This is a genomic window from Mycobacterium sp. NGS57 (assembly GCF_059812405.1).
Window position 1 is genome coordinate 114,090 of the sequence record NZ_JCALCP010000001.1, and the last position, 56,023, is coordinate 170,112.

58 protein-coding genes and 1 pseudogene (2 of these 59 only partly in view) are annotated in these 56,023 nt (G+C 70.3%); 29 read left to right on the forward strand and 30 right to left on the reverse strand.

Annotated features, from left to right (window positions below; all coding sequences use genetic code 11):
- From AC5Y43_RS00535 to AC5Y43_RS00545, 3 genes are all read left to right on the forward strand, one after another.
- Window positions 1–77, forward strand: partial view of a hypothetical protein gene (locus AC5Y43_RS00535; protein WP_499968209.1) — the 3' portion only. 97 nt of this gene lie to the left of the window's left edge; only the last 77 of its 174 coding nucleotides appear in the window; the start codon falls outside the window, past its left edge; it ends in the stop codon at window positions 75–77.
- A complete protein-coding gene (locus AC5Y43_RS00540; RefSeq protein ID WP_499968211.1) occupies window positions 74–643 on the forward strand; it encodes an MPT63 family protein in 570 nt (189 codons plus the stop codon). Before AC5Y43_RS00535 ends, AC5Y43_RS00540 begins: the two co-directional genes overlap by 4 nt.
- A gap of 93 nt (window positions 644–736) precedes the next feature.
- Window positions 737–1,672, forward strand: a complete 936-nt coding sequence (locus tag AC5Y43_RS00545) for a lysophospholipid acyltransferase family protein (protein WP_499968213.1) — start codon at window positions 737–739, stop codon at window positions 1,670–1,672.
- A 23-nt stretch (window positions 1,673–1,695) separates the two neighbouring features.
- Here AC5Y43_RS00545 and AC5Y43_RS00550 read toward each other — a convergent pair whose 3' ends face one another.
- Both AC5Y43_RS00550 and mbp1 read right to left on the reverse strand, forming a co-directional pair.
- Window positions 1,696–2,442 (reverse strand): winged helix-turn-helix domain-containing protein, encoded by a 747-nt coding sequence (locus tag AC5Y43_RS00550; RefSeq protein WP_499968215.1) that lies wholly within the window; start codon window positions 2,440–2,442, stop codon window positions 1,696–1,698.
- Between the two features lie 176 nt (window positions 2,443–2,618).
- The gene (gene mbp1, locus AC5Y43_RS00555) at window positions 2,619–2,855 is read right to left on the reverse strand and encodes a microaggregate-binding protein 1 (protein ID WP_499964420.1); all 237 of its coding nucleotides are present in this window, start codon (window positions 2,853–2,855) and stop codon (window positions 2,619–2,621) included.
- A 298-nt stretch (window positions 2,856–3,153) separates the two neighbouring features.
- Here mbp1 and pyrH point away from each other — a divergent pair, with 298 nt between their 5' ends.
- The 8 genes from pyrH (at window position 3,154) to AC5Y43_RS00595 (ending at window position 9,397) form a co-directional block, all read left to right on the forward strand.
- Window positions 3,154–3,909, forward strand: coding sequence for a UMP kinase (gene pyrH, locus AC5Y43_RS00560; RefSeq protein ID WP_499968217.1), 756 nt, complete (start codon window positions 3,154–3,156; stop codon window positions 3,907–3,909).
- Between the two features lie 10 nt (window positions 3,910–3,919).
- Window positions 3,920–4,477 carry a ribosome recycling factor gene (gene frr / locus AC5Y43_RS00565; RefSeq protein WP_499968219.1) on the forward strand — a complete coding sequence of 186 codons (558 nt, stop codon included), beginning with the start codon at window positions 3,920–3,922 and terminating at the stop codon, window positions 4,475–4,477.
- A gap of 16 nt (window positions 4,478–4,493) precedes the next feature.
- The gene (locus AC5Y43_RS00570) at window positions 4,494–5,432 is read left to right on the forward strand and encodes a phosphatidate cytidylyltransferase (protein WP_499968221.1); all 939 of its coding nucleotides are present in this window, start codon (window positions 4,494–4,496) and stop codon (window positions 5,430–5,432) included.
- 22 nt (window positions 5,433–5,454) lie between these two features.
- On the forward strand, window positions 5,455–6,564 hold the full coding sequence (rlmN, locus tag AC5Y43_RS00575; protein WP_499968223.1) for a dual-specificity RNA methyltransferase RlmN: 1,110 nt from the start codon (window positions 5,455–5,457) through the stop codon (window positions 6,562–6,564).
- 120 nt (window positions 6,565–6,684) lie between these two features.
- On the forward strand, window positions 6,685–7,188 hold the full coding sequence (locus AC5Y43_RS00580) for a protein disulfide oxidoreductase (protein WP_499968225.1): 504 nt from the start codon (window positions 6,685–6,687) through the stop codon (window positions 7,186–7,188).
- Window positions 7,188–8,060, forward strand: a complete 873-nt coding sequence (locus AC5Y43_RS00585) for a cytochrome c biogenesis CcdA family protein (protein WP_499968227.1) — start codon at window positions 7,188–7,190, stop codon at window positions 8,058–8,060. The genes AC5Y43_RS00580 and AC5Y43_RS00585 overlap by 1 nt, the downstream gene beginning before the upstream one ends.
- 15 nt (window positions 8,061–8,075) lie before the next feature.
- Window positions 8,076–8,558 (forward strand): histidine kinase, encoded by a 483-nt coding sequence (locus AC5Y43_RS00590; protein WP_499968229.1) that lies wholly within the window; start codon window positions 8,076–8,078, stop codon window positions 8,556–8,558.
- Between the two features lie 26 nt (window positions 8,559–8,584).
- The gene (locus AC5Y43_RS00595) at window positions 8,585–9,397 is read left to right on the forward strand and encodes a DUF4097 family beta strand repeat-containing protein (RefSeq protein ID WP_499968231.1); all 813 of its coding nucleotides are present in this window, start codon (window positions 8,585–8,587) and stop codon (window positions 9,395–9,397) included.
- Here the strand turns inward: AC5Y43_RS00595 and AC5Y43_RS00600 are convergent.
- Complete coding sequence (locus tag AC5Y43_RS00600; protein ID WP_499968233.1) at window positions 9,390–9,653, reverse strand: DUF2631 domain-containing protein; 264 nt, start codon at window positions 9,651–9,653, stop codon at window positions 9,390–9,392. The genes AC5Y43_RS00595 and AC5Y43_RS00600 overlap by 8 nt on opposite strands.
- 75 nt (window positions 9,654–9,728) lie before the next feature.
- Here AC5Y43_RS00600 and dxr point away from each other — a divergent pair, with 75 nt between their 5' ends.
- From dxr to AC5Y43_RS00645, 9 genes are all read left to right on the forward strand, one after another.
- On the forward strand, window positions 9,729–10,913 hold the full coding sequence (gene dxr / locus AC5Y43_RS00605) for a 1-deoxy-D-xylulose-5-phosphate reductoisomerase (RefSeq protein ID WP_499968235.1): 1,185 nt from the start codon (window positions 9,729–9,731) through the stop codon (window positions 10,911–10,913).
- Window positions 10,910–12,127 (forward strand): M50 family metallopeptidase, encoded by a 1,218-nt coding sequence (locus AC5Y43_RS00610; protein ID WP_499968237.1) that lies wholly within the window; start codon window positions 10,910–10,912, stop codon window positions 12,125–12,127. Before dxr ends, AC5Y43_RS00610 begins: the two co-directional genes overlap by 4 nt.
- 50 nt (window positions 12,128–12,177) lie before the next feature.
- Window positions 12,178–13,344 carry a flavodoxin-dependent (E)-4-hydroxy-3-methylbut-2-enyl-diphosphate synthase gene (ispG, locus tag AC5Y43_RS00615; RefSeq protein WP_499968239.1) on the forward strand — a complete coding sequence of 389 codons (1,167 nt, stop codon included), beginning with the start codon at window positions 12,178–12,180 and terminating at the stop codon, window positions 13,342–13,344.
- 53 nt (window positions 13,345–13,397) lie between these two features.
- Window positions 13,398–14,252, forward strand: coding sequence for a GNAT family N-acetyltransferase (locus tag AC5Y43_RS00620; RefSeq protein WP_499968241.1), 855 nt, complete (start codon window positions 13,398–13,400; stop codon window positions 14,250–14,252).
- 131 nt (window positions 14,253–14,383) lie between these two features.
- Entirely contained in the window at window positions 14,384–16,207 is a 1,824-nt protein-coding gene (locus AC5Y43_RS00625; protein WP_499968243.1) for a penicillin-binding transpeptidase domain-containing protein, read from the forward strand.
- A 101-nt stretch (window positions 16,208–16,308) separates the two neighbouring features.
- Window positions 16,309–17,166 carry a type I methionyl aminopeptidase gene (gene map / locus AC5Y43_RS00630; RefSeq protein ID WP_499968245.1) on the forward strand — a complete coding sequence of 286 codons (858 nt, stop codon included), beginning with the start codon at window positions 16,309–16,311 and terminating at the stop codon, window positions 17,164–17,166.
- A 5-nt stretch (window positions 17,167–17,171) separates the two neighbouring features.
- Window positions 17,172–18,671, forward strand: a complete 1,500-nt coding sequence (locus tag AC5Y43_RS00635; protein WP_499968247.1) for a cobyric acid synthase — start codon at window positions 17,172–17,174, stop codon at window positions 18,669–18,671.
- A 47-nt stretch (window positions 18,672–18,718) separates the two neighbouring features.
- Window positions 18,719–19,270, forward strand: a complete 552-nt coding sequence (locus tag AC5Y43_RS00640; protein ID WP_499969342.1) for an alpha/beta hydrolase — start codon at window positions 18,719–18,721, stop codon at window positions 19,268–19,270.
- A 7-nt stretch (window positions 19,271–19,277) separates the two neighbouring features.
- Window positions 19,278–20,012 (forward strand): gamma-glutamyl-gamma-aminobutyrate hydrolase family protein, encoded by a 735-nt coding sequence (locus AC5Y43_RS00645; protein WP_499968249.1) that lies wholly within the window; start codon window positions 19,278–19,280, stop codon window positions 20,010–20,012.
- A gap of 440 nt (window positions 20,013–20,452) precedes the next feature.
- Here AC5Y43_RS00645 and AC5Y43_RS00650 read toward each other — a convergent pair.
- The 23 genes and pseudogenes from AC5Y43_RS00650 to nicT form a co-directional block, all read right to left on the reverse strand.
- Window positions 20,453–20,884: pseudogene (locus AC5Y43_RS00650) on the reverse strand (PPE domain-containing protein); the annotation flags it as partial.
- 169 nt (window positions 20,885–21,053) lie between these two features.
- Window positions 21,054–21,428, reverse strand: a complete 375-nt coding sequence (locus AC5Y43_RS00655; protein ID WP_499968251.1) for a hypothetical protein — start codon at window positions 21,426–21,428, stop codon at window positions 21,054–21,056.
- Window positions 21,429–21,542: 114 nt separating this feature from the next.
- Window positions 21,543–22,793 carry a PPE family protein gene (locus tag AC5Y43_RS00660; RefSeq protein WP_499968253.1) on the reverse strand — a complete coding sequence of 417 codons (1,251 nt, stop codon included), beginning with the start codon at window positions 22,791–22,793 and terminating at the stop codon, window positions 21,543–21,545.
- A 588-nt stretch (window positions 22,794–23,381) separates the two neighbouring features.
- A complete protein-coding gene (locus AC5Y43_RS00665) occupies window positions 23,382–24,500 on the reverse strand; it encodes an alkaline phosphatase family protein (RefSeq protein WP_499968255.1) in 1,119 nt (372 codons plus the stop codon).
- Between the two features lie 5 nt (window positions 24,501–24,505).
- The gene (locus AC5Y43_RS00670) at window positions 24,506–25,258 is read right to left on the reverse strand and encodes a DUF6390 family protein (protein WP_499968257.1); all 753 of its coding nucleotides are present in this window, start codon (window positions 25,256–25,258) and stop codon (window positions 24,506–24,508) included.
- Window positions 25,255–26,382 carry a hydrogenase formation protein HypD gene (gene hypD, locus AC5Y43_RS00675; protein ID WP_499968259.1) on the reverse strand — a complete coding sequence of 376 codons (1,128 nt, stop codon included), beginning with the start codon at window positions 26,380–26,382 and terminating at the stop codon, window positions 25,255–25,257. Before hypD ends, AC5Y43_RS00670 begins: the two co-directional genes overlap by 4 nt.
- Before the next feature lie 13 nt (window positions 26,383–26,395).
- Window positions 26,396–26,668 carry a HypC/HybG/HupF family hydrogenase formation chaperone gene (locus AC5Y43_RS00680; RefSeq protein WP_499968261.1) on the reverse strand — a complete coding sequence of 91 codons (273 nt, stop codon included), beginning with the start codon at window positions 26,666–26,668 and terminating at the stop codon, window positions 26,396–26,398.
- 26 nt (window positions 26,669–26,694) lie between these two features.
- Window positions 26,695–27,807: a hydrogenase expression/formation protein HypE gene (gene hypE / locus AC5Y43_RS00685; RefSeq protein WP_499968263.1), complete on the reverse strand. Its 1,113-nt coding sequence runs from the start codon at window positions 27,805–27,807 to the stop codon at window positions 26,695–26,697.
- Complete coding sequence (locus AC5Y43_RS00690) at window positions 27,804–28,472, reverse strand: D-sedoheptulose-7-phosphate isomerase (protein WP_499968265.1); 669 nt, start codon at window positions 28,470–28,472, stop codon at window positions 27,804–27,806. Before AC5Y43_RS00690 ends, hypE begins: the two co-directional genes overlap by 4 nt.
- Complete coding sequence (locus tag AC5Y43_RS00695) at window positions 28,469–29,221, reverse strand: hydrogenase assembly protein HupF (protein ID WP_499968267.1); 753 nt, start codon at window positions 29,219–29,221, stop codon at window positions 28,469–28,471. The genes AC5Y43_RS00690 and AC5Y43_RS00695 overlap by 4 nt, the downstream gene beginning before the upstream one ends.
- Complete coding sequence (gene hypF / locus AC5Y43_RS00700; protein ID WP_499968269.1) at window positions 29,221–31,590, reverse strand: carbamoyltransferase HypF; 2,370 nt, start codon at window positions 31,588–31,590, stop codon at window positions 29,221–29,223. The genes AC5Y43_RS00695 and hypF overlap by 1 nt, the downstream gene beginning before the upstream one ends.
- Window position 31,591: 1 nt before the next feature.
- Window positions 31,592–31,858: a HypC/HybG/HupF family hydrogenase formation chaperone gene (locus AC5Y43_RS00705; protein ID WP_499968271.1), complete on the reverse strand. Its 267-nt coding sequence runs from the start codon at window positions 31,856–31,858 to the stop codon at window positions 31,592–31,594.
- A gap of 5 nt (window positions 31,859–31,863) precedes the next feature.
- A complete protein-coding gene (locus AC5Y43_RS00710) occupies window positions 31,864–32,352 on the reverse strand; it encodes a hydrogenase maturation protease (RefSeq protein WP_499968273.1) in 489 nt (162 codons plus the stop codon).
- An 18-nt stretch (window positions 32,353–32,370) separates the two neighbouring features.
- Entirely contained in the window at window positions 32,371–32,490 is a 120-nt protein-coding gene (locus tag AC5Y43_RS00715; protein WP_499968275.1) for a DUF6893 family small protein, read from the reverse strand.
- 12 nt (window positions 32,491–32,502) lie between these two features.
- Complete coding sequence (locus AC5Y43_RS00720) at window positions 32,503–33,831, reverse strand: hypothetical protein (RefSeq protein WP_499968277.1); 1,329 nt, start codon at window positions 33,829–33,831, stop codon at window positions 32,503–32,505.
- On the reverse strand, window positions 33,828–34,490 hold the full coding sequence (locus AC5Y43_RS00725) for a DUF6084 family protein (protein WP_499968279.1): 663 nt from the start codon (window positions 34,488–34,490) through the stop codon (window positions 33,828–33,830). The genes AC5Y43_RS00720 and AC5Y43_RS00725 overlap by 4 nt, the downstream gene beginning before the upstream one ends.
- Window positions 34,487–35,128, reverse strand: a complete 642-nt coding sequence (locus AC5Y43_RS00730; protein ID WP_499968281.1) for a DUF5947 family protein — start codon at window positions 35,126–35,128, stop codon at window positions 34,487–34,489. The genes AC5Y43_RS00725 and AC5Y43_RS00730 overlap by 4 nt, the downstream gene beginning before the upstream one ends.
- A complete protein-coding gene (locus AC5Y43_RS00735; RefSeq protein WP_499968283.1) occupies window positions 35,125–36,021 on the reverse strand; it encodes a NifU family protein in 897 nt (298 codons plus the stop codon). Before AC5Y43_RS00735 ends, AC5Y43_RS00730 begins: the two co-directional genes overlap by 4 nt.
- A 3-nt stretch (window positions 36,022–36,024) precedes the next feature.
- Window positions 36,025–37,824 carry a nickel-dependent hydrogenase large subunit gene (locus AC5Y43_RS00740; protein WP_499968285.1) on the reverse strand — a complete coding sequence of 600 codons (1,800 nt, stop codon included), beginning with the start codon at window positions 37,822–37,824 and terminating at the stop codon, window positions 36,025–36,027.
- A 44-nt stretch (window positions 37,825–37,868) separates the two neighbouring features.
- Window positions 37,869–38,924: an NADH-quinone oxidoreductase subunit B family protein gene (locus tag AC5Y43_RS00745; protein ID WP_499968287.1), complete on the reverse strand. Its 1,056-nt coding sequence runs from the start codon at window positions 38,922–38,924 to the stop codon at window positions 37,869–37,871.
- Window positions 38,925–39,225: 301 nt separating this feature from the next.
- Window positions 39,226–39,996, reverse strand: coding sequence for a hydrogenase nickel incorporation protein HypB (hypB, locus tag AC5Y43_RS00750; RefSeq protein ID WP_499968289.1), 771 nt, complete (start codon window positions 39,994–39,996; stop codon window positions 39,226–39,228).
- Between the two features lie 43 nt (window positions 39,997–40,039).
- A complete protein-coding gene (locus AC5Y43_RS00755; protein WP_499968291.1) occupies window positions 40,040–40,375 on the reverse strand; it encodes a hydrogenase maturation nickel metallochaperone HypA in 336 nt (111 codons plus the stop codon).
- A 103-nt stretch (window positions 40,376–40,478) separates the two neighbouring features.
- Window positions 40,479–41,600, reverse strand: coding sequence for a Nickel transporter NicT (nicT, locus tag AC5Y43_RS00760; protein WP_499968293.1), 1,122 nt, complete (start codon window positions 41,598–41,600; stop codon window positions 40,479–40,481).
- A gap of 113 nt (window positions 41,601–41,713) precedes the next feature.
- Here nicT and AC5Y43_RS00765 point away from each other — a divergent pair, with 113 nt between their 5' ends.
- Window positions 41,714–42,178 carry a Fur family transcriptional regulator gene (locus tag AC5Y43_RS00765; protein ID WP_499968295.1) on the forward strand — a complete coding sequence of 155 codons (465 nt, stop codon included), beginning with the start codon at window positions 41,714–41,716 and terminating at the stop codon, window positions 42,176–42,178.
- A gap of 154 nt (window positions 42,179–42,332) precedes the next feature.
- On the opposite strand, the gene mtr is transcribed toward AC5Y43_RS00765, so the two are convergent.
- Both mtr and AC5Y43_RS00775 read right to left on the reverse strand, forming a co-directional pair.
- The gene (gene mtr, locus AC5Y43_RS00770) at window positions 42,333–43,712 is read right to left on the reverse strand and encodes a mycothione reductase (RefSeq protein WP_499968297.1); all 1,380 of its coding nucleotides are present in this window, start codon (window positions 43,710–43,712) and stop codon (window positions 42,333–42,335) included.
- Between the two features lie 10 nt (window positions 43,713–43,722).
- Window positions 43,723–44,730, reverse strand: coding sequence for an alpha/beta hydrolase (locus AC5Y43_RS00775; protein WP_499968299.1), 1,008 nt, complete (start codon window positions 44,728–44,730; stop codon window positions 43,723–43,725).
- Window positions 44,731–44,809: 79 nt separating this feature from the next.
- Between AC5Y43_RS00775 and mqo the strand changes: the two genes are divergently transcribed.
- From mqo to AC5Y43_RS00815, 8 genes are all read left to right on the forward strand, one after another.
- The gene (mqo, locus tag AC5Y43_RS00780) at window positions 44,810–46,297 is read left to right on the forward strand and encodes a malate dehydrogenase (quinone) (protein ID WP_499968301.1); all 1,488 of its coding nucleotides are present in this window, start codon (window positions 44,810–44,812) and stop codon (window positions 46,295–46,297) included.
- Window positions 46,294–46,767, forward strand: coding sequence for a GNAT family N-acetyltransferase (locus AC5Y43_RS00785; RefSeq protein ID WP_499968303.1), 474 nt, complete (start codon window positions 46,294–46,296; stop codon window positions 46,765–46,767). The genes mqo and AC5Y43_RS00785 overlap by 4 nt, the downstream gene beginning before the upstream one ends.
- On the forward strand, window positions 46,764–48,596 hold the full coding sequence (locus AC5Y43_RS00790; RefSeq protein WP_499968305.1) for a magnesium chelatase subunit D family protein: 1,833 nt from the start codon (window positions 46,764–46,766) through the stop codon (window positions 48,594–48,596). Before AC5Y43_RS00785 ends, AC5Y43_RS00790 begins: the two co-directional genes overlap by 4 nt.
- A 21-nt stretch (window positions 48,597–48,617) precedes the next feature.
- Window positions 48,618–49,232, forward strand: a complete 615-nt coding sequence (gene cobO / locus AC5Y43_RS00795; protein ID WP_499968307.1) for a cob(I)yrinic acid a,c-diamide adenosyltransferase — start codon at window positions 48,618–48,620, stop codon at window positions 49,230–49,232.
- Window positions 49,233–49,344: 112 nt separating this feature from the next.
- Entirely contained in the window at window positions 49,345–50,721 is a 1,377-nt protein-coding gene (locus AC5Y43_RS00800) for a cobyrinic acid a,c-diamide synthase CobB (RefSeq protein ID WP_499968309.1), read from the forward strand.
- 9 nt (window positions 50,722–50,730) lie between these two features.
- Window positions 50,731–51,936 (forward strand): uroporphyrinogen-III C-methyltransferase, encoded by a 1,206-nt coding sequence (cobA, locus tag AC5Y43_RS00805; RefSeq protein ID WP_499968311.1) that lies wholly within the window; start codon window positions 50,731–50,733, stop codon window positions 51,934–51,936.
- Window positions 51,937–51,969: 33 nt separating this feature from the next.
- Entirely contained in the window at window positions 51,970–53,562 is a 1,593-nt protein-coding gene (locus AC5Y43_RS00810; protein WP_499968313.1) for an MFS transporter, read from the forward strand.
- 41 nt (window positions 53,563–53,603) lie between these two features.
- Window positions 53,604–55,352 carry a proline--tRNA ligase gene (locus tag AC5Y43_RS00815; RefSeq protein ID WP_499968315.1) on the forward strand — a complete coding sequence of 583 codons (1,749 nt, stop codon included), beginning with the start codon at window positions 53,604–53,606 and terminating at the stop codon, window positions 55,350–55,352.
- A 7-nt stretch (window positions 55,353–55,359) separates the two neighbouring features.
- Here the strand turns inward: AC5Y43_RS00815 and AC5Y43_RS00820 are convergent, their stop codons facing one another.
- Window positions 55,360–55,806 carry a ferritin-like domain-containing protein gene (locus AC5Y43_RS00820; protein ID WP_499968317.1) on the reverse strand — a complete coding sequence of 149 codons (447 nt, stop codon included), beginning with the start codon at window positions 55,804–55,806 and terminating at the stop codon, window positions 55,360–55,362.
- Window positions 55,803–56,023 carry the end of a twin-arginine translocation signal domain-containing protein gene (locus AC5Y43_RS00825; protein ID WP_499968319.1) on the reverse strand. Its footprint extends 307 nt past the window's final position, so 221 of the gene's 528 nt are visible here — the last part of the coding sequence; its start codon lies off the right edge, out of view; it ends in the stop codon at window positions 55,803–55,805. Before AC5Y43_RS00825 ends, AC5Y43_RS00820 begins: the two co-directional genes overlap by 4 nt.

The window sequence follows — 56,023 nt, forward strand, 5'->3', positions numbered from 1 at the left end:
CAAAGGGTTATGCGGGGGATTGTGCGTTTATCGCCCTCGTGGGGGAGCGATTGTTCGACACGAAAGGAAAAACATGAAATTCACCATGTCCGCTGTAAAGACGGCCGTCGCTTCCGGCGGCATCGTGGCGGCCGGCGTTTTCGGTGCGGCAACCGCTTCCGCTTCGCCGCCGCCCAACATCCAGGGCTTCGGCGAGAGCGAGCAGCTCGTCGACGGGCCGCTGACCACCACCTACACGGTGAGCAACCTGCAACCGAGCAACGTCTCGATCCCCGGCTACACCCCGAAAGGGACTCTCTACCAGGCCGACATCACCGCCAGGTCCGACGCCGGGCTCGTGACCCCCATGGTCAACGATTTCATCGCCCGCGGGCCCAACGGCCAGAACTACCGGGTGATCGACAAGGTTCAGGTCCCCAACGGGCTTAACCCCGCGCCGATCCCGCAGGGCACCGAATCGACCGGCACCCTGTACTTCGACGTGACCGGCGCGCCACCCAACGGCGTCGTCTACAACGACGGGATGCAGGACATCCTGATCTGGACGTCGAACGTGCCGGGTCAGCCCGCCGGTCCGAACGCACCCGGCGCACCCGGCGCCCCGGCACCGGGCACGCCGCCCAGCCCGCCGGCGCACGCCTGATCCGATTGGCTGATCTCCCCGTGCCACGCCCGTGGCGCGGGGAGATTTGCGTCGGCAGGGATCCCGCGCGGCCGAAAGGGGTACCCAGCGTGCATGACTGACACCGACCACAGGCCAAAGGCAGTACGTGCGCAAGCCAAGCGGCACGCTGAGCGGGCGCGGGCGGCGATGGAGGACAGGCGCAGCGGCCAGGGCGGCGGGCTCAGCGGCTGGGTGGCGCAGCGCGCCGGCAGCTGGGACCTCAGCGGCCAGGACGAGGCGACCCTGCAGCGCCAGAAGTTTTTCTGGAATGTGCTGGTGGACTATTGGTTTCGGATGGAGATCGACGGCTGGGAGAACGTTCCCCGGCCGCCTGCGCTGCTGGTGGGGATCCACTCGGGCGCCCCGTTCGTCTGGGATGCGTGGACCGTCGGTCTGCAGTGGTGGCGACGCTTCGGCCAGGACCGCCCGTTGCACGGCACCGCGCACGACGCGTTGATGGCCATCCCGCTCTTCGGCCGCTACTTCCGTTCGATGGGGGTGCTGCCTGCCGCCCCCGACGCGATCGCAACCGCGTTGGCGGAAGGGCGTGACGTGGCGCTGTGGCCCGGCGGGGAGGTGGATTCGCTGCGCCCGTGGAGCGAACGCGACCGGGCCAACCTCGCGGGGCGAAAGGGCTTCGTGAAGATGGCGATCCGCGCCGGCGTGCCGATCGTGCCGATCGCGACCGTCGGTGGCGCCGACGCGATGCCCGTGCTGATTCGCGGCGACCGGTTGTCCAGGGCGCTGGGGCTCGACCGCCTGCTGCGGCTCAAGGTGTTTCCCGTGGCGGTCTCCCTGCCGTGGGGCATCGCCCCCGCGGCGCTGCCGCAGCTGCCGCTGCCGGCCAAGATCAGGACCCGGTTCATGCCCGTGGTCGAACTCGATCACGACCCGGCGCGCGCCGAGGACGACGACTACGTCGACCGCAAGTACCGCGAGGTCGAAGACGCGATCCAACAGGGCATGGACGCCCTGGCGCGCAAGCGCGCGCTACCGCTGTTCGCTTGAGCGAAAGCCCTCACGCGACGGGGTCATTGGGCGATCGTGTCTGTCGCGGGCCGGGCGCTGGAGGCCCAGACCGGAGTCAGCGTCGACTCGCTGACGATCCATTCCGGTTGCGGCGGCGTGGCCGCCATGTAGCCGACACCGCGGACGGTGTCGATGAGCGATTCGTGCTGCGGTCCCAGTTTGGCGCGCAGCCGCCGCACGTGGACGTCGACCGTCCGGACCCGGCCGTTGCAGTCATAGCCCCACACCTCGTGCATGAGCCGGGTGCGGGTGAAAGCCCGGCCCGCATGCTGCACAAGGAAATTCAGCAGCTTGAACTCGGTAAGCGTCAGGGCCAGGTCCTGGCCGTCGAGCGAGGCGGTGAAGCTGGCCGGGTGCAGCAACAGGTCGCCGAATTTCAGCATGCCGTCCATCGCGCTGCGCCGCCGCGCGATCGCCAGCCGCAGCCGCGCCTGCAGTTCGTCGGCCCCGGCGTCCGGCAGCAGCACGTCGTCGCAGTGCCAGTCGACGTCCACCGCCATGAAGCGCGCCGGCGCCACCATGGCGACCACCGCAACGGACGGCGCGTCCGAGGTCAAACGGCGGCACACGCCCCGGGCCGCCTCGAGGTCGGTGCGCGCGTCGATGATCGCGACGTCGGCTGCGTCGCGCTGCCCGTCGAGATGGTGGGTGAGCGGGGCGCGCCGCACACTATGGGTGATCGATTTCAGGGTGGGTAACGCCGATTCGAAGTCGTCCTCGTCGCTAAGCAATAGAACGTCCAAAGACATCTCCATACTCGTGAGTTGTCATCGCCCCCCACCCGTAGGCACCTCACGGCGAGATGTCTGCCAGCGCAGCGCTGAATACCCGTTTCAAAGCAAGACTATGCAAAGTCTATGGCCGGACCCGGGAAAATCGACGGGTCCGGCCCGTTTTCACGGACCGGACCCATCTTCGCGACAAGCTACTGGTTGGCTTTTTGACGCTCCTCGGCCGCCTCGGCGCCGCCGCGAGCGGCCTCCGCCTGGGCTTCCTTCTTCGCCGCGTCGCGCTGGGCTTCGGCCTTGTCCTGCTGGGCCTGGCCTTCGCGCGTCAGGTCATCGCGGCCGGTGACCGCGCCGACGGCTTCCTTGGCCTTGCCCTTGACGTCCTCGACGACGCCCTTCACCGCTTCGGCAGGTCCCGACTTGTTGTCCGCCATGAAATGTGTCCTCCTCATCGGCGTACGTGCTGAGCGATTGTTGCTCAACGTCACACGGCGAGGCGTGGTCCTCATTCTCAAGACCCTGGGTTGCCCCCCGCGTCGGTGCGGATTCCCCGCGCCGCCCCTCGCCCAAACATCTGGCACCGGAAGCAAAGCCGCGTCGCGGCGGCCCCCATCGCGAACTGTGCAGATATTGCACCCCGCCCACGCCGCATTGTGCTGCGATGAGGCAGGATGTGAAATGCCGTTCCGGATGAGAGTTCGCCCGGGATGGCACTCTCATACGAGGAGTTTGATGACGGAGTCCAGGGAGCCCCGCAGCACCAACGGCGTACCGGAGAGTCGCTCCAAGTATTCGCGGGTGTTGCTCAAGCTCGGCGGTGAAATGTTCGGCGGCGGCCAGGTCGGCCTGGACCCCGACGTGGTGGCGCAGGTCGCCCGCCAGATCGCCGAGGTGGTCCGCGGCGGCGTGCAGGTCGCGGTGGTAATCGGCGGCGGCAACTTCTTTCGCGGCGCACAGCTTCAGCAGCGGGGCATGGAGCGCACCCGTTCGGACTACATGGGCATGCTCGGCACCGTGATGAACAGCCTCGCGCTGCAGGACTTCCTGGAGAAGGAGGGCATCGTCACCCGGGTCCAGACCGCGATCACCATGGGTCAGGTCGCCGAGCCCTACCTGCCCCTGCGCGCGGTCCGTCACTTGGAGAAGGGCCGCGTGGTGATCTTCGGGGCCGGCATGGGGCTGCCCTACTTCTCCACCGACACCACGGCCGCGCAGCGCGCGCTGGAGATCGGCGCCGAGGTGGTCTTGATGGCCAAGGCGGTCGACGGCGTGTTTTCCGCGGACCCGCGGCATCACCCCGAGGCCGAGTTGATCGCCGCGATCAGCCATCGTGAGGTGATCGACCGCGGGCTGCGGGTGGCCGACGCCACCGCGTTCAGCCTGTGCATGGACAATGGCATGCCGATCCTGGTGTTCAACCTGCTGACCAACGGCAATATCGCCCGCGCGGTCGCTGGTGAGAAGATCGGGACGCTGGTCACCACCTGAGGGGAAGACAATGATTGACGAGGCACTCTTCGACGCCGAAGAGAAAATGGAAAAGGCCGTATCCGTGGCCCGCGACGACTTGTCAACCATCCGGACCGGCCGCGCCAACCCGGGCATGTTCTCCCGGATCGTGATCGACTACTACGGCACCCACACCCCGATCACTCAGCTGGCCAGCATCAACGTCCCCGAGGCGCGGCTGGTCGTCATCAAGCCCTACGAGGCCGGCCAGCTGCACGCCATCGAGACCGCGATCCGCAACTCCGACCTGGGCGTCAACCCCACCAACGACGGCACCCTGATCCGGGTCGCGGTGCCGCAGCTGACCGAGGAACGCCGCCGCGAGCTGGTCAAGCAGGCCAAGCACAAGGGCGAAGAGGCCCGGGTGTCGGTGCGCAACATCCGGCGCAAGGCGATGGAGGAGTTGCATCGCATCCGCAAGGACGGCGAGGCGGGCGAGGACGAGGTCGGTCGCGCGGAAAAGGATCTCGACAAGACCACGCATCAGTACGTCACCCAGATCGACGAGCTGGTCAAGCACAAAGAAGGCGAGCTGCTGGAGGTCTAGCGGCCGTTCAGCAAGGATGTCCGTGGCAACTACCGGCGCAGGGTCCCCGCCCGACGAGCCCGCGCGTGGGTCCAGCGAAACGGTGCGCGAGCCGGCCAAGAAGACCTCACGGGCCGGGCGCGACCTGCCCGCGGCGATCGCGGTGGGCGCCGGCATCGGCGCCGTTCTCATCGTGACGCTGCTGTTCGCCCCGCGCGTCTGGGTGGGTTTCTGCTCCGCGGCCACGCTGATCGCCAGCCACGAGGTGGTGCGGCGGCTGCGCGAGGCAGGATATGTCATCCCGGTCGTCCCGCTGCTGGCCGGCGGGCAGGTCACGGTCTGGCTGACCTGGCCCTGTGGTGCCCGCGGCGCGCTGGCCGGCTTCGGCGCGACGCTGGTGATCTGCATGGTCTGGCGGCTGCTGATGCGGGACGCGAGCCGCCACCACGATCCAGCGGCCGGCCCGCCGCCCCCGTCGAACTACCTGCGGGATGCGTCGGCCACGGTGTTCCTGGCCGCGTGGGTCCCGCTGTTCGCGTCCTTCGCCGCGTTGCTGGTCTACCACCCGAAGGAGGGCGCGGGCCGGGTGTTCTGCCTGATGATCACGGTCGTCGCCTCCGACGTGGGCGGCTACGCCGTCGGAGTGCTCTTCGGCAAGCATCCGATGGTCCCGACGATCAGCCCGAAGAAGTCCTGGGAGGGGTTTGCCGGCTCCTTGGTCCTCGGGATCACCGCCGCCATCCTGACCGCGACCTTCCTGGCCCACCGGCCGCCGTGGGAGGGCGCCGTGCTGGGCCTCGTGCTGGTGCTGACCTGTACGTTGGGTGACTTGGTGGAATCCCAGGTCAAGCGCGACCTCGGCATCAAGGACATGGGCCGGCTGCTTCCCGGCCATGGTGGCCTGATGGACCGCCTCGACGGCGTGCTTCCGTCGGCGGTGGCGGCCTGGACGGTGTTCACATTGCTGCCGGCCTGACAGCACCCATACTGGACGGGTCATGGTCGGTGAGTTGATTTTCGATGCGCCGCGGCCGAGCAGGCCGCCGCGGCACCTGGCCGACCTCGACGAGGCGGGCCGCGCGGCGGCCGTCGCGGAGCTGGGATTGCCCGCGTTTCGCGCCAAGCAGCTCGCGCACCAGTACTACGGCCGGCTGATCGCCGACCCGCGCGAGATGACCGACCTTCCGGCCGCGGTGCGCGACGAAATCGCCGCCGCGATGTTCCCCACCCTGCTGACGGCGGTCGCCGACGTCACCTGTGACGCCGGCGAAACCCGAAAAACGTTGTGGCGGGCCGTTACCGGCGGCGCCACCGTCGAGTCGGTGCTGATGCGCTACCCGCAGCGCAACACGGTGTGCATTTCGTCGCAGGCCGGCTGCGGCATGGCCTGCCCGTTCTGCGCCACCGGCCAGGGCGGCCTGACACGCAACCTGTCCACGGCCGAGATCCTCGAACAGGTCCGCGCGGCCGCCGCGGTGGTGCGCGACGACTTCGGCGGCCAGCGGCTGTCCAACGTGGTCTTCATGGGCATGGGGGAGCCGTTGGCCAACTACGCCCGGGTGGTGGCCGCGGTGCGGCGCATCACCGAACCCCCGCCGCACGGGTTCGGCATCTCGGCGCGCTCGGTGACGGTGTCCACCGTGGGCCTGGCCCCGGCGATCCGCAAGCTCGCCGACGAACGCCTCGGCGTGACCCTGGCCCTGTCGCTGCACGCGCCCGACGACGAACTGCGCGACACGCTGGTCCCGGTCAACAACCGGTGGAAGATCGCCGAGGCGCTCGACGCCGCCCGCCACTACGCCGACGTGACCGGCCGGCGGGTGTCGGTGGAGTACGCCCTGATCCGCGATGTCAACGACCAGCCGTGGCGGGCCGACCTGCTGGGCAAGCGGCTGCACCGCGCGCTCGGCCCGTTGGTGCATGTGAACCTGATCCCGCTCAATCCCACGCCGGGCAGCGACTGGGATGCCAGCCCCAAGGCGGTGGAGCGCGAATTCGTGCGGCGGGTCCGCGCGGCGGGGGTGTCGTGCACGGTGCGGGACACGCGCGGGCGGGAGATCAGCGCCGCGTGCGGACAGCTGGCCGCCGAGCGTCGAGCAGGCGGGTAGCCGCGAGCGCCGAGCGTGCAACTGTGGCGAAGTTTTGGCCGACTTTCGCAACCACTTCACGTTCGACCATCCGACCCCAGGCCCGATGAACCCGGCGGCGCGGCGGCCCGTGTTCAGGGCATGCTCCGTTTGTCAGTTGTGCTCAAGCTATCTGGCGCCGCGGCGTTCGCGACGGCCCTGATGCTCGGCCTGGGCGCCGCGCCGCGCGCGGCGGCCGCCGACGACCGCCTGCAGTTCACCGCGACCACGCTCGCCGGCGCGCCGTTCGACGGCGCCGGCCTGCAGGGCAAACCGGCGGTGCTGTGGTTCTGGACGCCGTGGTGCCCGTTCTGCAACGCCGAGGCCCCCGGCGTCGGCCAGGTGGCCGCCGCCAACCCGGCCGTCACGTTCGTCGGCGTCGGGGCCCACTCCGACGTCGCCGCCATGCAGACCTTCGTGGCCAGGTACCACCTGAATTTCATTAACCTCAACGACGCCGACGGCGCGATCTGGGCGCGCTACCACGTTCCCTGGCAGCCGGCATACGTGTTCTACCGGGCCGACGGCAGCTCGACGTTCGTCAACAACCCCACCTCGGCGATGTCCCAGGACGAACTGGCCGGCCGGGTGGCCGCGCTGCGCTGATGGATCGGGGGCTCGTCGGCCTGGCCTTCGCCGCGGGACTCGTGGCGGCGCTGAACCCCTGCGGGTTCGCCATGCTGCCGGCGTACCTGATCCTCGTGGTGCGTGGCGGGCCGTCCGGCGAACGTTCCGGGCCGGCCGCGCTCGCTCGCGCGGGGGTGGCGACCGCCGGGATGGCGCTCGGCTTCGTGACGGTGTTCGGGTTGTTCGGCGCGCTGACGCTGTCGGCCGCGGCGACCGTGCAGCGCTACCTGCCCTTCGGAACCGTGGCGATCGCGGTTGTGCTTGTGGCGCTGGGGATTTGGCTGCTGGCGGGCCGGGAGCTGAAGCCCGTGTCACTCGGGCCCCGTTGGGCCCCGACCGCGCGGCTGGGATCCATGTACGGCTACGGCGTCAGCTATGCGCTCGCGTCGTTGTCGTGCACGATCGGGCCGTTCCTGGCGGCCACCGCCACCGGGTTGCGCGGCGGCTCGGCCCTCACCGGCGTCGCCGTCTATCTCGCGTACGTCGCGGGCCTGACGCTGATCGTGGGCGTCCTGGCCATCGCCGCGGTGACGGCCGGCGCGGCCGTGGCCGACCGGCTGCGGCGAGCGTTGCCGTTCGTCAACCGGGGCGGCGGAGCGCTGTTGGTGCTGGTCGGGCTGTACGTGGGCTACTACGGCGTCTACGAGCTGCGCCTGTTCAGCGCGCAAACCAACCCGCAGGACGCGGTGATCGCCTCGGCCGCCCGCCTGCAGGGCGCGCTGGCCGGCTGGGTGCTCCGACACGGCGGTTGGCCCGGGGCGGTGGCTCTGCTGGTCCTGGTGGTAGCCGCCGCCGCCGGCCGGCGCGTACGCCGCCGGCACCGCGTGACACTTGTCTTGACATTAAAGTGATGTCATCATGACGTCATGGATTTGCAGCCGTATGTCGACGCCGTCCGGCACGAATTGCGGACGGCCGCCGCGGCCGCGGGCCCCGAAGCGCAGGAGCTGGCCGACCGGCTCGGCGCGCCGCTGGACTCGGCGCTGCGGCTGGCGCTGCTGGAGGCGCTGGCGGGCGCCGCCGAGGAGATAACCGGCGAGCTGGCCCCGGGATCGGTCGAGGTGCGGCTGCGCGGCCGCGACCCCGAGTTCATCGTCACCGGCGCGCCCGACGAAGGGCCGCCCGACGCCGCTGCCATCGCCCCTTACGACGACGACGGCGGCGGCACCTGGCGGGTCTCCCTGCGGCTACCCGAGGGGCTGCGGTCGCCGGTCGAGGCGGCCGCCCGCCGCGACGGCGTGTCGGTGAACGCCTGGCTGGTGCGTGCCGCCGCCGCGGCGACCCGGGGGACCGGCGAGGCCGCCCCCACATCCGAATCCGCCCGCCGCGTCACCGGCTGGGTCCGCTGATTCGCCCACCCGAGAAGGAGACAGACATGCCGAGCTTTGCCACCCCCGAGCCGATCGACGTGCGCATCGACGCCAGCGCGGGCTGGGTGCGGCTGGTCGCGACCGAGCGCGCGGACACCGTCGTCGACGTGCTGCCCGGCGACGAATCGCGCAGCGCCGACGTGTGGGCCGCCGAGCACACCCGGGTGGAGTTCCACAGCGGAAGGCTCGTGGTGTCCGGCAGCAAGCGCGGGCTGTTTCGGGGCGGGCTGGTCGACATCGAGGTCGAGTTGCCGGCACGCTCGCGGCTGCACGCGACGCTGGGCCTGGCCACCCTGCGCGCCGAGGGCGAATACGCCGACGTCAAGGTCGCCGGCGCCAGCGGCGACGTCGAGGTCGACGCGGTACGGGGCCGGCTCAAGGCCAACAACGCCTCGGGGTCGTTCGCCGTGCACACCGTCGACGGCAGCGCCTCGGTCGCGACCGCCTCCGGCGACGTGACGATCGGGGAGCTGCGCGGCGATCTGAAGTTTGCCGGCGCGAGCGGTTCGCTGTCCGTCGGGCGGCTGGCCGGAGAGCTGAAGTCGCGCACCGCGTCGGGGTCGGTGGACGTCGCCGCGGCCGTGTGCGGCGGTGTGTCGGTGCGCACCGGCAGCGGCGAGGTCGCGGTCGGGGTGGCCGAGGGCACCGCGGCGCGCCTGGACGTCGCCACCGGATCCGGGGCCGTCAACAACACACTGCAGCCGTCGGACGGTCCGCAGCGCGGCGACGAGACCGTCGTCGTACAGGTGCGCAGCGGCTCCGGGGACGTGAACATTCACCGGGCGAACCCGGCGGCCGAACCGGTCGGGGCTACCTGAGCCAGCCGCGGCGGCGGCCCCAGCCGTCGCGGATCAGGACCACGGCCGTGAACACGGCGAACCCGACCAGAAACACGTCCTCGATGTGCCCGACGTGGTTGCCGCGCAGCATCGCCAGCAGGAAGATCACGATGACCAGGCCGGTGGCGCGCCAGGTGCGGTAGTTGATCCTGCTCCACCCCCACGCGGCCGACGGCACCTCGGCGACGTCGACGCCGTTGACGTGCTCCACCTCGGTACTGGCGGTACTGGCCACGGTGATCCCTTCCGGTCGGCTTCTGCAGAGATTCTGGCACACGCGCTGTCAGACCGGGCGGGGCACAATGAGTGGGTGACCAATCCGGGAACCGACGGCCGCCTGCGCGTGCTGGTGCTGGGCAGCACCGGCTCGATCGGCACCCAGGCGCTGGAGGTCATCGCGGCCAATCCGGACCGCTTCGAGGTGGTCGGGCTGGCCGCCGGCGGCGCCAACCCGGACACCCTGGTGCGCCAGCGCGCCGAGACCGGGGTCACCAACATCGCCGTGGCCGACGAGGGCGCCGCGCAGCGGGTGGGTGACGTCCCCTTCGTCGGTCCCGACGCGGTGACCCGCCTGGTGCGCGAGACCGAGGCCGACGTCGTCCTCAACGCGCTGGTCGGGGCGCTGGGACTGCGGCCGACGCTGGCCGCGCTGGAATCCGGGGCCCGGCTGGCGCTGGCCAACAAGGAGTCGCTGGTCGCGGGGGGGCCGCTGGTATTGCGGGCGGCGCGGCCGGGCCAGATCGTGCCGGTCGACTCCGAGCACTCGGCGATGGCGCAGTGCCTGCGCGGCGGCGATCCCGGTGAAGTCGCGAAGATCGTGCTCACCGCGTCCGGCGGCCCGTTCCGCGGCTGGGCCGCCGCCGACCTCGAGGCCGTCACGCCGGAGCAGGCGGGCGCCCACCCCACGTGGTCGATGGGCCCGATGAACACGCTGAACTCGGCGTCGCTGGTCAACAAGGGGCTCGAGCTGATCGAAACCCACTTGTTGTTTTCCATCCCGTACGACCGCATCGAGGTGGTCGTGCACCCCCAATCGATCGTGCACTCGATGGTCACCTTCGTCGACGGCTCGACGATCGCCCAGGCCAGCCCGCCGGACATGAAGCTGCCGATTTCGCTGGCCCTGGGCTGGCCCCGGCGGGTGAGTGGCGCCGCTCCCGCCTGCGACTTCAGCACCGCCGCCAGGTGGGAATTCGAGCCGCTCGACGACGCGGTTTTCCCCGCCGTCGAGCTGGCGCGGCACGCCGGGCAGGCCGGCGGCTGCCTGACCGCGGTCTACAACGCGGTGAACGAAGAGGCGGCGGAAGCATTTCTCGCGGGCCGGATCGGGTTCCCGGGAATTGTGCAAACCATCGCCGACGTGCTGCACGTCGCCGACCAATGGGCCGCCGAACCGGCTAACGTGGACGAGGTACTCGATGCGCAGCGCTGGGCACGCGAGATGGCCGGGCGCCGGATTGATCGAGTCGCACAGGAGGTCCTACCAATCCGATGATGTTTGTTCTCGGCATCGTGCTGTTCGCGCTCGCGATCCTGATCTCGGTGGCACTGCATGAGTGCGGCCACATGTGGGTCGCCCGCGCCACCGGGATGAAGGTGCGGCGGTACTTCGTCGGCTTCGGGCCCACCCTGTGGTCGACCCGCCGCGGCGAAACCGAATATGGCGTCAAGGCCGTTCCCCTGGGCGGCTTCTGCGACATCGCGGGCATGACCCCGGTCGAGGACCTGGCCCCCGACGAGGGCGAGCGCGCGATGTACAAGCAGGCGGCCTGGCGGCGCGTGGCGACGCTGTTCGCGGGCCCGGGCATGAACTTCGTGATCTGCCTGGTGCTGATCTACGGCATCGCGCTTGTCTGGGGGCTGCCCAACCTGCACCCGTCCACCAAGGCCGAGGTCGGCGAAACCGGTTGCGTCACAGCCGATGTCGCGCCCGGCAAGCAGGGCCACTGCGACGGGCCGGGTCCGGCGCAGGCGGCGGGCATCCGCAAGGGCGACGTCGTCGTCAAGGTCGGTGACACCCCGGTGTCCACGTTCGACGACATGGCCGCCGCGGTGCGCAAGGCGCACGGCACCGTCCCATTCGTGGTGGATCGCGACGGCAAGCTGATCACCCTGAACATCGCGGTCCAGCCCACCCAGCGCTTCCAGACCACCGGGGCCAAGGGCGCCACGCCCACGCCCGCCACGGTCGGCGCCATCGGGGTCGGCCCGCCTCGCGTCGTGCCCACCCGCTACGGCGTGTTCTCGGGCGTGCCCGCCACCTTCGCGTTCGCCGGCGACCTGACCGTCGAGGTGGGCAAGGCGCTGGTGACGATCCCGACGAAGGTCGGCGCACTGGTGCACGCCATCGGCGGCGGGGAGCGCGACCCCCAGACGCCGATGAGCGTGGTCGGGGCCAGCATCATCGGCGGCGACACCGTCGACCACGGGCTGTGGGTGGCGTTCTGGTTCTTTTTGGCCCAGCTGAACCTCATCCTGGGCGCGATCAACCTGGTGCCGCTGCTGCCCTTCGACGGCGGCCACATCGCCATCGCGATGTTCGAGAAGATCCGCAACCTCATCCGGTCGACCCGCGGCATGGTCGCGGCGGCGCCGGTGAACTATCTCAAGCTGATGCCCGCCACCTACGTGGTGCTGGTGTTCGTGGTCGGCTACATGCTGCTGACCGTGACCGCCGACCTGGTCAACCCGATCAGGTTGTTCCAGTGAGCCGCGCCGGCGACGATGCAGAGCGCAGCGATGAGGAGGAGCGGCGCCAAATGAGCGCCGGCCTGGGCATGCCGGACGTCCCGGCGCCCACGCTCGCCCCCCGGCGCAAGACGCGCCAACTGATGGTCCGCGACGTCGGGGTCGGCAGCGACCACCCGATCTCGGTGCAGTCGATGTGCACCACCAAGACCCACGACGTCAATACGACGCTGCAGCAGATCGCCGAGCTGACGGCCACCGGCTGCGACATCGTGCGGGTGGCCTGCCCCCGCCAGGAGGACGCCGACGCGCTGGCCGAGATCGCCCGGCACAGCCAGATCCCGGTGATCGCCGACATCCACTTCCAGCCCAAGTACATCTTCGCCGCGATCGACGCGGGCTGCGCCGCCGTGCGCGTAAACCCCGGCAACATCAAGGAATTCGACGGCCGCGTCGGCGAGGTCGCCAAGGCGGCGGGCGCCGCCGGCGTCCCGATCCGCATCGGCGTCAACGCCGGCTCGCTGGACAAGCGGTTCATGGAGAAGTACGGCAAGGCCACGCCCGAGGCGCTGGTCGAGTCCGCGCTGTGGGAGGCCTCGCTGTTCGAGGAGCACGGCTTTTCCGACATCAAGATCAGCGTCAAGCACAACGACCCCGTCGTGATGGTCGCCGCCTACGAGCAGCTGGCCGCGGCCTGCGACTACCCGCTGCACCTCGGCGTCACCGAGGCCGGCCCCGCCTTCCAGGGCACCATCAAGTCCGCCGTCGCCTTCGGCGCGTTGCTGTCGCGCGGCATCGGCGACACCATCCGGGTGTCGCTGTCGGCGCCGCCGGTCGAGGAAGTCAAGGTCGGCATCCAGATCCTCGAGTCACTGAACCTGCGGCCGCGCGGTCTCGAGATCGTGTCCTGCCCGTCGTGCGGGCGCGCGCAGGTCGACGTCTACAGGCTGGCCAATGAGGTCACCGCCGGGCTGGACGGTCTCGACGTGCCGCTGCGGGTGGCCGTGATGGGCTGCGTCGTCAACGGTCCCGGCGAGGCCCGCGAGGCCGATCTGGGCGTCGCGTCGGGAAATGGCAAGGGGCAGATCTTCGTTCGCGGCGAGGTCATCAAGACCGTGCCCGAGGCAAAGATCGTCGAGACGCTGATCGAAGAAGCCATGCGGCTGGCCGCCGAGATGGAGACCGACAACGGTCCCGAAACAACAACGAGCGGTTCGCCGGTTGTGACCGTAAGCTGATAGACGCCAGTGCCCTTGCACCGGTCCTCATTTCGCACCACAGAGAGTTCCCCATGTCGGCTCCACCCATCTTCCGCCTGGTCGGTGAGCGACGGGTGTCCGTGGTGCGCGACGCCGCCGCCGTCTGGCGGGTGCTCGACGACGACCCGGTGGGCTCGTGCATGGTCGCGGCCCGCGTGGCCGACCATGGGATCGACCCCAATTCGATCGGTGGAGAGCTGTGGACCCGCCGCGGCCCGGACGAGTCGCTGTGCTTCGCCGGCGCCAACCTCATCCCGCTGCGCGGCGCGCCCGCGGACCTGCACGCCTTCGCCGACGAGGCGATGAGCGGCACGCGGCGCTGCTCGTCGCTGGTGGGCCGGGCCGAGCTGGTGATGCCGATGTGGGAGCGCCTGGAGTCGGCCTGGGGCCCGGCCCGCGACGTGCGCGACCAGCAGCCGCTGATGGCGCTCGGTGCCCACCCCAACTGCGACATCGACGTCGCGGTGCGCCAGGTCCGGCCGGAGGAGCTGGACGCCTACCTGGTGGCCGCCGTCGACATGTTCATCGGCGAGGTGGGCGTCGACCCGCGCCTCGGCGACGGCGGACGCGGCTACCGCCGGCGGGTGGCCAGCCTGATCGCGGCCGGGCGCGCCTGGGCCCGCTTCGAGCACGGCCAGGTCGTCTTCAAGGCCGAGGTGGGGTCGCAGTCGCCCGGGGTCGGCCAGATCCAGGGCGTGTGGGTGCACCCGGAGTGGCGCGGTTTGGGTCTCGGCACCGCGGGCACCGCGACGGTCGCCGCCGTCATCGTCGGGGCCGGCCGGATGGCCAGCCTGTACGTGAACGACTTCAACACGGTCGCCCGCGCGGCCTACGCCCGCGTGGGCTTCGTCGAGGTCGGCACCTTCGCCACGGTCCTGCTGGACTAGTTTCGCGAGCCGAACCTGGCTGCGATTTTCGCCCGCCCTTTTCGCCGTGCGGTTGGGTTCGCGGTGCATAACGATCGTGTCTCGGTGTGTCGAGCCCGGTCTGCCCGTCACAGTTCATAACATCTGTAACGATGGTAACGATAAGAACACTGGCCCCAGCTGCCGCGGGCGTGCTGCTGGTCGTTGCCGGCGCCGTGTCCGGGTGCACCCCGCGGCCCGACGGCCCCGGCCCGGCCGCCGCGAAGTTCTTCAAAGCCCTGGCCACCGGCGACACCGCGACCGCCGCGCAGCTCAGCGACAACCCCAACGAGGCCCGCGAAGCGCTCAACTCCGCCTGGGCCGGCCTGCAGGCCACCCACCTGGACGCGCAGGTCCTCAGCGCGAAATACGCCGAGGACACCGGCACGGTCGACTACCGCTTCACCTGGCATCTGCCCAAGGACCGGACCTGGAGCTATGACGGCCAGCTGAAGATGGCCCGCGACGAGGGGCGCTGGGAGGTCCGCTGGACCACCACCGGCCTGCACCCCAAGCTGGGCGAGCACCAGACCTTCGCGCTGCGCGCCGATCAGCCGCGGCGCGCCTCGGTGAACGAGCTCGGCGGCAGCGATGTGCTGGTGCCGGGCTACCGCTATCACTACACACTGGACGCCGCCGCGGCCGGACCGCCGCAGTCGCTGAGCTTCACCACCCACTCGATCGTCGACGTGCTGCGGCCGTTCAACGACACGCTGACCGACCCGCAGCTGCTCGCCGAGCGGGCCAGCTCGACACCCAACCAGGTGGACCTCGGCGTGACGCTCCTTCCCGCAGACAACGACAACGTGTTCCCGGCGATCGGCAAATTACCCGGAATCGTCGTCACGCCCCAGCCCGAAATCCTGCCGACCGACCCGCATTTCGCGCCCGCGGTGATCAGCGAGGTCAAAAAGGCCGTCGTCGACCAACTCGACGGTCAGGCCGGCTGGCGGGTGGTCAGCGTCAACCAGAACGGCGTCGACGTCGCGGTGCTGAACGAGGTCGAGGGGTCGCCGGCGCCGTCGGTGTCGATCACGCTGGACCGCTCCGTGCAGAACGCCGCGCAGCGCGCGGTGGACACGCGGGGCGGCAAGGCAATGATGGTCGTGATCAAGCCGTCGACGGGGGAGATCCTGGCGATCGCGCAGAACAAGGGCGCCGACGCCGACGGCCTGCCTGCCACCAACGGCCTGTTCCCGCCCGGGTCGACGTTCAAGATGATCACCGCCGGCGCCGCCGTCGAACGCGACATGGCCACGCCCAACACGATGCTGGGCTGCCCGGGCCACATCGACATCGGGCACCGCACCATCCCCAACTACGGCGGCTTCGACCTGGGCGTGGTGCCGATGTCGCGGGCGTTCGCCAGTTCCTGCAACACCACGTTCGCCGAGCTGAGCAGCCGGATGCCGCCCCGCGGGCTGACCCAGGCGGCCCACCGCTACGGCATCGGGCTGGACTACACGGTCGACGGCATCACCACGGTCACCGGGTCCGTGCCCCCGACGGTGGATTTGGCCGAGCGCACCGAGGACGGCTTCGGTCAGGGGAAAGTGCTGGCGAGCCCCTTCGGCATGGCGCTGGTCGCGGCCACCGTCGGCGCCGGCAAGACCCCGGTCCCGCAGCTGATCGCCGGGCGGCCGACGGCCGTCGACGGTGACGAGACGCCGATCTCGCCGAAGATGGTCGACGCCCTGCGCCCGATGATGCGGCTGGTCGTGACCAACGGGACCGCCAAGGAGATCGCGGGCTGTTGCGGGGAGATCTACGGGAAGACCGGCGAGGCCGAGTTCCCGGGCGGATCGCACTCCTGGTTCGCCGGGTACCGCGGCGACCTGGCCTTCGCGGCGCTGATCGTCGGGGGCGGCAGCTCGGAATACGCGGTCCGGATGACCAAGGTGATGTTCGAATCGCTTCCCCGGGACTACCTGGCCTGAGCGCCCTGGGCGTTGACTCTGCGTCTATGGCGCACAAGTGCGAGTAGGCCGCGCCATGGACGCAGAGTCAACGCCGGGGATCAGCCCGTAAGCTGGTCGGCATGCCCGCTCGGACCGCGCTTTCCCCCGGGGTGATCTCGCCGACGCTGCCGGTGCCCGGCCGCATCGCCCGCCCGGAATACGTCGGCAAGGCGACCGCCGCCGAGGGCAGCGAGCCCTGGGTGCAGACGCGGCAGGTGATCGAGAAGATGCGCGTCGCCGGCCGGATCGCGGCCGGCGCCCTGGCCGAGGCGGGCAAGGCGGTGGCGCCGGGCGTGACGACCGACCAACTCGACCGGATCGCCCACGAGTACATGGTCGACAACGGCGCCTACCCGTCCACCCTGGGCTACAAGGGATTCCCGAAGTCGTGCTGCACGTCGCTCAACGAGGTGATCTGCCACGGGATCCCGGACTCGACGGTGATCGAGGACGGCGACATCGTCAACATCGACGTCACCGCCTACATCGACGGCGTGCACGGCGACACCAACGCGACCTTTCTGGCCGGTGACGTCGCCGAGGAACACCGGCTGCTCGTCGAGCGCACCCGGGAGGCCACGATGCGCGCGATCAACGCCGTCAAACCCGGCCGCGCGCTGTCGGTCGTCGGGCGCGTCATCGAGTCATACGCAAACCGGTTCGGCTACAACGTGGTTCGTGACTTCACCGGCCACGGCATCGGGACCACGTTCCACAACGGCCTGGTCGTGCTGCACTACGAGCAGCCGGCCGTGACGACGGTCATGCAGCCGGGCATGACGTTCACCATCGAGCCGATGATCAACCTCGGCGCGCTGGACTACGACATCTGGAACGACGGCTGGACGGTGGTCACCCGCGACCGCAAGTGGACCGCCCAGTTCGAGCACACCCTGCTGGTCACCGACACCGGCGTCGAGATCCTCACGTCGACATAGCAGCTGTGAGCGGGGCGCTGCTGGTCGCGGGCACCAGCTCCGATGCCGGGAAATCCGTGGTGGTCGCCGGCCTGTGCCGGTTGCTGAGCCGCCGCGGCGTGAAGGTGGCGCCGTTCAAGGCGCAGAACATGTCCAACAACTCCGTGGTCACCGTCGACGGCGGCGAGATCGGCCGCGCCCAGGCGATCCAGGCCCGCGCGGCGGGGCTGGAACCCAGCGTGCGATTCAACCCGATCCTGCTCAAGCCGGGCAGCGACCGCAGCTCGCAGCTGGTGATCCGCGGTCAGGTCGCCGACTCGGTCACCGCCGCCGGCTACGTCAAGCATCGCGACCGGCTCGCGCGCGTCGTCACCGACGAATTGTCTTGCCTTCGCGGCGAATTCGACGCGGTGATTTGTGAGGGGGCTGGCTCCCCGGCCGAGATCAACCTGCGCGCAACGGATCTCGCGAACATGGGGCTGGCCCGCGCCGCCAACCTGCCGGTGATCGTGGTCGGCGACATCGACCGCGGCGGCCTGCTGGCGCACCTGTTCGGGACGGTCGCGGTCCTCGAGCCCGACGACCAGGCGCTGATCGCCGGCTTCGTCGTCAACAAGTTCCGCGGCGATCCCGCGCTGCTGGAGCCGGGCCTCGAGCAACTGGAGGCCATGACCGGCCGCCCGACCTACGGCGTCCTGCCCTATGCCGACGAGCTGTGGCTGGACGCCGAGGACTCGCTGTCGGTCATCGCGCGCCGCGTCGTCGGCACGCCCACGCCGCCGCGCGGCGACGAGTGGCTCAAGGTGGCCGCGGTCCGGTTGCCGCGGATCTCCAACTCCACCGACGTCGAGGCGCTGGCGTGCGAGCCCGGCGTGCTGGTGCGCTGGGTGACCGATCCCGCCGACCTGGCCGACGCCGACCTGGTCGTGCTGCCGGGCAGCAAGGCCACCGTGGCCGACCTGTCCTGGCTGCGCGACCGCGGCCTGGCCGGCCCGATCGTCGAACACGCCCGCGCCGGCAAGCCGGTGCTGGGGATTTGCGGCGGTTTCCAGATGCTGTGCCGGCGCATCGAGGACGCGGTGGAATCCGGCGCGGGTGAGGTCGCCGGCCTGGGCCTGCTGGACGCCGACATTTCCTTCGGTGCGACCAAGGTGCTGCGCCGCTGGCCGCTCCCGTTGTCCGGATACGAAATCCACCACGGGCGTCTGTCCCGCTGCGACGAGGGGGCGTGGTTCGAGGTCGATGCCGAACCCCAGGGCGTCGCGCGCGGCGCGGTGTTCGGCACGCACTGGCACGGCCTGCTCGACAACGACGACTTCCGCCGCGGCTGGCTCGCCCGGGTCGCCGACGCGGCCGGCCGGCACGGGTTCGTCGCGGGCGACACCGATGTCGCCGCGCGGCGCGACGCCCAACTCGACGCGATCGCCGACCTGCTGGCCGCGCATCTGGACGTCGGCGCTGTCCTCGGCCTGCTCGACGGTCCGCCGCCGCGGCGACCGCACGTCACGACCGGGCTGCGGCCGTAAACCTCGCGCACGCAGGACATTGGCTGTAGCGTGCGTGAGTGCACTCGATGATGACCACGCTCGACGGGTTTCCCGTTCCGGTGGCCGTCGCCGGCCCGGACAAGGGCGTCGTCGTCGTCATCCTCGGCGACCAACAGCGCGCCCCCGTGGCCTACGATGCGGTCTGCGAGCGCCTGCACACCGCGTCCCTGCGGACCGTCGTCATCGGGCTCGACGAACGGTTGACCGCCAAGTCGGTGGTCGGCATCCTCGACTCGCTCGGCATCCGCTGGGCCGTCGTCTTCGGTGACCGCGCCGGCGGCGAGCTGGCCTGGGAACTGGCGGCGACCCGGCTGGGCCGGTTCGTGGGCCTGATCGTCATCGACCGCGGGCACCCGCGGGTGGCCGATCCCTCGGGCGCGGTGCTCGACGAACACTGCCCGCCGGTCGAGATCGGCACCACGGTGCTGGTGAGCTCCCCGGCGGCCCGGGAGGTGGCCGCCGCCAGCCAGCGCTACGTCTATGCCGAGTACCGCGTGGTGGACCTGGGCCGGCGCACCGCGCAGGAGTCGACCGCGCAGCTGGCCGCCGAGATCGTGTTGCGCACCAGCACCTGGTAGCCACGCCGTGGGGGCCAACACCGGGGCGCGCCGGCCGATCGTGGGCCTGACCGCCTACCTGGAGCCGGTGCGCACCGGGATCTGGGACATCGACGCCGGTTATCTGCCGGCCGACTACTTCGACGGCGTGGTGGCGGCCGGCGGGATCGCGGTGCTGGTGCCGCCGCAGCCGGTCGGTCCCGAGATCGCCGGGCGCCTGCTCGACGGCCTGGACGCGCTGGTGATCACCGGCGGTTACGACCTTGACCCCGCCCGCTACGGCCGGCAACCGCATCCCGCCACCGACCGGCCCCGCACCGACCGCGACGACCTCGAATTCGCGCTGTTGCGTGGCGCGCTAAAGCGCCGGCTTCCGGTGCTGGGCATCTGCCGCGGCGCGCAGGTGCTCAACGTCGCGCTGGGCGGCACGCTGCACCAGCACCTGCCCGACGTCATCGGCCACGGTGGCCACCGCGCCGGCAACGGGGTGTTCACCCGGTTGCCGGTGCGCACCGTGGCGGGCACCCGGCTCGCCGCGCTGCTGGGGGAGTCCGTCGACGCCCCGTGCTACCACCATCAGGCCATCGACAAACTCGGCGACGGCCTGGTGGTCAGCGCGATGGACGCCGACGGCGTGGTCGAGGCGGTGGAGCTGCCCGGGGAGAGCTTTGTGCTTGCGGTGCAATGGCATCCGGAAAAGTCACTGGACGACCTGCGGCTGTTCGACGCAGTGATCGACGCCGCGCGGGGCCGCTTGGCCTAGCTTCCGCCGCGCGCGCCCCGGACGCTCGCGCGCCGGCTGATCGCCGGGGCCATGCCCGGAAACCTGGTGCCCCCGGAGTCCTGCTCGGGCCCTGCCACCCAGGCCCGCGGCACCGAGAGCCCCGCGATCGACGCCGAACCGCCGAACCCGGCGGTCATCGCCGCCCGCTTGCCCCAGACCGCCTTGGCTGCGCCCGTAACGGCAACGGCGAGAGGCACGCTCGCGGCCCGGGCGAACCCCAGTTTCAGCGAACTCAGCTCCGCCAGCGACGACGACATCGCCAGCACCGCCGCATTGAACCGCTCCGGGGAGGCCGACGACAGCGCCTGCAGCGCGTCGGGCAGCATCGAGATCAGTTGCGACCCGGTCGAAACGATCTCCTGACCCTGGCCCTCGCCCTCGCTGGTGGCCGCGGGTGGCGACGTGAACGGGGGCATCGCCGCGGCCGCCGCCGCGGCACGCGCATAGGCGTACATGGCGGCGGCGTCCTGAGCCCACATCTTGTCGTAGTCGGCCTCGGCCGATGCGATGGCGTGCGCGCCCTGGCCCAGCCGGTTCGTCGCGGCCAGCGACGTCCGCCAGGTGCGGTTGGTGAAGACCTCCTGCGGGGGCACCGTCGCCGCGAGCGCCGACTCGTACGCGGCGGCGGCGGCCCTGGCCTGCGCGGCCGCGCGCTCGGCCAGCGCGGCGGTGGCCCGCAGCCACCCGATGTAGGGCGCCGCCCGCCGGCTCGCCGGCACGCTCGTCGCCGCCGCGGACACCGCGTCGGCGAGCCCGTCCCAGGCGCTCGCCGCGGCCAGCAGTGACCCGGCACCGACACCCGAATACATGCGTGCGGAGTTGATCTCCGGCGGTAATGTCCCGAAGTCCATGACTAGCCGGCCTCGCTCGCCGCGGGGGCGGGCTGGGAATTTGCTTCAAACACGAGGATTTCCTTCGATCACGAGGGGAAAGGGACCGGCGTGGCCCGTTGCCGAGGTGTGCGCGACGAACGCGCGAAGGGCCGCCCGAGGCGGCACGACAACCGGGCGCGGGCGCCGGTCAGCGGCGACAGACGCAGAGTTGGGCCAGCAGATCCCGGCCGGGAAGGACGGCCGCGGACACGCGGCAACACGCTTCGTCGGCCCGGTGCGTCCACGCCGCCGGGGCGAGCGACGTCGGCGTCCAGGAGGCGCGCGGCGCGGGAATCGGGGAACCCGGCGCGCGGTCGCGCTTCAGCCCGCCGCTCTTGAATGCCTTGTCATCGTTCAGGGTGGAGCCGAAATCGGCATGACTCGCCGGCGCGGAGCCGACGGCGGCGACGATCGGGTCGGCGGCGCGGGTGGTGTCCTCGGTGCGCAGCGCCCAGCATCCGAGGGCGGCCACGAGGAGTGAGAGCGCGGCGACGATGGCGACGGCTGACCGCCGTCGTGACAATCGCGAAGCTTTACCCGTGCCACGGAAACTCACAGTGCGGCAATCCTATCAGCGACGATGGGGTCGACCCATCGCGTCACGCGCAACGATCGCGACCCGATGGGCCGGGCCCACTCACCCGGCGGCCGGAGGATGGATCACCATGTTCGGCCGGAACCCGTAGCGGGGGACTTCGCCGAGGGCCCGCCCCTGCGGGCCGGTCATCGGCATCCCACCCAGCATGCTCGACAGTCCCGGCCCGCCCGCCGGGGCGGAGACCGCGGGGGACGGCAACGCCGACGCGGCGGCGCCGATCGGTCCGGTCGCCGTCCACGCGGGCGGCACCGACAGCGGTCCGATCGAGGCGGCGTTGCCCACCCCGGCCGACATGGCGCCGCCCGGGCCGCCCACCGCGTTGCCGAGTCCGCCGCTGGCGGCTGCTGCGGCCTCACCGGCGACCGCCCCGGCAGCGTCCGCGGCTCCGACCGCGTCCGAGGCGGCGCCGGCGCCCTGCAGCCCGACGAAATCGGTCATCGTGCCCAGGAAGTTGCCCGGCATGTAGAACCCCGAAGAAAACAGCGTGTTCAAGCCGTTGTCATTGAGGAATGCACCCACCGACGAGCCGTCCGTTCCCGCCAAAAAGTTGAGCACGCCCGCGGGACTGGACAAGTCGGTCCCGCCGAGGCCGAGCCAACCCTCCATTTCCGCCAGCTCCGCGACCGGCGTGGTGCCGCCCAGCCCGGGAGTGGCGAGCCCCTGCAGCGCCGACGGCAGCTCGGACATGAGCTGGGACAGCGCATTCTGGGTGCTGGTGGCGGCCGCGGTGCCCGCAGTGGCCTGAGCGGGCGCGGCGGCGTCAGCGCTGGTGGTGGGCGGCGGCGCGGTGAACGGGGTCAGCGTGGCCGCCGCCGCGGACGAGCCCGCGTAGCCGTACATCGCCGCCGCATCCTGGGCCCACATCTCGGTGTACTGCGCCTCGGTGACCGCGATCGCCGGGGTGTTCTGACCGAGGAAATTGGTGGCCACCAGCGCGGCCAACTGCGCCCGGTTGGCCGCGATCACCAGCGGGGGCACCGTCATGGCAAACGCGGCCTCGTAGGCGGCGGCCGCTGCCTTGGCCTGGTCCGCGGACTGCGCGGCTTGCGCGGCGCTGGCCCCCATCCACGAGACATACCGTGCGGCGGCCGCACCCATAGACATCGACGCCGGGCCACGCCACGGGCCACTGGTTGTGTCCGCGATCACGATGCCGTAATTGCTTGCCGCCCAGGATAATTCGGCGGCCAAACCATCCCATGCCGCCGCGGCGGCCAGCATGGGCGCCGCGCCGGGTCCGGTGTACATGCGGGCGGAGTTGATTTCTGGCGGCAGTGCTGCGTAATCCATGGCGCGGCCCTTTCAATTCGCCGCGACCGGACAGCGTTGCGCCACTGTGCGACGGGTTTTCGGTATGGTGATGACGAAAGACATGATTCTCCTTGGTGATTCGGCCGGATATCGGCGCCGCCGCAGTCCGGGGCCGGTTCGGTGCGCACGACAACGACGCACGTCCGCGATATGCCAACGCGCGTTAAGACCGCTTGGGGGAACGCTTTTCGGGGCTCAGCCGTCGGGCTGAGCGGTGACGACGGGGCTCACCGACGCAGCGAGAACGTCGGGCCGGCCATCGACCGGCGGTGACCGTGCCTTGGGATGCAGCCAAGCCGTTGTGTCAACGCGCGTGAGCCCACGCGTTGGGCCGACACCGTCCACTTCTCCTCAATCTGCGCGCAGCGCAAAGCAATAGGCGAGCAGCCGCCTACCCGGCCTGTGAGCCCAGAAGCCCGGGCTGACAGGGCCGGATAAGCGGCAGCTCCGTTGTCGCCGGAGGGAACTCCCGCACACAGACCGTAGCCACGCCGACCCCCGTGATGCAATCGATTCGCAAAAAATAACTGCGATCAGTTTGCAAGATGCCGCGTGTCCGGTACGCCGTCAGCCTCGCCAGGCGATCAACGGGATCGCCATCTCGACCGGGCTTGGCCCGCCGTGAAACCCGATGAGCCGCGCGGCTTCCGGGGGCTCGTGGGCGGTGGCCAGCACGGCGTTGTCGCCGGTGCACACGACGACGACGTCGCCGATGCGCGCCAGGTGCGCCGGGTCGACCGGCCCGAACATGCCCCTGGCCACCGCCTCGTCGCGGCGGTAGACGTCTGCCCGCCCGTCCAGCGTCTCGCCCCAGGCGGCCCGCACGTCGTCGGCGGCGCCCGGCTCGGTGTGCAGGTAGCGCACGCGCGGGTCGCCGGCAACCGCGCGGACCCCGCCGGCCAGCCGGGGGTCGGCGTCGAGGTCGACGCGCGCGTGCGGCGGGACGTTGAGGCCGCCGTGATCGGCGGTCACCAGCAGCGCCGCGTTCGGCGGCAGCGTTTCGCGCAGCCGGGTCAGCAGCGCGTCCACCCGGGCCGCGGCCTCGCGCCACTGCGGCGACCCGATACCGAACAGGTGGGCCGCGGTGTCCAGCTTGGCCGTGTAGCCGTAGACCAGGCCGGGCGCCGCGTTGAGCTCGCCGGCCAGTACGGCGCCGTAGTCGTCCGTCCGGTGCGTGGGGCGAAAGTCGGCGCCGCGGTAGGCCGCGTCGGTCAGCCCACTGCCGATGAACGGCGCGGGCAGCACGGCGCGCGCGCCGATGCCGGATCGGCGTAGCCGCTCGAACCAGGTGGGGAGCGGTTGCCACGTGCCGGGCGGCGGGTCGTCGCGCCACATGATGTGGCTGAGCACCCGGTCGGTGCCGGGCACGTTGAGCGTGAATCCCAGGATGCCGTGCTCGCCGGGCCGTGCCCCCGTGCCCAGCGACACCAGGCTGCTCGGCGTGGTCGACGGAAACGTGCAGGTGAGTTCGCTCAGCCGCGCGGCGTCACCGGCGAGCACCGAGGCCAGCAACGGCGCGTCCGGCATCAGTTCGGGCAACAGGTGCCAGCCCATTCCGTCCACCAGCACCACCGCGACGCGATCCACCGGGCCGACCGACTCCGCGAGCCCCAGGCTGTCGACCGCGTCCGGGGCCCCGAGCAGTGCGGCCGCGGTGGGCAGCACGTCGCAGATCGAACCGGCCATGACGGTCAGTGTGGCACGCCGCCGAGCCGTCGACTCGTGACCCGCAGCTGGCGCTCGGTGCTCTCGGCGAGCGCCTGCGCCTGCTCGGGCGTCAGCCGGCCGCACAGCCGGCCCCAGTGCAGCGCGACCTCGTCGCCGACGGCCACGTCGGGCACCGCGCTGTACCCGTCGGCCCAGACCTGAAGCGGGCGCGCCGAAGCCTCCGACAACGTCAGCGCCCGACCGTCGAATGTCAGCCGCCGGCACGTCACCTCGACGCTTTCCCCAAACCGGGAAATCACCGTGCCCCAGGCGATTCGGCAGTTATCCAGCACGCTCAACGGGTGCTCGTCCATGTCGCGTCCCAAAAATCGCGTCCACGGGTACACGCCGAACACGTGAAAGCAGTGATTGGCGGCGGCCTCACCGGCCAGCTCGGGCGTGAGGTGCGACCAGTACCGGCCCGCCTGCGGACCGATGATGGCCAGCAACGCGTCGAAGAACTCGTGCGGGTCCAGGCCGGCCCCGACGCCGCCGCCGAGCCAATACGACTCGACGAGGCGATGGTCCAGCGGATCGGCGGTGCCGGTCAGCGCCGACAGCACCCTCAGGTACGGCCAGGCGCCGGCGAACTTTGTTGCCGCGCTGCGCACCTCGTCGACCGTCCCGTCGCGCAGCGTGGCGCCGAGCGGGGGGCCGCAATAGCCCAGCGCGTTGGGGGCATACGCGTAGCGCGCGAACATCTCGGCGCCCGGTGGTACGCCCCCGGTGCCGGTCAAGCTTGCCCCACCAGCTTCACGGCGCCCCGGTGCAGCCGCCCGAAGTTGTAGTAGGCCGCGCACGCGCCCTCCGCGGACACCATGCACGTCCCGATCGGGGTCTCGGGCGTGCACGCGGTGCCGAAAACCTTGCATTCCCAGGGCTTGAGCACTCCTTTGAGCACCTCGCCGCACTGGCAGGCCTTGGGGTCTGCCACCCGCACACCGGGCATGGCGAACCGCAGCTCGGCGTCGAATTCGGCGAAATCGTCGTGCAGCCGCAACGCGCTCTGCGAGATGAACCCCAAGCCACGCCATTCGAAGTGCGGCCGCAGCGCGAACACCTTGCCCATCAGCGCCAGCGCGGCCGGGTTGCCCTGCTCGGGTACGACGCGCTTGTACTGGTTTTCCACCTCGCAGCGGCCCTCGCGGATCTGGGTCAGCAGCATCGCGACCGCCGCCAGGATGTCCAGCGGCTCGAAACCGGCCACCACCAACGGCTTTCGGTACACCTCCGGCACGAACCGGTACGGGCGGTTGCCCACCACCGTCGACACGTGCCCGGGCCCGATGAATCCCGACAGCCGCAGATCCGGCGACTCGAGGATGGCCCGGATCGGCGGCACGATCATGACGTGATTGCAGAAGACGCTGAAATTGGGCAGGCGCATCTCCCGCGCGCGGACCAGCGTGACCGCGGTCGACGGCGCGGTCGTCTCGAAGCCGATGGCGAAGAACACCACCTGTTTGTCGGGGTTGTCGACGGCGATCTTCAGCGCGTCCAGCGGGGAGTACACGAACCGCACGTCGGCGCCGCGCGCCTTGGCGTGCAGCAGGCTGCCGTCCGACCCGGGCACCCGCATCATGTCGCCGAAGCAGGTGAAGATCACGCCGGGCTGGCCGGCCAGCCACATCGCGTCGTCGATGCGGCCCATCGGGATGACGCAGACCGGGCAACCCGGCCCGTGCACCAGCTCCACGTTGCCGGGCAGCAGGTGTTCGATGCCGTGCCGGTAGATCGTGTGCGTGTGCCCGCCGCACACCTCCATGAACTTGAATTGCTCTGTGTCACGGGCCAACCGCTCGATGGCGACCAGCAGTTTGCGGGCCGCGGCGGGATCGCGGAACTCGTCGACGAATTTCATGTGGGGCCGCCTTTCAGACGATGGCCGAGGAGTCGAAGGCCTGGATTTCGGTGGTGTACGCGTCGCCGAGTTTCTTGATGGCGGCCAACGTGAGCAAGGCCTCGGTCTCGTCGATCTTGGCCATGGCGAACCCGACGTGGACCAGGACCCAGTCGTCGGGTGCGGGCGGGTCGCCGTCGAGCAGCCGCACGCTGATCGTGCGCTGCACGCCGCTCACGTCGACCTTTGCCAGGTGGTTTGCGGGGTCGGTGATCTCGACGATCCGGCCCGGAATCCCAAGGCACATGTCAGCACCCTCCTCTCGAGGAGAACTCAGCAGATTCGCGGCAACGGGTCCCCGACGAGCATGTCGACGATCCGGGTGCCGCCGAACCCGGTACGCAACACCACGGTTTCGGCCGGTTCGGTGACGATCTCCCCGACCTGTGCGGCGTCGGCGCCCAGCGGATGGGAGCGCAACGCGGCCAGCCCCGCGTCGGCCTCCGGCGGCGCGACGACGGCGACGAACTTGCCCTCGTTGGCGACGTAGAGCGGGTCGATGCCGAGCAGCTCGCACGCGCCGGTCACCATGGGCCGCACGGGCATTCGCTCCTCGTCGAGCAGCACCCCGAGGCCGCAGGCCTGGGCCAGCTCGTTGCACACCGTGCCCACCCCGCCGCGCGTCGCGTCGCGCATCCAGCGGGTCGACGGGGCGGCGGCCAGCAGCACTTCCACCAGCGGACTCAGGGAGGCGGTGTCGGAGGCGATGTCGGCCTCGATGGCCAGGTCGCCGCGGGCGAGCATGACGGCCATGCCGTGATCGCCGATCGACCCCGACAGCAGCACCTTGTCACCGGCGCACACCGCCTGCGGCGACAGCGCCCGTCCCGGCGGGATGACACCGGCCCCGGTGGTGGTGACGAACAACCCGTCGGCCGCGCCCCTGGGCACCACCTTGGTGTCGCCGGTGACGATCTGTACCCCCGCGGCGGCGGCCGCGGTCGCCATGTCGGCGACGATCTCCTTCAGTTCGGTGATCGGGAAACCCTCCTCGATCACGAACGCCGCGGCGATCCAGGACGGCACGGCGCCGGCCATCGCGAGGTCGTTGCAGGTGCCGTGGACGGCGAGTTCGCCGATCGACCCGCCGGGAAACCGCCTGGGCTGCACCACGAACGAGTCCGTGGACATGGCCAGGCGCTCTCCGCCGGGCATGTCCAGGACCGCGCCGTCGCCCAGAGACTCCAGCAGCGGGTTGCGGAAAGCCTCCACGAACACCGCGTCCACCAGCGCCGCCGACGCCTTGCCGCCGGCGCCGTGCGCGAGGGTGACGTGGTCGTCGAGCAACCGGGGGCGGCGCTTGCGGAACGACTCGATCCGCTCGATCACCTCGCCCTCGCCGAACCGTGGCCCCGACGACAGGTATTCGCCCGCCGGTGTGTTCATGCCGCCCCCAAAGTGCCGGTGCCGCCGAGCCGTTCGTGCACCATCAGCCACAGCTGGTAGCCCAGCAGCGCCTGGGATTCCTGAATGCGGTGCACGCTTTGCGAGCGAACGACGAAGCAGGCGTCCACGTTGGGGTTGTCGGCGAAGGCGCCGCCGTCGTAGCCGGCGAAACCCATGGTGTACAGGCCGCGTTGGCGCGCCTCGGCCAGCGCGGCCAGCAGGTTGGGCGAGCCGCCGCTGGTCGACATGGCGATCGCGACGTCGCCTACACGAGCCCGGGCGATCAGCTGACGGGCGAACACCAGCTCGAACCCCACGTCGTTGCCCAGCGCGGTCAGGATCGCCGGATCGGCGGTCAGGGGCCAGGCCGGCAGCGACCGGCCGACCGGCGGGCGGGCGAACAGGCTTGCCAGGGTGGTGGAATCGGTGCAGCTGCCGCCGTTTCCGAACGTGAACATCCGCCCGCCCGCCGCGAATCGGCGGGCCGTCTCGTCGGCGGCCACCCGCAGCAGGTCGGCGTTGGCCGCCAGGGTCGAGCGGCGCAACGCCAGGCTCTCGGCCGCCTTGGCCTGAGCCGAGGCCGCGAGGTCGGCCAGCAGCGCCTCGGGGTTGTCCTCCTGCGCGTCGATGAACGGGTACAGGAAATTGGTGGGTTCGTCGGTCATGAAGGGTCGCCCTCCTCGTCGCCGGGGCTCGATTGTGCCGCGCGGCTGATCGCCATGCCCGCATGCACCAGGACCAGATCGCCGGGCGCGACCGGGCCGACGAGTGTGGTGATCACGTTCTCGATACCCCGGCCGGTGCGTACCCTGGTTGTTCCGGGGGCCTGGCCGCCCTCGGGCGGGCCGACCACCTCGCCCAGGCGGCCCTCGTCGCTACAGGTGATGCAAACGGGTTCGGCCGCTTCGGGTTTCAGCAGCCCCGAGTGCTCGAAGCACACGTGGGTCAGCTCCCACAGCAGGTGGTAGAACAGCACGAAGCCGCCCGTCGCGGGCACCCGCGGGTCGGGATCGTCGAGCCACAGCACGTGGTCGGCCATCCCCGGCGCGGGCCGCTCGCCGCTGCCGATCCAGATCGTGGTGGCTCCCCAGGCCGGGCCGCGGCGCATCACCGAGCGCACCTCTGCGTCGGCTGCGCCGGAGACCGCGACCACGATGTCGCCGGGTCGCGCCGACACCCGCACGAGGTCCACCAGGTCGGGTCCGGTCAGCGCGACCGCCGGCAGCGCCCGCTTGCCCATGATCACCGGGTGCACGAACTCGACCGCGATGTGCAGCGCATGCGGCTCCCACGACGGCGCGATCGACCACATGGTCGCCCCCGCCGCGAACCGCTTGGCGAGTGTGAACGCGGTGGCGGCCAGGTCCTCGGCCAGCTCGGAGCCCAGCCCGCGGTCGATGGCCGTTACGCTCATCAGTCAGCCCCTTCCAAGCCCGTCAGCATCGAGATCACGGCCTGACCCAGCGCCAGGCCGCCGTCGTTCGGCGGGACGGTGTGATGGGTCAGCACCTCGAACCCGTTGCGCTGCAGCCGCGTCCGGCAGGCGCACAGCAGCAGGACGTTCTGGAAGACCCCGCCGGACAGGCCCACCAGCCGGATCGGCCCCGCCACCTGACCGACCACCCTGGCGACGGCGTCCGCGACGGCCTCGTGGAAGGCGGCGGCCAGCGCCGCGGGCGGTGTGCCGGCGTAGCGGGCCGCTACCAATGTCTGCACCATGGTGGCCGGATCGATCACCCCGTCGGAGCGCACGGTCAGCGGCAGCGACGGCCGGGTGCGCCGATCGCCCGAGGCCGATTCCGCGAGCGCCTCGAGCTCCATGGCGGCCTGGCCCTCGTAGTCGATGCGGTGGCGCACCCCGAGCAGGGAGGCGACGGCGTCGAACAGCCGGCCCATGCTCGAGCACGGCACACACCCGGTACCGCTTTCCAATTGCGAACGGGTGAGTCGCAATTCGTCCGGGGTCGCGGCGGCGACGGGCGCGAGGTCCGGGGTCCAGTCGATGCCGGCCGCCCACAAATGGGACAGCGCCATCCGCCACGGGTTGCGCACCGCGGCGTCGCCGCCCGGCAGCGGCACCGGCAACAGGTGGCCGACGCGGGCGAAGCGGTTGCTGTCGGTCCCGAGGGCGAGAACCTCACCGCCCCAGACGGTTTGGTCGCAGCCGTAGCCGGTACCGTCGAACGACACCCCGATGGCGGGTTCGCCGATGCGGCCGTGTTCGGCCAGCAGTGACACGACGTGCGCGTGGTGGTGCTGGACGAGATCCAGCGGCCGCTCGCCCGCGCGGCGCTCGGCCCAGCTGCGGGTGTGATAGCCGGGATGCAGGTCGGCGGCGACGCGCGCCGGCGTGCCCCGGATTTCGGTGAGCTGATCCACCGCGCGTTCGAACGCGCGCAGCGTCTCCCAGCTGGCCATGTCGCCGAGGTGGCCGGACAGGTAGGCGCGCGAGCCGTCGGTCAGGCAGCAGGTGTTCTTCAGCTCCCCGCCGACGGCCAGCACGCTCGGGCCCGACCGCCCGAGTTCGACCGGCAGCGGCGCGTAGCCGCGCGACCGCCGGATCGGCAGCTCCTCGCGGCCGACGACGCGCACCACGGAGTCGTCGCAGGGCACGTGAATCGGCCGGTCGTGGTCGAGCACCGCGTCACACAGCCCCGCAAGGCGCTGGGCGGCATCGGATTCGGTGTAGCAGATCGGCTCGCCGGAGCGGTTGGCGCTGGTGAGCACCAGCGCGTCGGGCGCTGTGACCGCGACGCCGGGCACGGGTGCCAGGAGCAGATGGTGGATGGGGGAGTACGGCAGCATCAGCCCGAGGCGGGGGCTGCCCGGCGCGACGTCGTCGGCGAGCGGCGCCATGTGGTCTCGGGGCAGCCGCCGCAGCAACACGATCGGGCGGGCCGGCCCCGACAGCACCGCGGCCTCGTCGGCGCCGACGCGCGCGTAGCGGCGCGCCACGCCCAGGTCGCGGACCAGCATGGCGAACGGCTTGGCGCCGCGCGCCTTGCGCGCGCGCAGCGCGCCGACGGCCGCGTCGTCGTCGACCGCGCAGGCCAGGTGGTAGCCGCCGATGCCCTTGATGGCGACGACGGCGCCGTCCGCCAGCGCGCGCTGAGTGGCCGCCAGCGCGGCGTCCGGGCCGCTCACCCGCCGGCCCGCCGACGAAAACCACAGCGACGGGCCGCAATCGGGGCAGGCGATCGGCTGCGCGTGGAATCGCCGATCGGCCGGATCGCGGTATTCGGCGGCGCACCGCTCGCACATCGCGAACGTCGCCATGGTGGTTGCCGGCCGGTCGTACGGCAACGTCCGGATGATGGTGAACCGCGGCCCGCAGTCGGTACAGCTGACAAACGGGTGCCGGTAACGCCGGTCGCGCGGGTCGAACAGCTCGCCGACGCAGTCGTCGCAGACCGCGATGTCGGGTGGAATCGGCGTTGTCGAAGCGCCCTCACCGGCGGGCGTCCGGCTTGCCACGATCCGGAAGACCCCACCGGACGCGTCCGCGGCGATGTCGGTGACGGTCACGTCCCCAATTCGGGCCAGCGGCGGCGCCTCGGCGCGCATCCGGCGACCGAACTCGTCCACTTGGGCGCGTTCGCCCTGCACCTCGAGAAAGACGGCGCCCGAATCGTTCCCGACGAACCCCGCCAGGCCCAGCTCGGTGGCGATCCGGTGGACGAACGGGCGAAAGCCGACCCCCTGGACAACACCGGTCACGGTGAAGCGCTGCCGGACCGTGTCGCGCGGCGGAGACACGGGGAGCAGCAAGGGGGCATGCGTCATCTCAACCGCCCCCCGGGCCGATCGTCGGGTCGGGCCCGCCCCGGCCCATCAGCTCGAGACCGGCCATTGCCTCCTCGGCCCCGGCCCGATCCGTCTTCTCGACCGCGAAACCCATGTGGATGATGACCCAGTCGCCCGGCGCGAACGTCTCGTCCGGCAACATGCCGACGTTGATTCTGCGCTGTTCGCCGGTGACGTCGACCAGTGCGAGCTGACCCTCGTAACCCTCCAACATCCGGATCACCTGACCGGGTATACCCAGGCACATGGCTTTCAGTACTCCTCTCGCGCGGGGGATGTTTGCAGCGCCGCGACTATTTCCTCGACGGCGCGCGCGGCGCGGGGGACGGCCCGGGCCACGGGCTCGGTGAGGCCGATGCCTTCCTCGACGCTGCCGGCCTCGCATCCGACGACGACCGTGTAGGGCGGGTTGCCGCCCAGGGCACGCAGGCTGGCGAAGACCGCGGCCGGATCCATGCTGTGGCCGTCGATACCGGGTGCGGCCGAATCCGATTCGTGATCGGCCTGGAAGACGTGCAACGTCCCCGGGTTGCCGCGGCTGGGCACGGCGTCGACGAGGACCAGCGTGTCCCAGCCCTCGAGCAGGTCGTAGGCCAGGTGCATGCCCCTGATGCCATAGTCGATGACGCGAACACTCGAATCGTCCCGCGGGATTTCGGCGTTGCGGACCACTTCGGAGCCGAACCCGTCGTCCCCCAGGAAGATATTGCCGATTCCGGCCACCAGGATGCGCGCTGTCATGGCCTTGCCACAGGCTCGCTACATCCGCCTCAGCTTCAGGTAGCGGCGAGCATCGGGCAGCGACACCAGCCCGAGCAACAGCGCCACCCCGACCCCCAACGCGACGATGGCGATGAACACCCAACCCAAGACTTCCATTTCGAACTCCTTTCACCTTGCGGCTTGTCCGGCTCCGAGCGGCTCTACTTCGTCGGGGGAGAAGTACAGATAGCGGCCGTACCAGTCGTGCAGGTCGGCGGCGGGGTCGTCGTCGACGACGACCCCGACATGCGTGTTGCCCTCCACGTCCTCGTGCACCGAGGTGACGCGGGCGGTCTTGCCCGCGACGAAGATGTCCTGCGCGTCGGCGTTGCGCCGGGGCCGCAGCCGGACGCGGCTGCCGCGGGCGACCCGTACCCCGTTCACCAGCACCGCGTCGATCTCGGGCCGGACGGCGTTGTCGGCCAGCGGATCCCACCAGTTGACACCCTCGGGGATCTCCGGGACGAGCCCTGCAACCCCGTGCGGATCGCGCAGCACGCCGTGCAGGCGCGTCATTGCCTCGGGCGACATCGCGTCGCACTCGTCGATGATCCGCGCGGCGCGCGCATCGGTGGCCCGGGCCTGCGCCTTCTCCTCGTCGGTCATCGTCATCACGCGCAGCGTGAGGATCTCGTCGATCTCCGTGCAGTCGTACAGGGCGGTGTTGCTCTGTTCGGCGACCTCGGGGTGGTCGTAGAGGATGATCGGCGAGATCAGCAGGATGTCGTCGTTGCCCGGCGGGCCGGCCAGCACGGGGAAGCAGCGGTGCTGGCCACACCGCGACGCCGCGTCGCTCGCGTCGGGGGGAGGTTCGAGCAGCGAAACGAACCGGCCGCCAACAGCTTCGGCGATGACGTGGGTTCCGATCATGGAACGCGCTATCGCATCGTCTCTGTCGCGCGCCGCGTCGCCGACGTTGCCGACCCGTATGGACACCCGGCACAGGTCGCCGTCGGGCTCGCTGCTCACCGCCAGTACGCCAAGCACCTCCCGGCGCTGCCGCACCAGGCGACCGCCGTCGAGGTATTCGATGTCGGTTGCCGGGTCCGCGATCAGCGGCAACGTGCAGGGTTCATCGTCTAAAGGAAGCGGGCCGAACGACAGTTCGCATTCGACCGCCTCGTCCCAGGTGAGCCACACCCCCGCCGGGGTGGCCAGCTCGTCGACGGGTTCGAACTCGCCGGGGGCGAACTCGCGCTCGGCGCGGCGGCGCTGCAGCTGCAGGAAGCGCACCGTCAGGGTTATCGCCTGCGCCGCGTCCACCAAGAACTGCGCCGCGAGGGTGTCGTCCTCGCCCATGCCGGCGTCTGCGGCGCCGGGCGGACCCAAAACGCCGAACTGCCAACGCGATTGATTCTTACTCGACGTGCCGCGGTACGGATAGAGCAAATAGCCCTCGTAGAGCACCGCGTCGGCGACGGCGTGGGCCCGGTCCCGGTTCGAGGCTTTGCGGGTCACCGCGCCACCTCCCGGTCCGTGTCCAGCAGCGCGGTGATCGTGTGGTCGAGGTCGAGCAGCCCTTGCGCCGACTTGTAGGCGGCCAGCGCCGCGATGGTTTCGTGACCGAGCCGCACCCAGCCGGCGTTCGGATAGTGCTGCGCGATCAGATCCCGCCAGACCGTCACCGGCATGTCGTAGCGGCACTCGCGGTCCCACGGCACCTGCTGGACGGAGAACCCGCGCTCGGACTTCACGAAAATCGTTCCGCTGAACAGGAACTGGAGCGGCAGCGCGCCGTCGCGCAGTGCGTGCAGGTACTTCGCGGCGGCGACCTCGAAGTCGTACGTGCAGTCCAGCGGGAGCGCCACCGCCGTGTTACCGGCGAACCCCGGCACCATCGCGGTGCAGTGCTGCCACAGGAAGGTCCGTTGGGTGCTCGCCCAGCGTTCGCGGGGTCCGAACAAGTCGAGCAGCCCGCCCGCTTCGTCGTCGGAGTAGGACCGGCGCAGCGGCTCGATCCGCACCTGGCAGCGCAGCGCGATGGCGTGCACGAAGGCCCCGACATCGGCCCCGCCGGTAGTCAGTCCGACGCGTGCGGTCAGCACCGGGCTCACGGCGTACGGTTCGGGCGCCACGTCGAGAACGGCGAAGCTCACCTCCACGTGCTCTGCGCTCATGGTGGCGTCTTCACTGCGCGGGCGGCGAGCTGGGAGAAGAAACCGTCGATGAACGCCCGGGCCTCCTGCCCACCGTCAAACCCGCGCCAGAGCATCCGCAGCCGGCCGACGAACTGGTAGCAGGCGTCGATCGGGACGAGATAGCTTTCCGGCTCGGCATTTTCGGCGTCATCGCCGTCAGGCATCCGGACCAGCAGGGCCTCGACGTCGTCGGCGAGCAGGCCCACCCGGGTGTCGGCGCCGGCGACGGCGTTCCAGGCATCCAGATCGAGTTCGGATTCGGTCGCGCCGGCGGGCCCGGGGTAGAAGGCGACGGTGCGCCCGAGCGCGGAGTTGGTGAAGAAGAACGCCACGCCGACCGGAATCTGGAGCGCCTCCCATGCACGGCGGTCCAGCACGAAATCCCCAAAGGCCAGGTACCGGTCCGGCACCGACCGGTAGCGCAGGTCGGCGGCGCGATCGGTGAACAGCAGATAGCAGGCCCGGCAGACGCACATCAGCTGTCGGCCGGACACGTTCACGACGTGCTGGTGCTCGTCGGGAATCGATTCGGAGCACATCTCGCAGCGTTCGCCGGCCGCCGGTGGGGCGCGCCTATCGCTGGTGATGCGTGCCAACACGTCATAGGGGCTGCTCATGCCGGGGCGCCCATCGGTTCGGCCAGCGCTACCGATGGCACTCCGTCGCGAAGCAGCAGGGGCAGCGGCTCGAGGTGGGTCCCGTCGGGACCGGCACCGGCGTGCACGATGTCGAATTGCGTGCCGCAGCGCGGGCAGCCCAGCAGCGTCTCGCGCAGTTGTGCACCCGCCAACGAGTCGGCACACACCGGACAGTGGTCGCGGTAGGCCAGCGGCAGGTCGCCAACTCTGCATACCAGCAGCGGGGTGCCCGCAACCAGGAACCCCGCCACCTCGCCGGGGCCCAGGTCGCCGACCTCGGGTACGCGGTACCAGCCGGCGGCGTGCCCATTCGACTTCACATGCGCCATCAGCGATTCGGCGGGGATCACGCTGGCGGCGGCCTTCTCGGCCGAGGCGGCGACCACCTCGATCGACGAGATCTCCGGCGCGGCCGCGCGGACGGCGTCCTCGACCGCCAGCTCCAGCGTCACCGCCGAGGACGGACAGCTCTTGCAGCTTCCCTTGAACGCGAGTCGCACGGTGCCATCGTCGATCTCGAGCAGATCGACGTCGCCGCCGTGGGAGCCCAGGTAGGGCCGGACCCGGTCCAGCGCGTCGGACACCCGCCGGTGCACGTCGTGCGGATGCAGGCCGTGGACCAGGAGCAGACTGGCCACCAGGTCGTCGGTGGCCAGCCGCTCGGCTAACCCGGTCTCGCCGGCTTGCATGATCCGCTCCAGCGCGGCCCCGTAGAGCTCGACCACCTCGCGGACCAACCGCTGGGCTCGTTCGTGGGCGGCGGGCCCATTCGCCGCGCAGGAATCCAGCAGTGTCTGGATCCGATCGCCCGCTGCACGCCACTGTGTGTCGCTGTCGGGGTCCTCCAACCGGCTCGTCGGGCGATCAGCCATGCGTCACTCCCCGGCGGGTGACTGCGTTGGCGTGTGCAGTCTCTCGAGGGTCTTGCCCTTTCCGAGATACATGTGCACGCCGCACGGCAGGCACGGGTCGAAGCTGCGCACCGTGCGCATGACGTCGATGCCCTTGAAGTTGTCGCGCGAATTCTCCTCGAAGATCGGCTGACCCTGCACCGCATCCTCGTATGGTCCCGGCGTGCCGTAGCTGTCGCGCGGGTTGGCGTTCCACGGGGTGGGCGGGTACGGGTGATAGTTGGCGATCTTGCCGTCCCGGATCACCATGTGGTGGCTGAGCACACCGCGCACCGCTTCGGTAAAGCCGCAGCCGATGGCCTCGTCGGGCACCTCGAACTTCTCCCATGTCTTCGTACGTCCAGCACGGATTTCGGCCAGTGCCTTTTCGCAGAAGTGCAGCGCGCACGCGGCCGCGTAGGCCTGGAAGTAGGTGCGGGCCCGGTCGCGTTCGATCGTGTTGCTGCCATGCCGGGGGATCTTCCACTCCAATTCCACCGCAGGTTTCAAAGCGGTCTTCGGCAGGTTGATCTTGACGCTGTTGCCGGTCGCCCGCACATAGCCGATGTCGACCAGCCCGGCCAGCGCCGTCGCCCACAAGCGGGCCAGCGGTCCGCCACCCGTGTCCAGCGCCAGGTGATCCTGGCCGTCGAACCAGCGCGGCGACATCACCCAGCTGTATTTGCCGCCCTCCAAATCCCGCTTCTGCGGGTGCGGGTTGGTGTGCTGGTTCCACGGATGGCGCCGGTCCACCGTATTGCCGAGCGGGTCGGTCTTGACGAACATTTCCTGATCGGTCCAGTCGTCGTAATACGAACTGCCCAAAAGGATCCGGATGCCGAGGTTGATGTCCACCAGCGAGTGGGTGACGAGCTTTCCGTCGACCACCACGCCGGGCGTGACGAACATCGCGTTGCCCCACCGCTCCATGTCCTTGTACTCGAAGTTGCAGACCTCGGGATCCTGGAAGGAGCCCCAGCAACCGAGCAGGGTGCGGCGCAAACCGACCTTCTCGTAGCCGGGCAGCGCCTCGTAGAAGAAGTCGAACAGGTCGTCGTGCATCGGCACGACCTTCTTCATGAACTCGACGTAACGCATCAACCGCGTCATGTAATCGGTCATCAGCTGAACGGTCGCCACGGTCCCGACCCCGCCGGGGTAGAGCGTGGACGGGTGCACGTGGCGACCCTCCATGAGGCAGAACATTTCTCGCGTCCAGCGGCTGACCGCCAGGGCCTCGCGGTAGAACTCACCGCTGAACGGGTTGAGCGAGCGCATGATGTCGGCGATCGTCCGGTAGCCGTGTGCGTCTGCGTGTGGCGCGGGTGTTTTCTCCGCCAATGACAGGACACTCGGGTTGGTCTCGGAGACCATTTTCTCGCAGAAGTCCACCCCGACCAGGTTCTCCTGGAAGATGTTGTGGTCGAACATGTATTCCGCCGCCTCGCCGAGGTTGACGATCCACTCACCGAGGTGCGGCGGCTTGACCCCGTATGCCATGTTCTGCGCGTAGCACGAACAGGTGGCGTGGTTGTCGCCGCAGATGCCGCAGATGCGGCTGGTGATGAAGTGGGCGTCGCGCGGATCCTTGCCCTTCATGAAAATCGAGTAGCCGCGGAAGATCGACGAGGTGCTGTGGCACTCGACGACCTCCTTGTTCTCGAAATCGATCTTGGTGTAGATGCCGAGGCTGCCCACGATCCTGGTGATCGGGTCCCAGGCCATTTCGACGAGTTGACCGGGTTCACGCTTCGCGGTGGTCGGCTCGGGGACAATAGTTGTCATCGAAGTCTCGCTGTCTGAGTTGAGAAGGGGATCCCAATCGGGACCTACCAGGTGCGGCGGGCCCCGGTGGTGAGTTTGTCGCCGTTGTGGCGCCAGCGCGGCTCCTTGTCCAGCGTGCGGTTGGTGATGCCGCGCAGGTTGCGGATCACCGATCCGTAGAGGCCCGACGCGGCCGTGGACACCTTGCCGCCCGGCGGCTCGTCCATGAAGGGCATGAACTTGTCGGGGAACCCCGGCATCGTGCATCCGATGCAGATGCCGCCGACATTCGGGCATCCGCCGATGCCGTTGATCCACCCGCGCTTGGGCACGTTACATTTCACGACCGGACCCCAGCAGCCAAGCTTGACAATGCATTTCGGTGATCCGTACTCGGTGGCGAAGTCGCCCTGCTCGTAGTAGCCGGCCCGGTCGCACCCCTCGTGCACGGTGGCGCCGAATAGCCAGGTGGGGCGCAACGCGTCGTCGAGCGGGATCATCGGCGCCTGCCCGGTCGCCATGTACAGCAGATACGTCAGCGTCTCCGCCAGGTTGTCCGGATGGATCGGGCACCCCGGAACGCAGACGATCGGGATGCCGGCCTTGCTCTTCCAATCCCAGCCGAGGTAGTCGGGAACGCCCATTGCGCCAGTCGGATTGCCGGCCATCGCGTGGATGCCGCCGTACGTGGCGCAGGTCCCGACCGCGACGATCGCGGTCGCCTTGGGCGCCAACCGGTCGAGCCACTCGCTGGTGGTCATCGGCTGGCCGGTGGCCGGGTCGTTGCCGAACCCGCACCAGTAGCCCTCGTCCTTGATCTTCTCGTTGGGAATCGATCCCTCGACCACGAGCACGAATGGCTCGAGCTCGCCGCGATCGGCTCTGAAAAACCACTCGAGGAAGTCGTCCGCCCCCCCGCTGGGTCCACATTCGAAATCGATCAGGGGCCAATGCACGGCGACCTTCGGTAAGCCCGGAAGCGCCCCGAGTGCTATCTCCTCGACGCTGGGCTGGGTGGCAGCAGTCAACGCCACCGAATCGCCGTCACAACTCAGCCCCGCATTAATCCAGAGAACATGGATCAATGTTTCTTCTGCTTTGACTGCCGCGTCGGTCGGCATGCTGCAGCTTTCCGGAGCCGGGTGCTACGCTCCTACGCCACCGGAGTCGACCGTCGGCCCACTTGCGCGGCGCTGTTTTTCGGTCTACGCCTGCGGTCAACCGTTGTCAACGGCTCCCCTTTTCAGGGCAACTGAACAGATGTTGCATAGCCCCTCCCGGTGAGGCCATTCGCACTGCGCGACAGGCGATTTCGGCGGATTCGCGCGGACCGCGATGAACCGGTGAGCCGCGATGAACCCGGCCTCCCGCACCGGCTGTCCTGCGAGGCGTTTGCAGGAGTGACCGGCAGGCCGGGCGGGCTCAGGCTCGCGTTTCGTTGGCGAACCGCCGCAGCCAGCCGAACCAAGCGGCCATGCCGGCGCCGGTGCGCGCGCTGACCGGCAGGATCGTCGCGGTCGAATTGACCTGCCGAACGTGGCCGATGTACGCGTCCACCTCGACGTCCAGATGGGGAACAAGATCAATCTTGTTCAGGAGCACCACATCAACAGATCTGAACATGACCGGGTACTTCAGCGGCTTGTCCTCGCCCTCGGTGACCGAGTAGACCATCGCCTTGGCGTGCTCACCGACGTCGAACTCCGCCGGACACACCAGGTTGCCGACGTTCTCGATGATCACCAGGTCCAGGGTGGCCAGGTCGAGGCCGGGCAGCGCACGGTTGACCATCGGCGCGTCGAGATGGCATTCGCCGCCAAACCCGTTGCTGGTATTTAGCAGTGACACCTGAGCGCCGCGACCGCTGAGCTTCACCGCGTCCAGATCCGTGGCGATGTCGCCTTCGATCACACCGATCGCGAACTCGCCGGCGAGCTCGTCGAGCGTTGCCGCGAGGATGCTCGTCTTCCCCGATCCCGGTGAGCTCATCAGGTTCAGCGTGCGGATCCCGTTGCGCTCGAATGCCGCCCGGTTGACATCGGCGAGAACGTCGTTTTCGGCGAAGATCGCCTCCAGCACATCGATGCGCTGCGTGCCGGTCTGGTAGTGGCTGTGGTCCCCGTGGTCGTGCTCATGCTCGTGCTCGGGCACGGCTTTTTCGTCGTGCGGGTCGTGGCGATGAAATCTACCCATGATCAAATCCGTCCAGGTGGAGCATGTTTCAAGAGAGATCTGGTCACGAGACATCCATCGACGTCACCAGGAATTCGTTGCCGTGCAGCACATCGACGTCGGAGCTGTCGCAGCGCGGGCACCAAATCGACCAGGCCGACGTGATTTCGGATTGGCGGCCGCACGAGCGGCATCTCACCTCGGCGCGCACGCACTCGAGTTGCAGCTCGGCGTCCGGCATGTCCTCGAACTCGCGGACCAACGTCCAGCAGAACGACAGCGACTCCGGGACCACCTGCCGCAACGCCCCGATCCGGACGCGCACCACGTCGACGTGGCGGCCGTCGGCATGTGTCTTGACCATGCCGGCGATCGCTTCGCACAGCGACAGCTCGTGCATGGCATTTGTTCTACCCCCAAAAGCGGGTCTGCACCCAACACCGGGTGCGCCGCGAACCGCCGGATCGCGGGCTGGATAGAGCCTGGATAGAGCCTGGATAGAGCTACGTCGCGGTGTCGGCCCCGACGGGGGCCCACTTTTCCTCGATGCGGCCGTAGCGCCAGACCAGCACGGCGACCGCCCAGGTGGCGGCGAAAATCCCGACGACGACGAAGCCGACGGTGTTGAGGTCCAGGCCGCCCACCCACTGCCAGAACGGGCCCTGCCAGCCCAGCTGCCCGGCGAACAACCCGAGCAGCTCGACGGTGCCGATCAACACCGCGACGACCACCGACAGTCCGGTGATGGTGATGTTGTAGTAGATCTTGCGCACCGGGTTGGAGAAGGCCCAGCCGTAGGCGAAGTTCATGAACGAGCCGTCGATGGTGTCCAACAGGCACATCCCGGCGGTGAACAGCACCGGCAGGCACAGGATCGCGTACCAGGGCAGGCCGGCGGCCGCGCTGGTGCCCGCCAGCACCAGCAGCGCGATCTCGGTGGCGGTGTCGAAACCCAGCCCGAACAACAGCCCGACGGGGTACACGTGCCAGGACTTGGTGATCGATTTGGTGAAGCGGCCGAGGAACCGGTTGATCAGGCCGCGGTTTTGCAGCTGCCGTTCCAGTTGGGTCTCGTCATAGTCGCCGCGGCGCAGTCGCGCGAAGACGCGGAGAATGCCGACCAGGACGATGACGTTGAGGAAGGCGATCAGATAGAGGAAGACGCCCGAGACGCTGGTGCCGATGAGGCCGGTGTAGTGATGCAGGGCCGACGAGTCGTCCTCGACGGGTCCGACGATCGTCTTGACCCCGGTCACCAGCAGCAGCGCCAGCGCGAAGACCACCGTGGAGTGGCCCAGCGAGAAGAAGAAGCCGACGGCGAGGGGGCGCTGCCCGTCGCTCATCAGCTTGCGGGTGGTGTTGTCGATGGCGGCGATGTGGTCGGCGTCGAAGGCGTGCCGCATGCCCAGGGTGTAGGCCGTCAGCCCGACGCCGATGCCAAACGCCTTGCCGCCCAGGCTGAGTCGCTGTGGGTCCACGATCCACGCCAGGGTGCCCCAGCCGATCAGATGCAGCGCGACGATCACCGCGGCCATCGCTCCCAGCCGCCACCACTCCGCCGGGGTCAGGAAACCGCGAAGTCTCGTCACTGGTGACGGCCGCCAGTCGGTCTCGGTGCTGACCACCGGCACGACATTAGGGCGCGCCGCGCGCCAAATGCAAGCCGATTGCAGGAGGCGGCGCGCCGAGTTGGCGCGAAAAACTGGCAATCCCCGCTATCGGGCGGGACACTGAACGGGTGACCAGCAAGGCGCCCGTGTTGGACCCGGCGGTCGCCGAACGCCTCGGCGATTTCCTCCGGGCCCGCGGGTTGCGGCGCATGGCGTCGCGGATCCAGGTGCTGGCCGTGCTCGAGCCGGTCAACGGCCACCTGCCGGTGGCGGAGATCCATCAGCGGGTGCGCGCGTGCCTGCCGCCCGGCACCCAGCCGCCCGACATGGCGACCATCTACCGCACGGTGACCACGCTCGTCGACCAGGGGGTGCTGCACGCGCTGACCCTCGACGGCGGCGTCACCACCTACGGGCTGGCCACCGCCCCCCACCACCACGCCGTGTGTACGCAGTGCGCCTCGATCATCGAGGTACCCGCCCGCCAGCTGAGCTCGGCGCTCGAGCACGCGATGGCGGGCAGTTCGTTCGCGCTGTCGGAGGCGGCGGGCCTGACCCTGCGTGGCCTGTGCCCGCAATGCCAGCGCGGCTGACGCGGACTACCGGCCGTCTTTCGTCTTCCGTCGAGTGTGAATTCAGGGCTTTCGCCGTGAGCCAAGGGCGGAAATCCGGCCCGAATCCCGCCCTACGCGCACACTGAAAGCCACAACTTCACACTCAGCGCCACAGCTTCACACTCGATCAGCGTCAGCGCAGCCCCAGTAGCGCGTTCTCGATCACCTCGGGCAGCGCCGGGTGGATCCAGTACTGGCCGCGCGCCATTTCCGCGGCGGTCAGCCCGAAGCTCATCGCCTGGATCAGGGGCTGGATGATCGACGACGCCTGGTGGCCCATGATGTGGGCGCCCAGCAGGCATCCGCTGTTGCGCTCGCCGATGAGTTTGACGACTCCGGTGGTGTCCTCCATCGCCCAGCCGTAGGCGACGTCGCCGTAGCTTTGCACCGCGACCGTGATGTCGAATCCGCGTGCGATGGCCTGATTTTCGGTCAGGCCGACGCTGGCCAGCTGGGGGTCGGTGAACACCGCCGCCGGCACGAAGCGGTGGTCGGTGACGGCCATGGACTGGGTGTCGTCCCAGTCGCAGAGCAGGTTGTGCTGCACGACGCGGGCCTCGTGGTTGGCGACGTGCTTGAGCTGATACGGCGACGAGACGTCCCCGAGCGCGAAAACGCCGCGCGCCGAGGTGCGTTGGTACCGGTCGACCGCCACCCGGCCGTTCGCGACGTCGATCCCGGCCTGCTCGGCGTCCAGCAGGTCGGCGTTGGACAACCGGCCGGTCGCCACCAGCAGCAGATCGGCATCGACCGTGGAGCCGTCGTCGAGCTCGAGCGTGACGCCCGAGCCGCGGTTGGCGGCGCGCGCGACGGTGCGGTGGGTGCGCAGTTCCCACTTGGTTGCCGCGATGCGCGTGAAGCGTTCGCAGATGGTGTCGTCGCAGTGCCGCAGCATGCGGCTGCCCCGGATCACCAGCGTGACCCGCGAACCCAGCGCGGCAAAGACGTGCGCGAATTCCGCTGCCACAAAGCCGCTTCCGACGATCACGATGTGCTCGGGCAACTCGGCGATCCGCATGATGGTGTCGCTGGTGTGGTAGTTCACGCCCGACGCCAGGATCGCCGGCGGTACCACCGCCCGCGAGCCCGCGGCGATCACCACCTGATCGGCGGTGAATTCCTCCCCGGCCTCGGTGCGCAACAGGTAGCGCCCATCGGGTTGCACGGGCCCGAAGCGGGTGTGCGCGCCGTACACGTCGACGTTGGGCGCGCTGCGCCGGTAGTCCTCGCCGCTGAGGGCGATGGGGTCGATCCGCCCGAAGACGCGCGAGACGATGTCGCCCCAGCGCACCCGGTCGATGTGCGCGTCGACGCCGTAGCGCGACGCGCCCCGGATGGTCGCGGCGACCTCGGCCGCATAGACGAACATCTTCGTCGGGATGCACCCGACGTTCAGGCAAGTGCCCCCGAACGTGCCCTGCTCGCAGATGGCCGCGCGCTTGCCGGCGTAACGATCGTCGAGAATGCTGTTGCCCGAACCGGTTCCGATGATGGCGATGTCGTAGGTTTCCATCGGCGGGCCCTCACCCCTTCCCCGAGGATGCCGGCGTGCTTTCGGCGCCGAGGTAGTCGTCCAGCCACATGTCCAGTTGGCGATAGGCGATATCCCGCGGTCGCGGCAGCGACAGGAACACGTCGTGTTTGGCGTCGGGCACGACGACGACGGTGGTGCGATTCCCGATGCGGCCGGCCCACTTGGCGATCTGGGTCACGTCGAGAACCGCGTCGCCGCTTTGCATCGACGCAGGGTCCGCGGTTTCGCGCACGCTGTGATCCGAACGCAGGATCAGATTCGGCACCCCGACGTCGAGCCCGCGGTGCAGCCTGGCCTGGCCGCGGCGTACGGCGTGCACCCAGCCGACGGTGATCGGGAAGCCGCCCACGGGTTTCCATCTCAGGTCGTAGTCGAACTCGCCCTGGTAGTCGCGGTGCAGGGTGGTGCCGTAGCCACCTTCGGTGGGGGCCCGCAGCACGCGTCTGGGCCACGCCCGCGACAGCCCCGCGATCAGCGCCGACGTGACGAAGGTGCGCAGGACCGCCGGGCCGTGCAGATCCAGGAACGGGCTGTTGAGCACCAGGCCGCGCACGCCGGCGTGGGCGGCGGGATCGCGCCGGCGCAACCGGTCCAGCCACAGCGACACGATGAGACCGCCGGAGGAGTGCCCGTAGACGACAACCCGGCCCGGCGCCTCCTCGCGGACGGCCGACAGCGCGTGTCCGAGTTCGGCGTCGTAGTGGGCGAGGTCGGTGATGAAGTGCGGGGTCTGCCCGTCGCGCCGCGAGCGGCCGCACTTCTGTAGGTCCAGCGCGTAGAACGCAAAGCCCCGCCCGGCGAAGTGATCGGCCAGCGCGGTGTTGAAGAAGTAGTCGGTGTAGCCGTGCACGGCCAGGACGGCGCGGTGTCCGGGCCCGGCGGACTCGCCGCGGCGGATCAGCGTTGCCGCGATGTCCCCCTCGCCGGCGGGATCGGGGCCGAGGTCGATGGTGCGCTGCCAGTATCCCGGCAGCACGTCGGGCACCCAGCCAGTCACGGGGCCAGCTTAAAGGTTTTGCTGGTGGCCGGGGGCCGCACGCCGCAAGCGCCGGCGGTCGCCGGGATAACCTGGGACGGTGTCAGGGCAAGCCACAACCGCACGCAGCGATGTCGTGCTGGTGGGCGCCGGCATCATGAGCGCCACGCTGGGGGCGTTGCTGCGGCGCCTGGAACCGGACTGGTCGATCACGCTGATCGAGCGGCTGGACGCCGTCGCCGCCGAAAGCAGCAGCCCCTGGAACAACGCCGGCACCGGGCACTCCGCGCTGTGCGAGCTCAACTACACCCCGCAGCGCCGCGACGGCTCGATCGACATCGCCAAGGCGGTCCGCATCAACGAGCAGTTCCAGGTGACCCGCCAATTCTGGGCCTACGCCGCCGAGAACGGCATCCTGAGCGACTGCGGCTTCATCAACCGGGTCCCGCACGCCAGCTTCGTGCGCGGGGCGGCGGGCGTGGACTATCTGCGGCGTCGCCAACGCGCGCTGGCGCACAACCCGCTCTTCGCGCGCACCGAATTGATCGACGACCCGGAGGAATTCGCGCGCCGGCTGCCCTACATGGCGGCCGGGCGCGACTTCTCCGAGCCGACCGCGCTCAACTGGGCCGCCGACGGCACCGACGTCGACTTCGGTGCATTGGCCCGGCAACTGATCGGCTTTTGCGTGCGCCGCGGCGCCAGCGCGCTGTTCGGCCACGAGGTGCGCAACCTGACCCGCCGGCCCGACGGCGGCTGGACGCTGCTGACCCGCAACCGCCGCACGGGCGAAAAGCGGCGGGTGGCAGCCAAATTCGTCTTCGTCGGCGCCGGCGGCGACGCCCTGCCGCTGTTGCAGAAGTCGGGCATCAAGGAGGTCAGGGGCTTCGCCGGCTTCCCCATCGGCGGCCGGTTCCTGCGCGCGGGCAACCGGGCGCTGACCGCCGCGCACCACGCCAAGGTGTACGGTGCGCCCGCGCCCGGCGCCCCGCCGCTCGGCGCGCTGCACCTGGACCTCCGGTTCGTCGACGGCAAGCCGTGGCTGGTGTTCGGGCCGTATGCCGGCTGGTCGCCGAAGTTCTTGAAGCACGGCCACTTCACCGACCTGCCCCGCTCGATCAGGCCGAACAACCTGCTGTCGATACTGGGCGTCGGGGCCGGCAACATGCCGCTGGTGAATTACCTGATCGGTCAGCTGCGCCTGTCCGGGTCCGACCGGGTGCGCGCGCTGCGCGAATTCGCCCCCAGGGCAACCGGTTCGGATTGGGAGCTGACGGTGGCCGGTCAGCGGGTCCAGGTGATCCGCCGCGACAAGCGCAAGGGCGGCGCGCTCGACTTCGACACCACCTTGCTCAGCGCGGCCGATGGCAGCATCGCCGGGCTGCTCGGGGGGTCGCCGGGGGCGTCGACGGCCGTGCCGGCCATGCTCGACGTGCTGCGGCGCTGCTTCGCCGACCGTTACGGCGCGTGGCTGCCCACGCTCAAGGAGATGGTGCCGTCGCTGGGCGCGGAGTTGTCGCGCGAGCCCGCGCTGTTCGACGAGGTGTGGGCGTGGGGCACCAAGGCATTGCGGCTGGAGGCGTCGTGATGGAAGCTTTGCGCCGCGTCTGGTCCAAAGACCTTGACGTCCCGACCCTTTACGAGCTGCTCAAGCTGCGGGTCGAGGTCTTCGTCGTCGAGCAGGCCTGCCCGTACCCGGAGCTGGACGGGCGCGACCTGCTTGCCGAGACCCGGCACTTCTGGCTGGAAACGCCGGACGGCGAAGTGATCTGCACACTGCGGCTGATGGAGGAGCACGCCGGCGGCGAGAAGGCGTTCCGGATCGGTCGGCTGTGCACCAAACGCAGCGCCCGCGGGCAGGGCCACACCACCCGGCTGCTGCGCGCCGCGCTGGCCGAGGTCGGCGACTACCCGTGCCGGATCGACGCGCAGGCCTATCTGGCCGACATGTACGCCCAGCACGGATTCGTCCGCGACGGTGACGATTTCGTCGACGACGGCATCCCGCACCTGCCGATGCTCAAGCCTTCGCGCTCCGGCATCGCGGAGCAGCCGTGAAGCCCTACCCGTTCAGCGCCATCGTGGGCCACGACCAGCTGCGGCTTGCGCTGATGCTGTGCGCCGTGCGCCCGGAGATCGGCGGCGCGCTCATCCGCGGCGAGAAGGGCACCGCCAAGTCGACGGCCGTGCGCGGGCTGGCGGCGCTGCTGGCGGCCGCGTCTGGCACTACCGACTCCGGCCTGGTCGAAATGCCGCTCGGCGCAACCGAAGACCGGGTGATCGGCTCGCTGGATCTGCAGCGGGTGCTGCGCGACGGCGAGCACGCGTTTTCACCCGGGCTGCTGGCCCGCGCGCACGGGGGCGTGCTCTACGTCGACGAGGTCAACCTGCTGCACGACCACCTGGTCGACGTGCTGCTGGACGCCGCCGCGATGGGACGGGTGCACGTCGAACGCGACGGCATCTCCCATTCGCACGAGGCGCGGTTCGTGCTGATCGGCACGATGAATCCCGAGGAGGGCGAGCTGCGCCCGCAGCTGCTGGACCGGTTCGGCCTCACCGTCGACGTGCAGGCCTCCCGCGACGTCGACGTCCGCACCGAGGTCGTCCGGCAGCGCATGGCCTACGAGGCCGACCCCGACGCCTTCGCGCACCGCTACGCCGGCGCCGAGGCGGAACTGGCCCACCGGATCTCCGCGGCGCGCGCCCTGGTCGACGATGTGGTGTTGCCGGACAACGAATTACGGCGCATCGCGGCGCTGTGCGCGGCGTTCGACGTCGACGGCATGCGGGCCGACCTGGTGGTGGCCCGCACCGCCGTCGCGCACGCGGCGTGGCGCGGCGTCACCACCGTCGAGGAGCAGGACATCCGGGTTGCCGCCGAGCTGGCGTTGCCGCACCGGCGCCGCCGCGACCCGTTCGACGACCCCGGCATCGATCGCGAGGAGCTCGACGAGGCCCTGGCGCGGGCCGGCGCCGACGACCCCGAGCCCGATCCCGACCCGCCCGGCGGCGGGCAGGCAGCCGATCCGACTGCGCCGCAACCGAATTCGAAGCCACAGCGCCCCCGATCGCCGCAACCAAGCGCGCCGCCGTCGGCGACGTTTCGCACCCGCGCGCTGACGGTGCCCGGCGTAGGCGAGGGCGCACCCGGCCGGCGGTCGCGGGCGCGCAACGCCTCCGGCCGCGTGGTGGCCCCCGCCGACCCCGGCGAGCCCAGTCCCGCCGCGCACGGCCTGCACCTGTTCGCCACCGTGCTCTCGGCCGCCGAACACGCCGGGGCGGGGCCGCTGCGGCCGCGGCCGCAGGACGTGCGCCGCGCCATCCGCGAAGGGCGCGAAGGCAACCTGGTGATCTTCGTCGTCGACGCCTCCGGATCGATGGCCGCCCGCGACCGCATGGCCGCGGTGAGCGGGGCCGCGCTGTCGCTGCTGCGCGACGCCTATCAGCGCCGCGACAAGGTCGCCGTGATCACCTTCCGGCAGGCCGGTGCGCGGCTGCTGCTGCCCCCGACGACGTCGGCGCACATCGCCGGGCGGCGACTGGCCCGATTCGACACCGGCGGCAAGACACCGCTGGCCGAGGGCCTGTTGGCCGCGCGTGAGCTGATCGTCCGCGAGCGGGCACGCGACCGGGCACGCCGCCCGCTGGTCGTGGTGCTCACCGACGGGCGGGCCACCGCCGGGCCGGACCCGTTGGGGCGCAGCGGGATCGCGGCAGCCCGGTTGCTCGCCGAGGGTGCCGCCGCGGTGGTGGTGGACTGCGAGACCTCGTACGTGCGGCTGGGGCTGGCCGGCCGGCTCGCCGATCAGCTCGGGGCACCCGCGGTACGGCTGGAGCAGTTGCGCGCCGACCACCTGACCCGTGCCGTGCGCGGCGCGGCCTGACCGAGCGAGGGATAACCACCGATGCCACAGGGAAAACCGGTCAGCGTACCCGACGACGGCCTGACCACCCGGGCGCGGCGCAACACGCCCGTGCTGGCGGTGCACACCGGCGCGGGCAAGGGCAAGTCGACGGCCGCGTTCGGAATGGCGTTGCGGGCGTGGAACGCCGGGCTGCGCGTGGCCGTGTTCCAGTTCGTCAAGAGCGCCAAGTGGAAGGTCGGGGAGGAGGCGGCCTTCGCCCAACTCGGCGAGCTGCACGACCGGTACCGGATCGGCGGGGCCATCGAATGGCACAAGATGGGCAGCGGTTGGTCGTGGACCCGCAAGGGCGGAAGCGACGACGACCACGCGGCGTCCGCGGCCGACGGGTGGGCCGAGATCGCGCGCCGGCTGGCCGAGCAGCGCCACGACTTCTACGTGCTCGACGAATTCACCTACCCGCTCAAGTGGGGCTGGGTCGCCGTCGACGATGTCGTCGAGGTCCTGCTGGCCCGGCCGGGCCACCAGCACGTGGTCATCACCGGGCGCGACGCCCCGCCGCGGCTGATCGAGGCCGCCGACCTGGTCACCGAGATGACCAAGGTCAAACACCCGATGGACGCCGGCCGCAAGGGCCAGAAGGGCATCGAATGGTGACCCTCCCCGCCGCAACCCCCGCCCCCACCCCCCGCGAGCGCCCGTGTTTGTACGGGGACACGCGGCACGGGCTGTCATTTTGCGGGCGCTCGCCGAGGGGGGAGGGGCCGCGATGAGCCCCGTCCCCGCCGTGGTCGTCGCCGCGCCGGCGTCGGGCAGCGGAAAGACCACGGTCGCAACGGGTTTGATAGGCGCCCTGCGCCGGGCCGGCCACACCGTCGCGCCGTTCAAGGTCGGCCCCGACTTCATCGACCCCGGGTACCACGGCCTGGCCGCCGGCCGCCCCGGCCGCAACCTCGACCCGGTGCTGGTGGGCGAAGACCTCATCGGCCCGCTGTACGCCCACGGCGCGCGCGGCGCCGACATCGCCGTGATCGAGGGCGTGATGGGTCTTTTCGACGGGCGCATCGCGACCGCCGCGACCGCACCCGCCCAAGGTTCCACCGCCCACGTCGCCGGCCTGCTGGGCGCCCCGGTGATCCTGGTCGTCGATGCCCGCGGCCAGAGCCACAGCATCGCCGCGCTGCTGCACGGGTTTTCGACGTTCGACGCCGCCACCCGGGTGTGCGGGGTGGTCCTCAACCGGGTCGGCTCTGCCCGCCACGAGCAGGTGCTGCGGCAGGCCTGCGAACAGGCCGGCGTCCCGGTGCTCGGCGCCATTCCGCGCGTCGCCGAATTGGAGCTGCCCACAAGGTATCTCGGCCTCGTCACGGCGTTGGAGTATGGGCGCCGCGCGCGGGACGCGGTCGAGGCGATGACCGCTTTGGTCGCCCGCTGCATCGACCTGGTCGCCGTCATGGCGACCGCGGACTCCCGGTCCACCGATCGGCCGTGGGACCCCGCGGCCGCGGTGGGGGAGCCACCCACTGCGCGCCCCACCGTGGCGATGGCGGGCGGGAAGGCGTTCAGCTTCGGCTACGCCGAACACACCGAGCTGCTGCGCGCGGCCGGCGCCGACGTCGCCGAATTCGACCCGCTGGCAGACGCCCTGCCCGACGGCACCGACGCCGTGCTGCTGCCCGGCGGCTTTCCCGAACAGTTCACCGCGGAGCTGTCGGCCAACGAGGTGGTGCGCCAACAGATCAACGAGCTGGCCGCCGCGGGCGCGCCCGTGCACGCCGAATGCGCCGGCCTGATCTATCTGGCGGCCGAGCTCGACGGGCACCCGATGTGCGGCGTGCTCGCCGGGTCGGCGTCGTTCACCCCGTGCCTCACGCTGGGCTACCGCGACGCCGTCGCCGTGGCCGACTCGCCGATGTATTCCGCCGGCCAGCGCGTGGTCGGGCATGAATTCCACCGGACCGCAGTCACTTTCGCCCAAACGTATGAGCCGGCATGGGTGTACCGCGCCGGCGACGACACCGTGCGCGACGGCGTCGCGCACGCCGGCGTCCACGCGTCCTACCTGCACACCCACCCGGCCGCGACGCCCGGCGCGGTGGCGCGCTTCGTCGCGCACGCCGCGGCTCGAAGGGCGACCAACCTTTAGGCTTGCCCGGTGACCGACAACGCCTACCTGGCCGGGTTGCGGCTGGCCGGCAAGAAGGTCGTGGTGGTCGGCGGGGGGACCGTCGCCCAGCGCCGGCTGCCCCTGCTCATCGCGAGCGGCGCCGACGTCCACCTCATCTCGCGCAGCGCCACCCCGGCCGTCGAGGCGATGGGCGGCATCGCGCTGTCGGTGCGCGAATACCGCGACGGCGACCTCGAAGGCGCCTGGTACGCGATCGCGGCCACCGACGACGCGCAGGTGAACGCCGCCGTCGTCGCCGAGGCCGAGCGCCGCCGGATCTTTTGCGTCCGGGCCGACATCGCCGTCGAGGGGACCGCGGTGACGCCGGCGACGTTCGGCTACGCCGGGCTGTCGGTGGGGGTCCTGGCCGGTGGCGAGCACCGCCGCTCGGCCGCGATCCGGTCGGCGATCAGGGAGGCCCTGCAGACCGGGGCGATCGCGCCGGACAGCACCGTGAGCGACGACGTCATCAAAGGCGGCGTGGCGCTGGTCGGTGGCGGTCCCGGTGACCCGGAGCTGATCACCGTTCGCGGCCGCCGCCTGCTCGCGCAGGCCGACGTCGTCGTCGCCGACCGCCTCGCGCCGCCCGAACTGCTCGCGGAGCTGCCGCCGCACGTCGAGGTCATCGACGCCGCCAAGATCCCGTATGGGCGGGCCATGGCCCAGGACGCGATCAACGACGTCATGATCGAGCGTGCGAAAGCCGGCAGCTTCGTGGTCCGCCTCAAAGGCGGCGACCCCTTCGTCTTCGCGCGCGGCTACGAAGAGGTGCTGGCGTGCGCGGAGGCCGGGATTCCGGTGACCGTGGTGCCGGGTGTGACGAGCGCCATAGGCGTGCCCGCCCTGGCGGGCGTTCCGGTCACGCATCGGGCGATAAATCACGAGTTCGTGGTGGTCAGCGGGCACGTCGCGCCCGGGCACCCCGAATCGTTAGTGAATTGGGACGCATTGGCCGCCCTGCGGGGCACGATTGTTTTGCTGATGGCGGTCGAACGCATCGAACTTTTCGTCGACGCGCTGCTCGCGGGCGGCCGACCTGCGGATACGCCGGTGCTGGTGGTCCAGCACGGAACAACGGCAGCTCAGCACACGTTGCGAGCCACCCTCGCCGACACGCCCGAGAAGATCCGCGCGGAGGGGATCCGACCTCCCGCGATCATCGTCATCGGCTCGGTTGCTGCGTTCGGCCTTTAAACGATTCTTAAGATTACTGTAAGGTAACCCATTATGACGGCTCTCAACGACACAGAGCGCGCGGGCCAGAACTTGGCCTCCGCACGCCCCGATCGTCCGGCCCCGGTGCGCGCCCCGCGCCCGGAGGAGACCGCCTCGTCACGGATCAGCAGGTATTACCCGGCCTGGATGCCTTCCTGGCGCTTCGTCGCGGCCGTGATCGCCATCGGGGGGATGCAGCTGCTGGCCACCATGGACAGCACCGTCGCCATCGTCGCGCTGCCCAAGATCCAGAACGAGTTGAGCCTGTCCGACGCCGGCCGCAGCTGGGTGATCACCGCCTACGTGCTCACGTTCGGCGGGCTGATGCTGCTGGGCGGGCGACTCGGCGACACCATCGGGCGCAAGCGGACGTTCATCGTCGGTGTCGCGCTGTTCACCATCTCCTCGGTGCTGTGCGCGGTCGCGTGGGACGAGGCGACCATGGTCATCGCCAGGCTGCTGCAGGGCATCGGTTCGGCCATCGCCTCGCCCACCGGCCTGGCGCTGGTGGCGACCACCTTCCCGAAGGGCCCGGCGCGCAACGCCGCCACGGCGGTGTTCGCCGCGATGACGGCCGTCGGCTCGGTGATGGGCCTGGTGGTCGGCGGGGCGCTGACCGAGCTGTCCTGGCGGCTGGCGTTTTTGGTGAACGTGCCCATCGGGCTGGTGATGATCTACCTGGCCCGGACCGCGCTGCGGGAGACCAACCGGGAGCGGATGAAGCTCGACGCCGCCGGGGCACTGCTGGCCACCGTGGCGTGCACCGCCGCCGTCTTCGCGTTCTCGGTGGGACCGGAGAAGGGCTGGATCTCGCTCACCACGATGGGACCCGCCGCGGTGGCGCTGGCGTCGCTGCTCGCGTTCGTCGTCGTGGAGCGCACCGCCGAAAACCCCGTCGTGCCGTTCAAGCTTTTCCGCGACCGAAACCGGCTGATCACCTTCATCGCGATCTTCCTGGCCGGCGGCGTCATGTTCAGCCTGACAGTGTCCATCGGCCTGTACGTGCAGGACATCCTGGGCTACAGCGCGCTGCACGCCGGCATCGGCTTCATCCCGTTCGTCATCGCGATGGGCATCGGCCTCGGGGTGTCCTCGCAGCTGGTGTCGCGGTTTTCGCCGCGGGTGCTGACGATCGGCGGCGGCATCCTGCTGTTCGTGGCGATGCTCTACGGCTGGGGTTTCATGCACCGCGGTGCGCCGTACTTCCCCAACCTGGTCCTGCCGATCATCGTGGGCGGGATCGGCATCGGCATGGCCGTCGTCCCGCTGACCCTGTCGGCGATCGCCGGGGTGGGCTTCGACCAGATCGGCCCGGTGTCGGCCATCGCGCTGATGGCGCAGAGCCTGGGCGGCCCGCTGGTGCTGGCCGTCATCCAGGCGGTGATCACCTCGCGCACCCTGTACCTGGGCGGCACCACGGGCCCGGTGAAATTCATGACCGACGCCCAATTGGGGGCGCTGGACCACGGCTACACCTATGGCCTGCTGTGGGTGGCCGGGGCGGCCGTCATCGTCGGCGCCGCGGCGCTGTTCATCGGCTACACGCCCCAGCAGGTCGCCCACGCCCAAGAGGTCAAGGACGCGATCGACGCCGGCGAGCTGTAGCCTCCCGCAACCACATCCGCCGCAGGTTAGGCTTGCCCGCTGTGATCACCCGGATGTCCGAGCTATTCCTGCGCACCCTGCGCGACGATCCCGCCGACGCGGAAGTGCCCAGCCACAAACTCCTCATCCGCGCCGGCTACATCCGGCCCGTCGCGCCCGGGTTGTACAGCTGGCTGCCGCTCGGGCTGCGGGTGCTGCGCAGGATCGAACGCGTCGTGCGCGACGAGATGACCGCGATCGGCGGCCAGGAGATCCTGTTCCCCGCGCTGCTGCCGCGCGCCCCGTATGAGACGACGAACCGGTGGACCGAGTACGGCGACGGCGTGTTCCGCCTCAAGGACCGCCGCGGCAACGACTACCTGCTGGGCCCCACCCACGAGGAGCTGTTCGCGCTGACGGTCAAGGGTGAATACAGCTCCTACAAGGACTTTCCGCTGCTGCTGTTCCAGGTCCAGACCAAATACCGCGACGAGGCGCGCCCGCGCGCCGGCATCCTGCGCGTGCGCGAATTCGTGATGAAGGACTCCTACTCCTTCGACGTCGACGACGCCGGGCTCAAGGCCGCCTACCACGCGCACCGCGACGCCTATCAGCGCATCTTCGAAAAGCTCAAGGTGCGCTACGTGATCGTCTCGGCGGTGTCGGGCGCGATGGGTGGCAGCGCGTCGGAGGAGTTCCTGGCCGAGAGCGCGGTCGGCGAGGACACCTTCGTGCGCTGCCTGCAGTCCGGATACGCCGCCAACGTCGAGGCCGTCGTCACCGCGCGCCCCGACGCGCTCCCGATCGACGGCCAACCCGAGGCCGTCGTCCACGACACCGGCGACACCCCGACGATCGCCACCCTGGTCGACTGGGCCAACACGGCCGGTCTGGGCCGTTCGGTCACCGCGGCCGACACTTTGAAGAACGTGCTGCTCAAGGTGCGCGAGCCCGGCGGGGAGTGGGAGCTGCTGGGCATCGGGGTGCCCGGCGACCGCGAGGTCGACGAAAAGCGGCTGGGCGCCGCGCTGGAACCGGCCGAATACGCGTTGCTCGACGACGCCGACTTCGCCAAATACCCCTTCCTGGTGAAGGGTTACATCGGGCCGAAAGCGTTGCGCGACAACGGTGTTCGCTATCTCGTCGACCCGCGGGTGGTGGACGGCACCAGCTGGATCACCGGGGCCGACGAGCCCGGCCGTCACGTCGTCGGGCTGGTGGCCGGCCGCGACTTCACCGCCGACGGCACCATCGAGGCCGCCGAGGTGCGCGACGGCGACCCGTCCCCGGACGGCGCCGGGCCGCTGGTGTCCGCCCGCGGCATCGAGATCGGCCACATCTTCCAGCTCGGCCGCAAATACACCGACGCCTTCACCGTCGACGTGCTGGGCGAGGACGGCAAACCGGTGCGGCTGACCATGGGCTCCTACGGGCTGGGGGTGTCGCGGATGGTGGCCGTCATCGCCGAGCAGCATCACGACGAGCTGGGCCTGCGCTGGCCGCCGGCGGTCGCACCGTTCGACGTGCACCTGGTGATCGCCAACAAGGACGCCCAGGCGCGCGCCGGGGCGACGGAGCTGGCCGCCGACCTGGATGGGCTGGGTGTCGACGTGCTGCTCGACGACCGGCAGGCCTCGCCGGGGGTGAAGTTCAAGGACGCCGAGTTGTTGGGCGTGCCGTGGATCGTCGTGGTGGGGCGGGGCTGGGCGGACGGTGTGGTCGAGCTGCGCGACCGCTTCGGCGGACAGACCCGCGAGCTGGCCGTGGGCGCCTCGCTGGCCGCCGACGTCGCGGCGACGCTGACCGGTTAGCGCGCGGCTACTCGTTGCCGCCCGGGAAACTCGTCGTGATGGGCCAGGCGCCCAGCACCCGGTTCCACCGGGCGCCCATGACCGCACTCTGCGTCAGCGCCGTCGAAGCGAACGCGCGGTCGTCGGCGGTCTCGGCGCGCTCGATGACCGCGCGCCACGCGATCGCGCCGTCGTTCTCCATCCGGACCGCCAGCCGCGCCGCGTCCGCCGGGCTGGCCACCAGCAGCGGCAACTGGTAGCCCGCGGCGGCCACCGGGGCGTTGACCTGGCGGGCGGACAGCATCGCGATGACGTCGTCGCGGCGCTGGCGGTGCTGGGTCAGGGCCTCGACCACCATGCCGTTGACGCTGGGCGGCGACATCGCCGACACGATGCCGTAGCCGTAGACGGTCGAGTGTTCGATGGCAAGCGCGTCGCACAGCGCGGCGTTGTCGGCGTCCTTGCCCGAGCTCATATCGACGGGCCCCCGGGCACCAGCGCCACCAGGTAGGACGCCGTGCAGGACGCGGCGATCGAGGCCAGCAGCCCCGCCCGGTAGCCCGATTCGCTCGCCACCAGGCGCGCGGCGCCGTCGGCCGACGCGTGCAGCGAGTCGATCACGTCGGACACCGGCGGCGGCGGCGGGGGCGGGCCCGGCGGCGGGGGCGGGCCGGGGCTGGTCGTCTCGGTCG

Coding starts and splice junctions, on each gene's coding strand:
- AC5Y43_RS00610 (WP_499968237.1), top strand. CDS start 10,910: ATGATGTTTGTTCTCGGCATCGTGCTGTTCGCGCTCGCGATCCTGATC.
- mtr (WP_499968297.1), bottom strand. CDS start 43,712: ATGGAAACCTACGACATCGCCATCATCGGAACCGGTTCGGGCAACAGC.
- AC5Y43_RS00810 (WP_499968313.1), top strand. CDS start 51,970: ATGACGGCTCTCAACGACACAGAGCGCGCGGGCCAGAACTTGGCCTCC.
- AC5Y43_RS00660 (WP_499968253.1), bottom strand. CDS start 22,793: ATGGATTACGCAGCACTGCCGCCAGAAATCAACTCCGCCCGCATGTAC.
- AC5Y43_RS00545 (WP_499968213.1), top strand. CDS start 737: ATGACTGACACCGACCACAGGCCAAAGGCAGTACGTGCGCAAGCCAAG.
- AC5Y43_RS00665 (WP_499968255.1), bottom strand. CDS start 24,500: ATGGCCGGTTCGATCTGCGACGTGCTGCCCACCGCGGCCGCACTGCTC.
- AC5Y43_RS00820 (WP_499968317.1), bottom strand. CDS start 55,806: ATGAGCTCGGGCAAGGACGCCGACAACGCCGCGCTGTGCGACGCGCTT.
- AC5Y43_RS00625 (WP_499968243.1), top strand. CDS start 14,384: ATGGTAACGATAAGAACACTGGCCCCAGCTGCCGCGGGCGTGCTGCTG.
- AC5Y43_RS00800 (WP_499968309.1), top strand. CDS start 49,345: ATGAGCCCCGTCCCCGCCGTGGTCGTCGCCGCGCCGGCGTCGGGCAGC.
- hypF (WP_499968269.1), bottom strand. CDS start 31,590: ATGACGCATGCCCCCTTGCTGCTCCCCGTGTCTCCGCCGCGCGACACG.
- AC5Y43_RS00715 (WP_499968275.1), bottom strand. CDS start 32,490: ATGGAAGTCTTGGGTTGGGTGTTCATCGCCATCGTCGCGTTGGGGGTC.
- AC5Y43_RS00730 (WP_499968281.1), bottom strand. CDS start 35,128: ATGAGCAGCCCCTATGACGTGTTGGCACGCATCACCAGCGATAGGCGC.
- pyrH (WP_499968217.1), top strand. CDS start 3,154: ATGACGGAGTCCAGGGAGCCCCGCAGCACCAACGGCGTACCGGAGAGT.
- AC5Y43_RS00710 (WP_499968273.1), bottom strand. CDS start 32,352: ATGACAGCGCGCATCCTGGTGGCCGGAATCGGCAATATCTTCCTGGGG.
- frr (WP_499968219.1), top strand. CDS start 3,920: ATGATTGACGAGGCACTCTTCGACGCCGAAGAGAAAATGGAAAAGGCC.
- AC5Y43_RS00550 (WP_499968215.1), bottom strand. CDS start 2,442: ATGTCTTTGGACGTTCTATTGCTTAGCGACGAGGACGACTTCGAATCG.
- AC5Y43_RS00740 (WP_499968285.1), bottom strand. CDS start 37,824: ATGACAACTATTGTCCCCGAGCCGACCACCGCGAAGCGTGAACCCGGT.
- map (WP_499968245.1), top strand. CDS start 16,309: ATGCCCGCTCGGACCGCGCTTTCCCCCGGGGTGATCTCGCCGACGCTG.
- cobO (WP_499968307.1), top strand. CDS start 48,618: ATGCCACAGGGAAAACCGGTCAGCGTACCCGACGACGGCCTGACCACC.
- AC5Y43_RS00735 (WP_499968283.1), bottom strand. CDS start 36,021: ATGGCTGATCGCCCGACGAGCCGGTTGGAGGACCCCGACAGCGACACA.
- AC5Y43_RS00595 (WP_499968231.1), top strand. CDS start 8,585: ATGCCGAGCTTTGCCACCCCCGAGCCGATCGACGTGCGCATCGACGCC.
- AC5Y43_RS00755 (WP_499968291.1), bottom strand. CDS start 40,375: ATGCACGAGCTGTCGCTGTGCGAAGCGATCGCCGGCATGGTCAAGACA.
- rlmN (WP_499968223.1), top strand. CDS start 5,455: ATGGTCGGTGAGTTGATTTTCGATGCGCCGCGGCCGAGCAGGCCGCCG.
- AC5Y43_RS00570 (WP_499968221.1), top strand. CDS start 4,494: ATGTCCGTGGCAACTACCGGCGCAGGGTCCCCGCCCGACGAGCCCGCG.
- AC5Y43_RS00725 (WP_499968279.1), bottom strand. CDS start 34,490: ATGAGCGCAGAGCACGTGGAGGTGAGCTTCGCCGTTCTCGACGTGGCG.
- AC5Y43_RS00745 (WP_499968287.1), bottom strand. CDS start 38,924: ATGCCGACCGACGCGGCAGTCAAAGCAGAAGAAACATTGATCCATGTT.
- AC5Y43_RS00590 (WP_499968229.1), top strand. CDS start 8,076: ATGGATTTGCAGCCGTATGTCGACGCCGTCCGGCACGAATTGCGGACG.
- ispG (WP_499968239.1), top strand. CDS start 12,178: ATGAGCGCCGGCCTGGGCATGCCGGACGTCCCGGCGCCCACGCTCGCC.
- AC5Y43_RS00580 (WP_499968225.1), top strand. CDS start 6,685: ATGCTCCGTTTGTCAGTTGTGCTCAAGCTATCTGGCGCCGCGGCGTTC.
- AC5Y43_RS00705 (WP_499968271.1), bottom strand. CDS start 31,858: ATGTGCCTGGGTATACCCGGTCAGGTGATCCGGATGTTGGAGGGTTAC.
- AC5Y43_RS00620 (WP_499968241.1), top strand. CDS start 13,398: ATGTCGGCTCCACCCATCTTCCGCCTGGTCGGTGAGCGACGGGTGTCC.
- AC5Y43_RS00540 (WP_499968211.1), top strand. CDS start 74: ATGAAATTCACCATGTCCGCTGTAAAGACGGCCGTCGCTTCCGGCGGC.
- AC5Y43_RS00695 (WP_499968267.1), bottom strand. CDS start 29,221: ATGAGCGTAACGGCCATCGACCGCGGGCTGGGCTCCGAGCTGGCCGAG.
- hypD (WP_499968259.1), bottom strand. CDS start 26,382: ATGAAATTCGTCGACGAGTTCCGCGATCCCGCCGCGGCCCGCAAACTG.
- AC5Y43_RS00680 (WP_499968261.1), bottom strand. CDS start 26,668: ATGTGCCTTGGGATTCCGGGCCGGATCGTCGAGATCACCGACCCCGCA.
- mbp1 (WP_499964420.1), bottom strand. CDS start 2,855: ATGGCGGACAACAAGTCGGGACCTGCCGAAGCGGTGAAGGGCGTCGTC.
- hypE (WP_499968263.1), bottom strand. CDS start 27,807: ATGAACACACCGGCGGGCGAATACCTGTCGTCGGGGCCACGGTTCGGC.
- hypB (WP_499968289.1), bottom strand. CDS start 39,996: ATGGGTAGATTTCATCGCCACGACCCGCACGACGAAAAAGCCGTGCCC.
- AC5Y43_RS00640 (WP_499969342.1), top strand. CDS start 18,719: ATGATGACCACGCTCGACGGGTTTCCCGTTCCGGTGGCCGTCGCCGGC.
- AC5Y43_RS00690 (WP_499968265.1), bottom strand. CDS start 28,472: ATGACCGACGAACCCACCAATTTCCTGTACCCGTTCATCGACGCGCAG.
- AC5Y43_RS00585 (WP_499968227.1), top strand. CDS start 7,188: ATGGATCGGGGGCTCGTCGGCCTGGCCTTCGCCGCGGGACTCGTGGCG.